Origin of the sequence: Streptomyces sp. NPDC127108 (genome assembly GCF_042677545.1) — a bacterium.
Lineage (GTDB): Bacteria > Actinomycetota > Actinomycetes > Streptomycetales > Streptomycetaceae > Streptomyces.
On record NZ_JBHXTE010000047.1, the window covers coordinates 1 to 57,671 of the forward strand.

At 71.9% G+C, this 57,671-nt stretch carries 51 protein-coding genes and 1 riboswitch (1 of these 52 running past the window's edge); of the genes, 40 read left to right on the top strand and 11 right to left on the bottom strand.

Annotated elements, in window-relative coordinates; all coding sequences use genetic code 11:
• Positions 1-59 precede the first annotated feature (59 nt).
• Positions 60-560, bottom strand: coding sequence for a transcriptional regulator BldD (bldD, locus tag ACFVHO_RS32095; RefSeq protein WP_016638847.1), 501 nt, complete (start codon positions 558-560; stop codon positions 60-62).
• A gap of 240 nt (positions 561-800) precedes the next feature.
• Here bldD and pyrR point away from each other — a divergent pair, with 240 nt between their 5' ends.
• The 14 genes from pyrR to ACFVHO_RS32165 all read left to right on the top strand — a co-directional run bounded on the left by pyrR (position 801) and on the right by ACFVHO_RS32165 (position 17,831).
• Positions 801-1,376: a bifunctional pyr operon transcriptional regulator/uracil phosphoribosyltransferase PyrR gene (gene pyrR / locus ACFVHO_RS32100; protein WP_190119581.1), complete on the top strand. Its 576-nt coding sequence runs from the start codon at positions 801-803 to the stop codon at positions 1,374-1,376.
• A 137-nt stretch (positions 1,377-1,513) separates the two neighbouring features.
• Positions 1,514-2,527, top strand: a complete 1,014-nt coding sequence (locus ACFVHO_RS32105; RefSeq protein ID WP_289953507.1) for an aspartate carbamoyltransferase catalytic subunit — start codon at positions 1,514-1,516, stop codon at positions 2,525-2,527.
• A 4-nt stretch (positions 2,528-2,531) separates the two neighbouring features.
• Positions 2,532-3,818, top strand: a complete 1,287-nt coding sequence (locus ACFVHO_RS32110) for a dihydroorotase (RefSeq protein WP_385722354.1) — start codon at positions 2,532-2,534, stop codon at positions 3,816-3,818.
• Complete coding sequence (locus ACFVHO_RS32115; RefSeq protein WP_385722357.1) at positions 3,815-4,495, top strand: hypothetical protein; 681 nt, start codon at positions 3,815-3,817, stop codon at positions 4,493-4,495. The genes ACFVHO_RS32110 and ACFVHO_RS32115 overlap by 4 nt, the downstream gene beginning before the upstream one ends.
• Positions 4,492-5,634: a glutamine-hydrolyzing carbamoyl-phosphate synthase small subunit gene (carA, locus tag ACFVHO_RS32120; protein ID WP_385722360.1), complete on the top strand. Its 1,143-nt coding sequence runs from the start codon at positions 4,492-4,494 to the stop codon at positions 5,632-5,634. The genes ACFVHO_RS32115 and carA overlap by 4 nt, the downstream gene beginning before the upstream one ends.
• A complete protein-coding gene (carB, locus tag ACFVHO_RS32125; protein WP_385722363.1) occupies positions 5,627-8,944 on the top strand; it encodes a carbamoyl-phosphate synthase large subunit in 3,318 nt (1,105 codons plus the stop codon). The genes carA and carB overlap by 8 nt, the downstream gene beginning before the upstream one ends.
• 140 nt (positions 8,945-9,084) lie before the next feature.
• Positions 9,085-10,197, top strand: a complete 1,113-nt coding sequence (locus tag ACFVHO_RS32130) for a quinone-dependent dihydroorotate dehydrogenase (RefSeq protein ID WP_385722366.1) — start codon at positions 9,085-9,087, stop codon at positions 10,195-10,197.
• Positions 10,194-11,039 (top strand): orotidine-5'-phosphate decarboxylase, encoded by an 846-nt coding sequence (gene pyrF / locus ACFVHO_RS32135; protein ID WP_385722369.1) that lies wholly within the window; start codon positions 10,194-10,196, stop codon positions 11,037-11,039. Before ACFVHO_RS32130 ends, pyrF begins: the two co-directional genes overlap by 4 nt.
• A 391-nt stretch (positions 11,040-11,430) precedes the next feature.
• Positions 11,431-11,754 (top strand): integration host factor, encoded by a 324-nt coding sequence (locus ACFVHO_RS32140; protein WP_016638838.1) that lies wholly within the window; start codon positions 11,431-11,433, stop codon positions 11,752-11,754.
• 62 nt (positions 11,755-11,816) lie between these two features.
• The gene (gene gmk, locus ACFVHO_RS32145) at positions 11,817-12,410 is read left to right on the top strand and encodes a guanylate kinase (RefSeq protein ID WP_385722372.1); all 594 of its coding nucleotides are present in this window, start codon (positions 11,817-11,819) and stop codon (positions 12,408-12,410) included.
• 64 nt (positions 12,411-12,474) lie between these two features.
• Positions 12,475-12,747: a DNA-directed RNA polymerase subunit omega gene (gene rpoZ / locus ACFVHO_RS32150; RefSeq protein ID WP_030360466.1), complete on the top strand. Its 273-nt coding sequence runs from the start codon at positions 12,475-12,477 to the stop codon at positions 12,745-12,747.
• Positions 12,748-12,838: 91 nt separating this feature from the next.
• The gene (gene coaBC / locus ACFVHO_RS32155; RefSeq protein WP_385722375.1) at positions 12,839-14,044 is read left to right on the top strand and encodes a bifunctional phosphopantothenoylcysteine decarboxylase/phosphopantothenate--cysteine ligase CoaBC; all 1,206 of its coding nucleotides are present in this window, start codon (positions 12,839-12,841) and stop codon (positions 14,042-14,044) included.
• Positions 14,045-14,315: 271 nt separating this feature from the next.
• A complete protein-coding gene (gene metK, locus ACFVHO_RS32160) occupies positions 14,316-15,524 on the top strand; it encodes a methionine adenosyltransferase (RefSeq protein WP_385722378.1) in 1,209 nt (402 codons plus the stop codon).
• A 156-nt stretch (positions 15,525-15,680) separates the two neighbouring features.
• Positions 15,681-17,831: a primosomal protein N' gene (locus ACFVHO_RS32165; protein WP_385722380.1), complete on the top strand. Its 2,151-nt coding sequence runs from the start codon at positions 15,681-15,683 to the stop codon at positions 17,829-17,831.
• A gap of 335 nt (positions 17,832-18,166) precedes the next feature.
• Here ACFVHO_RS32165 and ACFVHO_RS32170 read toward each other — a convergent pair whose 3' ends face one another.
• Positions 18,167-18,730, bottom strand: coding sequence for a hypothetical protein (locus ACFVHO_RS32170; protein WP_385722382.1), 564 nt, complete (start codon positions 18,728-18,730; stop codon positions 18,167-18,169).
• Between the two features lie 462 nt (positions 18,731-19,192).
• Here ACFVHO_RS32170 and fmt point away from each other — a divergent pair, with 462 nt between their 5' ends.
• Together fmt and ACFVHO_RS32180 are read left to right on the top strand one after the other, a co-directional pair.
• Positions 19,193-20,125: a methionyl-tRNA formyltransferase gene (gene fmt, locus ACFVHO_RS32175; RefSeq protein WP_385722385.1), complete on the top strand. Its 933-nt coding sequence runs from the start codon at positions 19,193-19,195 to the stop codon at positions 20,123-20,125.
• A gap of 148 nt (positions 20,126-20,273) precedes the next feature.
• Complete coding sequence (locus tag ACFVHO_RS32180; RefSeq protein ID WP_385722388.1) at positions 20,274-21,776, top strand: RsmB/NOP family class I SAM-dependent RNA methyltransferase; 1,503 nt, start codon at positions 20,274-20,276, stop codon at positions 21,774-21,776.
• A gap of 31 nt (positions 21,777-21,807) precedes the next feature.
• Here the strand turns inward: ACFVHO_RS32180 and ACFVHO_RS32185 are convergent, their stop codons facing one another.
• Entirely contained in the window at positions 21,808-22,407 is a 600-nt protein-coding gene (locus tag ACFVHO_RS32185; RefSeq protein ID WP_385722390.1) for a TetR/AcrR family transcriptional regulator, read from the bottom strand.
• 153 nt (positions 22,408-22,560) lie between these two features.
• Here ACFVHO_RS32185 and ACFVHO_RS32190 point away from each other — a divergent pair, with 153 nt between their 5' ends.
• From ACFVHO_RS32190 to ACFVHO_RS32200, 3 genes are all read left to right on the top strand, one after another.
• Positions 22,561-23,034: a hypothetical protein gene (locus tag ACFVHO_RS32190; protein ID WP_385722393.1), complete on the top strand. Its 474-nt coding sequence runs from the start codon at positions 22,561-22,563 to the stop codon at positions 23,032-23,034.
• Between the two features lie 131 nt (positions 23,035-23,165).
• Positions 23,166-23,573, top strand: coding sequence for a YciI family protein (locus tag ACFVHO_RS32195; RefSeq protein WP_385722506.1), 408 nt, complete (start codon positions 23,166-23,168; stop codon positions 23,571-23,573).
• Between the two features lie 8 nt (positions 23,574-23,581).
• Positions 23,582-24,721, top strand: coding sequence for an RNA polymerase sigma factor (locus ACFVHO_RS32200; protein ID WP_385722509.1), 1,140 nt, complete (start codon positions 23,582-23,584; stop codon positions 24,719-24,721).
• 21 nt (positions 24,722-24,742) lie between these two features.
• Here the strand turns inward: ACFVHO_RS32200 and ACFVHO_RS32205 are convergent, their stop codons facing one another.
• On the bottom strand, positions 24,743-26,884 hold the full coding sequence (locus tag ACFVHO_RS32205) for an MMPL family transporter (protein WP_385722396.1): 2,142 nt from the start codon (positions 26,882-26,884) through the stop codon (positions 24,743-24,745).
• 164 nt (positions 26,885-27,048) lie between these two features.
• Here ACFVHO_RS32205 and rpe point away from each other — a divergent pair, with 164 nt between their 5' ends.
• The 7 genes from rpe (at position 27,049) to ACFVHO_RS32240 (ending at position 34,079) form a co-directional block, all read left to right on the top strand.
• Positions 27,049-27,735: a ribulose-phosphate 3-epimerase gene (gene rpe, locus ACFVHO_RS32210; RefSeq protein ID WP_385722398.1), complete on the top strand. Its 687-nt coding sequence runs from the start codon at positions 27,049-27,051 to the stop codon at positions 27,733-27,735.
• A gap of 133 nt (positions 27,736-27,868) precedes the next feature.
• Positions 27,869-28,921 carry a sugar-binding transcriptional regulator gene (locus ACFVHO_RS32215; protein ID WP_385722400.1) on the top strand — a complete coding sequence of 351 codons (1,053 nt, stop codon included), beginning with the start codon at positions 27,869-27,871 and terminating at the stop codon, positions 28,919-28,921.
• 167 nt (positions 28,922-29,088) lie between these two features.
• Entirely contained in the window at positions 29,089-29,544 is a 456-nt protein-coding gene (locus ACFVHO_RS32220; RefSeq protein WP_385722403.1) for a ribonuclease domain-containing protein, read from the top strand.
• A 145-nt stretch (positions 29,545-29,689) separates the two neighbouring features.
• Positions 29,690-30,133 carry a barstar family protein gene (locus ACFVHO_RS32225; RefSeq protein WP_385722405.1) on the top strand — a complete coding sequence of 148 codons (444 nt, stop codon included), beginning with the start codon at positions 29,690-29,692 and terminating at the stop codon, positions 30,131-30,133.
• A gap of 168 nt (positions 30,134-30,301) precedes the next feature.
• Positions 30,302-31,744, top strand: a complete 1,443-nt coding sequence (locus tag ACFVHO_RS32230; RefSeq protein WP_385722408.1) for a GuaB1 family IMP dehydrogenase-related protein — start codon at positions 30,302-30,304, stop codon at positions 31,742-31,744.
• A gap of 346 nt (positions 31,745-32,090) precedes the next feature.
• Positions 32,091-33,584 carry an amino acid permease gene (locus tag ACFVHO_RS32235; RefSeq protein WP_385722410.1) on the top strand — a complete coding sequence of 498 codons (1,494 nt, stop codon included), beginning with the start codon at positions 32,091-32,093 and terminating at the stop codon, positions 33,582-33,584.
• Between the two features lie 39 nt (positions 33,585-33,623).
• Positions 33,624-34,079: an Lrp/AsnC family transcriptional regulator gene (locus tag ACFVHO_RS32240; protein WP_030360443.1), complete on the top strand. Its 456-nt coding sequence runs from the start codon at positions 33,624-33,626 to the stop codon at positions 34,077-34,079.
• Between the two features lie 182 nt (positions 34,080-34,261).
• On the opposite strand, the gene ACFVHO_RS32245 is transcribed toward ACFVHO_RS32240, so the two are convergent.
• A complete protein-coding gene (locus ACFVHO_RS32245; protein ID WP_385722413.1) occupies positions 34,262-34,912 on the bottom strand; it encodes a Repetin in 651 nt (216 codons plus the stop codon).
• A gap of 333 nt (positions 34,913-35,245) precedes the next feature.
• On the opposite strand from ACFVHO_RS32245, the gene ACFVHO_RS32250 reads away from it, so the two are divergent.
• Positions 35,246-36,040, top strand: a complete 795-nt coding sequence (locus ACFVHO_RS32250) for a carbon-nitrogen hydrolase family protein (RefSeq protein WP_385722512.1) — start codon at positions 35,246-35,248, stop codon at positions 36,038-36,040.
• An 84-nt stretch (positions 36,041-36,124) separates the two neighbouring features.
• On the top strand, positions 36,125-37,822 hold the full coding sequence (locus ACFVHO_RS32255) for a flavin monoamine oxidase family protein (protein ID WP_385722415.1): 1,698 nt from the start codon (positions 36,125-36,127) through the stop codon (positions 37,820-37,822).
• Between the two features lie 21 nt (positions 37,823-37,843).
• Here ACFVHO_RS32255 and ACFVHO_RS32260 read toward each other — a convergent pair whose 3' ends face one another.
• From ACFVHO_RS32260 to ACFVHO_RS32270, 3 genes are all read right to left on the bottom strand, one after another.
• Complete coding sequence (locus ACFVHO_RS32260; RefSeq protein ID WP_385722515.1) at positions 37,844-38,749, bottom strand: LLM class F420-dependent oxidoreductase; 906 nt, start codon at positions 38,747-38,749, stop codon at positions 37,844-37,846.
• A gap of 88 nt (positions 38,750-38,837) precedes the next feature.
• Positions 38,838-39,473 (bottom strand): DUF5995 family protein, encoded by a 636-nt coding sequence (locus tag ACFVHO_RS32265; RefSeq protein WP_385722518.1) that lies wholly within the window; start codon positions 39,471-39,473, stop codon positions 38,838-38,840.
• Between the two features lie 153 nt (positions 39,474-39,626).
• Positions 39,627-41,084 (bottom strand): uracil-xanthine permease family protein, encoded by a 1,458-nt coding sequence (locus ACFVHO_RS32270; RefSeq protein ID WP_385722418.1) that lies wholly within the window; start codon positions 41,082-41,084, stop codon positions 39,627-39,629.
• Between the two features lie 182 nt (positions 41,085-41,266).
• On the opposite strand from ACFVHO_RS32270, the gene ACFVHO_RS32275 reads away from it, so the two are divergent.
• A complete protein-coding gene (locus ACFVHO_RS32275) occupies positions 41,267-42,574 on the top strand; it encodes an alginate lyase family protein (RefSeq protein WP_385722421.1) in 1,308 nt (435 codons plus the stop codon).
• A gap of 60 nt (positions 42,575-42,634) precedes the next feature.
• On the opposite strand, the gene ACFVHO_RS32280 is transcribed toward ACFVHO_RS32275, so the two are convergent.
• On the bottom strand, positions 42,635-43,867 hold the full coding sequence (locus tag ACFVHO_RS32280) for an MFS transporter (RefSeq protein ID WP_385722424.1): 1,233 nt from the start codon (positions 43,865-43,867) through the stop codon (positions 42,635-42,637).
• A gap of 161 nt (positions 43,868-44,028) precedes the next feature.
• On the opposite strand from ACFVHO_RS32280, the gene ACFVHO_RS32285 reads away from it, so the two are divergent.
• Positions 44,029-45,195 carry an ROK family transcriptional regulator gene (locus ACFVHO_RS32285; protein ID WP_385722426.1) on the top strand — a complete coding sequence of 389 codons (1,167 nt, stop codon included), beginning with the start codon at positions 44,029-44,031 and terminating at the stop codon, positions 45,193-45,195.
• Positions 45,196-45,386: 191 nt separating this feature from the next.
• Here ACFVHO_RS32285 and ACFVHO_RS32290 read toward each other — a convergent pair whose 3' ends face one another.
• Positions 45,387-47,708, bottom strand: a complete 2,322-nt coding sequence (locus ACFVHO_RS32290) for a chitinase C-terminal domain-containing protein (protein WP_385722429.1) — start codon at positions 47,706-47,708, stop codon at positions 45,387-45,389.
• Positions 47,709-47,967: 259 nt separating this feature from the next.
• Positions 47,968-48,098: riboswitch (FMN riboswitch) on the top strand.
• Between the two features lie 174 nt (positions 48,099-48,272).
• On the opposite strand from ACFVHO_RS32290, the gene ribD reads away from it, so the two are divergent.
• The 10 genes from ribD to ACFVHO_RS32340 all read left to right on the top strand — a co-directional run bounded on the left by ribD (position 48,273) and on the right by ACFVHO_RS32340 (position 57,210).
• Positions 48,273-49,586, top strand: a complete 1,314-nt coding sequence (ribD, locus tag ACFVHO_RS32295; RefSeq protein WP_385722431.1) for a bifunctional diaminohydroxyphosphoribosylaminopyrimidine deaminase/5-amino-6-(5-phosphoribosylamino)uracil reductase RibD — start codon at positions 48,273-48,275, stop codon at positions 49,584-49,586.
• Complete coding sequence (locus tag ACFVHO_RS32300; RefSeq protein WP_385722434.1) at positions 49,587-50,240, top strand: riboflavin synthase; 654 nt, start codon at positions 49,587-49,589, stop codon at positions 50,238-50,240. It abuts the gene before it with no gap.
• A complete protein-coding gene (locus ACFVHO_RS32305; protein WP_385722436.1) occupies positions 50,237-50,899 on the top strand; it encodes a nicotinamide riboside transporter PnuC in 663 nt (220 codons plus the stop codon). Before ACFVHO_RS32300 ends, ACFVHO_RS32305 begins: the two co-directional genes overlap by 4 nt.
• On the top strand, positions 50,896-52,185 hold the full coding sequence (locus tag ACFVHO_RS32310) for a bifunctional 3,4-dihydroxy-2-butanone-4-phosphate synthase/GTP cyclohydrolase II (protein WP_385722439.1): 1,290 nt from the start codon (positions 50,896-50,898) through the stop codon (positions 52,183-52,185). Before ACFVHO_RS32305 ends, ACFVHO_RS32310 begins: the two co-directional genes overlap by 4 nt.
• Positions 52,186-52,231: 46 nt before the next feature.
• Positions 52,232-52,738, top strand: coding sequence for a 6,7-dimethyl-8-ribityllumazine synthase (ribH, locus tag ACFVHO_RS32315; RefSeq protein ID WP_385722442.1), 507 nt, complete (start codon positions 52,232-52,234; stop codon positions 52,736-52,738).
• Positions 52,739-52,751: 13 nt separating this feature from the next.
• A complete protein-coding gene (locus ACFVHO_RS32320) occupies positions 52,752-53,024 on the top strand; it encodes a phosphoribosyl-ATP diphosphatase (RefSeq protein WP_385722445.1) in 273 nt (90 codons plus the stop codon).
• Between the two features lie 83 nt (positions 53,025-53,107).
• Positions 53,108-53,956: an ATP phosphoribosyltransferase gene (gene hisG, locus ACFVHO_RS32325; protein WP_385722448.1), complete on the top strand. Its 849-nt coding sequence runs from the start codon at positions 53,108-53,110 to the stop codon at positions 53,954-53,956.
• A 38-nt stretch (positions 53,957-53,994) separates the two neighbouring features.
• On the top strand, positions 53,995-54,465 hold the full coding sequence (locus ACFVHO_RS32330) for a PH domain-containing protein (protein WP_385722450.1): 471 nt from the start codon (positions 53,995-53,997) through the stop codon (positions 54,463-54,465).
• 265 nt (positions 54,466-54,730) lie between these two features.
• The gene (locus tag ACFVHO_RS32335; protein WP_385722453.1) at positions 54,731-56,116 is read left to right on the top strand and encodes a hemolysin family protein; all 1,386 of its coding nucleotides are present in this window, start codon (positions 54,731-54,733) and stop codon (positions 56,114-56,116) included.
• Entirely contained in the window at positions 56,113-57,210 is a 1,098-nt protein-coding gene (locus ACFVHO_RS32340; RefSeq protein WP_385722455.1) for a hemolysin family protein, read from the top strand. The genes ACFVHO_RS32335 and ACFVHO_RS32340 overlap by 4 nt, the downstream gene beginning before the upstream one ends.
• Positions 57,211-57,336: 126 nt before the next feature.
• On the opposite strand, the gene ACFVHO_RS32345 is transcribed toward ACFVHO_RS32340, so the two are convergent.
• On the bottom strand, positions 57,337-57,671 hold the final stretch of the coding sequence (locus ACFVHO_RS32345) for an AAA family ATPase (protein WP_385722458.1). The gene runs 1,537 nt beyond the window's last position; the window shows 335 of its 1,872 coding nt (coding positions 1,538-1,872); the start codon falls outside the window, past its right edge; the stop codon is at positions 57,337-57,339.

Genomic DNA, 57,671 nt, shown 5'->3' on the forward strand with positions numbered 1-57,671 from the left:
ACCAAATAGATAAACACCACCAAAGACGAACGTTTCTGCTCAACTCTCCCTTGGGAGAATCAGACCTCTTCGTGGGCCACGGCGCGGCGCGCGTCGGCGTCGAGGACGCCCCAGCTGATGAGCTGCTCGGTGAGCACCGAGGGCGACTGGTCGTAGATGACGGCGAGGGTGCGCAGGTCGTCCTGGCGGATGGAGAGGACCTTGCCGTTGTAGTCGCCGCGCTGGGACTGGATCGTGGCGGCGTAACGCTGCAGGGGGCCCGCCTTCTCGGCCGGGACGTGGGCGAGCCGCTCCAGGTCGAGGACCAGCTTGGGCGGGGGCTCGGCGGCGCCGCCGGGCGGGGTGCCGGGGAGGAGTTCCTGCACCGGAACGCCGTAGAAGTCCGCCAGCTCGGCAAGGCGCTGCACGGTCACGGCACGGTCGCCGCGCTCGTACGACCCGACCACTACGGCCTTCCAGCGACCCTGGGACTTCTCCTCGACTCCGTGGAGGGAAAGGCCCTGCTGGGTGCGGATGGCGCGGAGCTTGGCCCCGAGCTGTTTGGCGTATTCGCTGGACATATAGCTCCCCGGACGCTGTGACAACGTGCGGCTCCGCCGCGCTGCTGGTGACTCACTGTGAGGTTACGCAGCGTTACTTGGCTGCGTCAAGCCGAATGGGTCCGAGGGCCCCTTCCGTGGGGGTGGCGACGGCCCGCGTTGCCGTTGCTGGTACCGTGAGAAACGGTGCTGACGCAGTTGGCGCAATTTAGACGTCCTTTAAGGTCCGTCCCGTGAGGCGGAGAAGGAGGTCCGTTTTACATGGACACGCATGACTCCGATGTCGCGCGGCCCGTTCTCGAAGGCCCTGACATCGCACGGGTGTTGACCCGTATCGCGCACGAAATCGTCGAGCGCGCCAAGGGCGCGGAGGACGTGGTCCTGCTCGGCATTCCCACTCGAGGTGTCTTCCTCGCCCAGCGGCTCGCCGCGAAGCTCGAGGAGATCACCGGCCGCAAGATCCCGGTCGGCTCCCTCGACATCACGATGTACCGCGACGACCTGCGGATGCACCCGCCGCGCGCCCTCGCCCGCACCGAGATCCCCGGTGACGGCATCGACGGCCGCCTCGTCGTCCTCGTCGACGACGTGCTCTTCTCCGGCCGCACCATCCGCGCCGCCCTCGACGCCCTGAACGACATCGGCCGCCCGCGCGCGGTGCAGCTCGCCGTTCTCGTCGACCGCGGCCACCGAGAACTGCCCATCCGCGCCGACTACGTAGGCAAGAACCTCCCGACGTCGCTGCGGGAGACGGTCAAGGTCCAGCTCGCCGAGGAGGACGGCCGCGACGCCGTGCTGCTCGGTGCCAAGCCGACCGCTCCGGCCGGCGAGCGCTAGCTCCTTCCCGCACGACCGGCCCCCGTGGCCCCTGGTCCGTGCGCGAGCCGACGCGCGCCCGCATGCCCGCCGTGCCCCGCGGGGGACACCCCCACCCGGGCACCCGCACACCTGAATTCCCTTACGGAGCCCACCAGATGATGCGACACCTCATCTCGGCCGCCGACCTCACCCGCGACGACGCCGTTCTCATCCTCGACACCGCGGAGGAGATGGCCCGCGTCGCCGACCGGCCGATCAAGAAGCTGCCGACCCTGCGCGGCCGCACCGTCGTCAACCTCTTCTTCGAGGACTCGACCCGGACCCGGATCTCCTTCGAGGCCGCCGAGAAGCGCCTCTCCGCCGACGTCATCAACTTCACCGCCAAGGGATCGAGCGTCTCCAAGGGCGAGTCCCTGAAGGACACCGCCCAGACCCTGGAGGCCATGGGTGTCGACGCGGTCGTCATCCGCCACGGAGCCTCCGGCGCGCCCTACACGCTCGCGAACTCCGGCTGGATCGACGCGGCCGTCATCAACGCGGGCGACGGCACCCACCAGCACCCCACCCAGGCCCTCCTCGACGCCTTCACCATGCGCCGCCGTCTGGTCGGCCGGGACGCCGGGCTCGGCCAGGACCTGGCCGGCAAGCGCGTCACGATCGTCGGCGACATCCTGCACAGCCGCGTCGCCCGCTCCAACGTGGACCTGCTGCACACCCTCGGCGCCGACGTCACCCTCGTCGCGCCGCCCACCCTGGTCCCGGTGGGCGTCGAGCACTGGCCGTGCGAGGTGTCGTACGACCTCGACCGGGTGCTGCCCAAGTCGGACGCCGTGATGATGCTGCGTGTGCAGCGCGAGCGCATGAACGCCGCGTTCTTCCCCACCGAGCGGGAGTACTCCCGCCGCTACGGCCTCGACGGCGAGCGCATGGCGCGGATGCCCGAGCACGCCATCGTGATGCACCCCGGTCCGATGGTCCGCGGCATGGAGATCACCGCCGAGGTCGCCGACTCCGACCGCTGCACGGTCGTCGAGCAGGTCGCCAACGGCGTCTCGATCCGCATGGCCGTCCTGTACCTGCTCCTCGGCGGCAACGAGCCCGCCGTCACCCACACCCGCCCCGCCACCGAGCGCCCCGCGCACACCGTTCTCTCGGACGAGGAGAAGTAAGACCATGAGCAAGATCCTGATCCGTGGCGCGCAGGTGCTCGGCGGCGAGCCGCAGGACGTCCTGATCGACGGCGACACCGTCGCCGAGGTGGGTACGGACCTGAGCGCCGAGGGCGCCACCGTCGTCGAGGCCGACGGCAAGGTGCTCCTCCCGGGCCTGGTCGACCTGCACACCCACCTGCGCGAGCCCGGCCGCGAGGACTCCGAGACGGTCCTCACCGGCACCCGCGCGGCCGCCAGCGGTGGCTACACGTCCGTGTTCGCGATGGCCAACACCTTCCCCGTCGCCGACACCGCCGGCGTCGTCGAGCAGGTGTACCGCCTCGGCAAGGAGTCCGGCTACTGCGACGTGCAGCCCATCGGCGCCGTCACCGTCGGCCTGGAGGGCAAGAAGCTCGCCGAGCTGGGCGCCATGCACGAGTCGGCGGCCGGTGTCACGGTCTTCTCCGACGACGGCAAGTGCGTCGACGACGCCGTGATCATGCGACGCGCCCTGGAGTACGTGAAGGCCTTCGGCGGTGTCGTCGCCCAGCACGCGCAGGAGCCGCGGCTCACCGAGGGCGCCCAGATGAACGAGGGCGTCGTCTCCGCGGAGCTCGGGCTCGGCGGCTGGCCCGCGGTGGCCGAAGAATCGATCATCGCCCGGGATGTCCTGCTCGCCGAGCACGTCGGTTCCCGCGTGCACATCTGCCACCTGTCGACCGCGGGCTCCGTGGAGATCGTGCGCTGGGCCAAGTCCCGCGGCATCGACGTCACGGCCGAGGTCACCCCGCACCACCTGCTCCTCACCGACGAGCTGGTGCGCAGCTACAACCCGGTCTACAAGGTCAACCCGCCGCTGCGCACCGAGCGCGACGTCATGGCCCTGCGTGAGGCCCTGGCCGACGGCACCATCGACATCGTCGCCACCGACCACGCCCCGCACCCGCACGAGGACAAGGACTGCGAGTGGGGCGCGGCCGCCATGGGCATGGTCGGCCTGGAGACCGCCCTGTCCGTCGTCCAGCACACGATGGTCGACACCGGCCTGCTCACCTGGGCGGGCGTCGCCGACCGGATGTCCCACACCCCGGCCCGGATCGGGCAGGCCGACGGCCACGGCCGCCCCGTCTCGGCAGGCGAGCCCGCGAACCTCACCCTCGTCGATCCGGCATACCGTGGACCCGTGGACCCCGCGGGATTCGCCTCCCGCAGCCGCAACACCCCCTACGAGGGCCGTGAGCTGCCGGGACGCGTCACGCACACGTGGCTGCGGGGCCGGGCCACGCTCGTCGACGGGAAGCTCCAGTGACCGCTACACACGTTCTTGCCACCCACCTGACCCACCTGGCCGCCGAGGAGAAGTCGGCGGAGGTCACCGACTGGGCCGCCCGCATCGGCTGGGTCGTCGGCCTGCTGCTCTTCATCGCGCTCGTCTACTGGCTGATGCGCGAGGGCTGGAAGTGGCGCGGCACGCTCCAGAGCGACCTGCCGGAGCTCGCCGCCCGCCCGTCTCCCGCCACCACCCTCAACGGAGACGGCGAGCCGTCACAGCCCGGAATGCCGTCCGACCCCGGCCCGGCCAAACTGGAGCTGACCGGCCGGTACCACGGCTCCACCACCGCGGGCCAGTGGCTCGACCGGATCGTGGCGCACGGCCTGGGCACCCGCAGCCGGGTGGAGCTGACCCTCACCGACGCGGGCCTGGACGTCGTACGCCCCGGGGCACGGGACTTCTTCATCCCGAAGGAGGCCCTGCGCGAGGCCCGGCTCGACAAGGGCATCGCGGGCAAGGTCCTCGCCGAGGGCGGTCTCCTGATCGTCACCTGGGCGCACGGCGACAAGCTCCTCGACTCCGGCTTCCGCTCGGACCACGCGGCCGAGCAGGCGGAGTGGGTCACCACCATCAACAACATGATCGACAGCACCGAGACCGACGGCGCCGACGCCGAGGTCGACAGCACGACGCAAACGGAAGGCGCACGATGACGACCTCCACTCGGGGAGCCGTGAAGACTCCCGCCGTACTCGTCCTGGAGGACGGCCGCATCTTCCGCGGGCGCGCCTACGGGGCCGTGGGGGAGACCTTCGGAGAGGCCGTGTTCTCCACCGGCATGACCGGCTACCAGGAGACCCTCACCGACCCGTCGTACCACCGCCAGGTCGTCGTGATGACCGCCCCGCACGTCGGCAACACCGGCGTCAACGACGAGGACCCCGAGTCCGCGCGGATCTGGGTCTCCGGCTACGTGGTGCGCGACCCCGCGCGCGTGCCCTCCAACTGGCGCGCCAAGCGCTCCCTGGACGAGGAGCTGGAGCGCCAGGGCGTCGTCGGCATCAGCGGCATCGACACCCGCGCGCTCACCCGCCACCTGCGTGAGCGCGGCGCCATGCGCGTCGGCATCTTCTCCGGGGACGCCGTCTCCGGAGACGCCGACCTGCTCGCCAAGGTGCAGGAGGCCCCGCAGATGAAGGGCGCGAACCTGTCCGCGGAGGTCGCCACCAAGGAGACGTACGTCGTCCCCGCGATCGGCACCAAGAGGTTCACGGTCGCCGCCGTCGACCTCGGCATCAAGGGCATGACCCCGCAGCGCATGGCCGAGCGTGGCATCGAGGTGCACGTGCTGCCCGCCACCGCCACCGCCGAGGACGTCTACGCGGTCAACCCCGACGGCGTGTTCTTCTCCAACGGCCCCGGTGACCCCGCCACCGCCGACGGCCCCGTCGCCGTCATGCAGGAGGTCCTGAAGCGCGGGACGCCGCTGTTCGGCATCTGCTTCGGCAACCAGATCCTCGGCCGCGCGCTCGGCTTCGGCACGTACAAGCTGAAGTACGGCCACCGCGGCATCAACCAGCCCGTGCAGGACCGCACCACGGGCAAGGTCGAGGTCACCGCGCACAACCACGGCTTCGCCGTCGACGCGCCCCTGGACAAGGTCTCCGACACCCCCTACGGGCGCGCCGAGGTCTCCCACGTGTGCCTCAACGACCAGGTCGTCGAGGGCCTCCAGCTCCTCGACCAGCCTGCCTTCAGCGTCCAGTACCACCCCGAGGCGGCCGCCGGCCCGCACGACGCCGCGTACCTCTTCGACCGCTTCACCACCCTGATGGAGGGCCAGCGTGCCTAAGCGCACCGATATCCAGTCCGTCCTGGTCATCGGCTCCGGCCCGATCGTCATCGGCCAGGCCGCGGAGTTCGACTACTCCGGCACCCAGGCGTGCCGCGTCCTCAAGTCCGAGGGCCTGCGCGTCATCCTCGTCAACTCGAACCCCGCGACGATCATGACCGACCCGGAGATCGCCGACGCCACGTACGTCGAGCCGATCACCCCGGAGTTCGTCGAGAAGATCATCGCCAAGGAGCGCCCCGACGCGCTCCTGCCCACCCTCGGCGGCCAGACGGCACTCAACACGGCCATCTCCATGGACGAGCAGGGCGTCCTCGCGAAGTACGGCGTCGAGCTGATCGGCGCCAACGTCGAGGCCATCAACAAGGGCGAGGACCGCGACCTGTTCAAGGAGGTCGTCGAGGCCGTCCGCGCCAAGATCGGACACGGCGAGTCCGCGCGCTCCGTGATCTGCCACTCCATGGACGACGTCCTCGGCGGCGTCGAGGAGCTCGGCGGCTACCCGGTCGTCGTCCGCCCGTCCTTCACCATGGGCGGCGCCGGTTCCGGCTTCGCGCACAACGAGGACGAGCTGCGCCGCATCGCGGGCCAGGGCCTCACGCTCTCGCCGACCACCGAGGTGCTCCTGGAGGAGTCCATCCTCGGCTGGAAGGAGTACGAGCTGGAGCTGATGCGCGACAAGAACGACAACGTCGTGGTCGTCTGCTCCATCGAGAACTTCGACCCGATGGGCGTGCACACGGGCGACTCGATCACGGTCGCGCCCGCGATGACGCTCACCGACCGCGAGTACCAGATCCTGCGGGACGTCGGCATCGCGATCATCCGTGAGGTCGGCGTCGACACCGGCGGCTGCAACATCCAGTTCGCCGTGAACCCCGACGACGGCCGGGTCATCGTCATCGAGATGAACCCGCGTGTCTCGCGCTCCTCGGCGCTCGCTTCAAAGGCCACCGGTTTCCCGATCGCGAAGATCGCGGCGAAGCTGGCCGTCGGCTACACGCTCGACGAGATCCCCAACGACATCACCGAGAAGACCCCGGCCTCCTTCGAGCCGACCCTCGACTACGTCGTCGTCAAGGCCCCGCGCTTCGCGTTCGAGAAGTTCCCGCAGGCCGACTCCACGCTGACCACCACCATGAAGTCGGTCGGCGAGGCCATGGCCATCGGCCGCAACTTCACCGAGGCCCTGCAGAAGGCGCTGCGCTCCCTGGAGAAGAAGGGCAGCCAGTTCTCCTTCACCGGCAAGCCCGGCGACAAGTACACGCTCCTGCGCGCGGCCGTGCGGCCCACCGACGGGCGCATCAACACCGTCATGCAGGCCATCCGCGCGGGCGCCACGCCCCAGGAGGTCTTCGACGCCACGAAGATCGACCCGTGGTTCGTCGACCAGCTCTTCCTGATCAAGGAGATCGCGGACGAGCTGACGGCCGCCGAGAAGCTGGAGCCCGAACTCCTCGCCGAGGCCAAGCGGCACGGCTTCTCCGACGCCCAGATCGCCGAGATCCGCGGCCTGCGCGAGGACGTCGTCCGCGAGGTCCGGCACGCCCTCGGCGTCCGTCCCGTCTACAAGACGGTCGACACCTGCGCCGCCGAGTTCGCCGCCAAGACGCCGTACTTCTACTCCTCCTACGACGAGGAGTCCGAGGTCGCCCGGCGCGAGAAGCCCGCCGTGATCATCCTGGGCTCGGGCCCGAACCGCATCGGCCAGGGCATCGAGTTCGACTACTCCTGCGTGCACGCCTCCTTCGCGCTCAGCGACGCGGGCTACGAGACCGTCATGGTCAACTGCAACCCGGAGACCGTCTCCACGGACTACGACACCTCCGACCGGCTCTACTTCGAGCCGCTCACCCTGGAGGACGTCCTGGAGATCGTCCACGCCGAGCAGCAGGCGGGCCCGGTCGCGGGCGTCATCGTCCAGCTCGGCGGCCAGACCCCGCTCGGCCTCTCCCAGGCCCTGAAGGACAACGGCGTCCCCGTCGTCGGCACCTCGCCCGAGGCCATCCACGCCGCCGAGGACCGCGGCGCCTTCGGCCGCGTGCTCGCCGAGGCGGGCCTGCCCGCGCCCAAGCACGGCACCGCCACCACCTTCGCCGAGGCCAAGGCCATCGCCGACGAGATCGGCTACCCGGTCCTGGTGCGCCCGTCCTACGTGCTCGGCGGGCGCGGCATGGAGATCGTGTACGACGAGACCCGGCTCTCCGCGTACATCGAGGAGTCGACCGAGATCAGCCCGTCCCGGCCGGTCCTCGTCGACCGCTTCCTGGACGACGCCATCGAGATCGACGTGGACGCGCTCTACGACGGCCACGAGCTGTACCTCGGCGGCGTCATGGAGCACATCGAGGAGGCCGGCATCCACTCCGGCGACTCGGCGTGCGCGCTGCCCCCGATCACCCTCGGCGGCCACGACATCAAGCGCCTGCGCGCCTCCACGGAGGGCATCGCCAAGGGCGTCGGCGTGCGCGGCCTGATCAACATCCAGTTCGCGATGGCCGGGGACATCCTCTACGTCCTGGAGGCCAACCCGCGCGCCTCGCGCACCGTCCCCTTCACCTCGAAGGCGACCGCGGTGCCGCTGGCCAAGGCCGCCGCCCGCATCTCGCTCGGCGCGACCATCGCCGAGCTGCGCGCGGAAGGCCTGCTTCCGGCGGTCGGCGACGGCGGCGAGCTGCCGCTCGACGCGCCGATCTCGGTCAAGGAGGCCGTGATGCCCTGGTCGCGCTTCCGCGACATCCAGGGCCGCGGCGTCGACACCGTGCTCGGCCCGGAGATGCGCTCCACCGGCGAGGTCATGGGCATCGACTCGGTGTTCGGCACGGCGTACGCCAAGTCGCAGGCGGGCGCGTACGGTCCGCTGCCGACCAAGGGCCGCGCGTTCATCTCCGTCGCCAACCGCGACAAGCGCTCGATGATCTTCCCGGCGCGGGAGCTCGTCGCGCACGGCTTCGAGCTGCTCGCCACCTCCGGCACGGCCGAGGTCCTCAAGCGCAACGGCATCAACGCCACGGTCGTGCGCAAGCAGTCCGAGGGCGAGGGCCCCAACGGCGAGAAGACCATCGTCCAGCTCATCCACGACGGCCAGGTCGACCTCATCGTCAACACGCCGTACGGCACCGGCGGCCGCCTCGACGGCTACGACATCCGCACGGCCGCCGTCGCGCGCTCCGTGCCGTGCCTGACGACCGTGCAGGGCCTCGCCGCCGCCGTCCAGGGCATCGACGCGCTCAACCACGGGGACGTGGGTGTGCGCTCGCTCCAGGAACACGCGGAGCACCTGACCGACCTGTCTGCGGCCCGCGACTAGCAGCCCACGAGGGGGACACCGGATCCGGTGTCCCCCTCCTCATGCTCCTCATGCTCCTCATGCCGCACGCCTGATGCCTCATGAGGACACCGAGGACACCGAGGACACCGAGGACACTGAGGACTCCGAGGACTCCACCCATGTACAACCTCTTCTTCCGCCTGGTCTTCACGCGCATGGACCCCGAGCGGGCCCACCACATGGCCTTCCGCTGGATCCGGCTCGCCGCCCGCGTCCCCGTCCTGCGCACGTTCGTCGCCGCCGCCCTCGCCCCGCGCCACAAGGAGCTGCGCACCGAGGCCCTCGGGCTGCGCATGCACGGCCCCTTCGGGCTCGCCGCCGGATTCGACAAGAACGCCGTCGCCATCGACGGCATGGCCATGCTCGGCTTCGACCACATCGAGATCGGCACGGTCACGGGCGAGCCACAGCCCGGCAACCCCAAGAAGCGCCTCTTCCGCCTCGTGCCGGACCGCGCGCTGATCAACCGCATGGGCTTCAACAACGAGGGCTCCGCGGCCGTGGCGGCCCGCCTGGCGGCCCGCACGCCGGTCTTCAGGACCGTCGTCGGCGTCAACATCGGCAAGACCAAGGTCGTGCCCGAGGCCGAGGCCGCCGCCGACTACGTGAAGTCCACCGAGCGCCTGGCCCGCCACGCCGACTACCTGGTCGTGAACGTCTCCTCGCCGAACACGCCCGGCCTGCGCAACCTCCAGGCCACCGAGTCGCTGCGCCCCCTGCTCAGCGCCGTCCGCGAGGCCGCCGACCGCAGCGTCGAGGGCCGCCGCGTCCCGCTGCTCGTGAAGATCGCGCCCGACCTCGCCGACGAGGACATCGACGCCGTCGCCGACCTCGCCGTGGAACTCGGCCTGGACGGCATCATCGCCACGAACACCACCATCGCGCGCGAAGGCCTCGGGCTTACGTCCGACCCGGAGCTGTACGCCGAGACCGGCGGCCTGTCCGGCGCGCCCCTCAAGGAGCGCTCCCTGGAGGTCCTGCGCCGCCTCTACGCGCGCGTGGGCGACCGGATCACCCTCGTGGGCGTCGGCGGCATCGAGAGCGCCGAGGACGCCTGGCAGCGCATCCTCGCGGGCGCCACGCTGGTGCAGGGCTACAGCGCCTTCATCTACGAGGGCCCGTTCTGGGCGCGCGGGATCCACAAGGGCCTCGCCGCCCGCCTCGCCACCTCCCCGTACGCCACGCTCGCCGAAGCGGTCGGCGCCGACACCCGAAAGGCCCCCGCAGCATGAGCCCCCAGGAACCCTTCGGCGCCCGGCTGCGCCACGCCATGGACACCCGCGGTCCGCTGTGCGTCGGCATCGACCCGCACGCGTCCCTGCTCGCCGCCTGGGGCCTGAACGACGACATCCGGGGCCTGGAGTCCTTCACCCGCACCGTCGTCGACGCCCTGGCCGACCAGGTCGCCGTCTTCAAGCCGCAGTCGGCGTTCTTCGAGCGCTTCGGCTCGCGGGGCGTCGCCGTCCTGGAGCGGGCGGTCGCGGACCTGCGCGCGGCGGGCGGCCTGGTCGTCATGGACGCCAAGCGCGGCGACATCGGCTCGACCATGGCCGCGTACGCCGAGACCTATCTGCACAAGGACGCCCCGCTCTTCTCGGACGCCCTGACCGTCTCGCCCTACCTGGGCTACGGATCCCTGCAGCCCGCCGTGGACCTGGCGCGGGAGAGCGGCGCGGGCCTGTTCGTGCTCGCCCTCACCTCCAACCCGGAGGGCGCCGAGGTGCAGCGCGCGGTGCGCGAGGACGGCCGGAGCATCGGGGCGACCATGCTCGGGCACCTAGCGGCCGAGAACGCCGGGGCGGCGCCCATGGGGTCCTACGGGGCCGTCGTCGGGGCCACGCTCGGGGACCTGTCGACGTTCGAGCTCGACATCAACGGGCCGCTGCTCGCGCCGGGCATCGGGGCGCAGGGCGCGACCCCGGCCGACCTTCCCCGGGTCTTCGGCGCGGCCGTGCGCAACGTCGTGCCGAACGTCAGCCGGGGCGTCCTGAAGGCGGGGCCGGACGCGGGCGCGCTGCGGGACGCGGCGGCGCGGTTCGCGGACGAGGTGCGGGCCGCGGTGGACGCCGCGTAGGTCTCGGTACTTCTTTCGCCACTTCTTTCGCCGAGAGCGCGCACGTCGGGGGGACAGAAAGGCTTTTCCGGGTGCGGATTCGCGTTTCCGGGAGACGCCGAGGAGGGCGTGCGCGCGCCGAACTGACGCGTTGCTTACGCGACACCCGGCCAAAACAGGGGTGAAATGCCTGAAATGTCGGGCTCAGCAGAGGCTGACCAGGACTTTTCGTCTGTTCTCGCTGACTCCGGCGGCCATGGCCGCTAGTCTCCGACGAGTGGGGGCACCCCCCACACCTTTGAGGTAGTGGGGGACAACGGGCAAGCGCGTTGCACGTTGCTCCCCTGGTGTGGGGCGACTAGGTTCCTCACCGGTCCGTATCCGACAGTTCGACATCCGAGGTGACGTAGGCGTGGCTCTTCCGCCCCTTACCCCTGAACAGCGCGCAGCCGCGCTCGAAAAGGCCGCCGCGGCTCGCCGGGAGCGGGCCGAGGTCAAGAATCGACTCAAGCACTCCGGCGCCTCCCTTCACGAGGTCATCAAGCAGGGCCAGGAGAACGACGTCATCGGCAAGATGAAGGTCTCCGCCCTCCTGGAGTCCCTGCCGGGCGTGGGCAAGGTCCGCGCCAAGCAGATCATGGAGCGCCTCGGCATTTCCGAGAGCCGCCGCGTGCGCGGACTCGGCTCCAACCAGATCGCGTCCCTGGAGCGCGAGTTCGGCGGCAGCGGGGCCTGACGGTCTCAGGCTTCCCGGGGCTCCTGGTCTCAGGCAGTCCCAAGAGGCTGGATAATCGCTGCATGGCTGCTACACCCCGGGGGACGACCCCCGTACCCCCGGACGTACGTCCGCGGCTGACCGTGCTCTCCGGCCCCTCCGGGGTCGGCAAGAGCACGGTCGTCGCTCATATGCGCAAAGAACACCCCGAGGTCTGGCTCTCGGTCTCCGCGACGACCCGCAAGCCGCGCCCCGGCGAGCGTCACGGCGTGCAGTACTTCTTCGTCTCCGATGACGAGATGGACAAGCTGATCGCCAACGGCGAGCTCCTGGAGTGGGCGGAATTCGCGGGCAATCGCTACGGCACGCCCCGCAACGCGGTCCTGGAGCACCTGGAGGCGGGCGTTCCCGTCCTGCTCGAGATCGATCTGCAGGGCGCCCGCCTGGTGCGCGAGTCGATGCCCGACGCCCATCTGGTCTTCCTGGCCCCGCCGAGCTGGGAGGAGCTGGTGCGCCGGCTCACCGGCCGGGGCACGGAGTCGCCCGAGGTCATCGAGCGCAGGCTCGAGGCGGCCCGGGTGGAACTGGCCGCGGAATCCGAGTTCGACGTCACCCTCGTCAACACCTCCGTCGAGGACGTGGCGCGCGAGCTGCTAGCCTTGATGAAGGTTGTTTGATCTTCAACGCGAATTCAACAACCGAATTCACCATCTTCACCGTCCACCTTTCGGAAGGCAGAGCGTGTCCTCTTCCATCACCGCGCCCGAGGGCATCATCAACCCGCCGATTGATGAGCTGCTCGAGGCCACCGACTCGAAGTACAGCCTCGTGATCTACGCCGCCAAGCGCGCCCGTCAGATCAACGCGTACTACTCGCAGCTCGGCGAGGGCCTCCTGGAGTACGTCGGCCCGCTGGTGGACACCCACGTCCACGAGAAGCCGCTCTCGATCGCGCTCCGCGAGATCAACGCGGGTCTGCTGACGTCCGAGGCCGTCGAGGCCCCCGCGCAGTAAGCACCCAGTCCTTCACCACGGGCCCGGCAGAGCACCTGCCGGGCCCGTGGTGTGTCATGGAGTCGTACGTTTTCGAGTGCGGGGAGGCACGGTGGACAAGCCGAAGGTCGTTCTGGGGGTCAGTGGTGGGATCGCCGCCTACAAGGCGTGCGAGCTGCTGCGCCGGCTCACCGAGTCCGGACACGACGTGCGCGTCGTCCCCACCGAGTCCGCGCTGCACTTCGTCGGCGCCGCGACCTGGTCGGCGCTGTCGGGCCACCCCGTCTCCACGGAGGTCTGGTCCGACGTCCACGAGGTGCCGCACGTGCGGATCGGGCAGCACGCCGACCTCGTGATCGTCGCGCCCGCCACCGCCGACATGCTCGCCAAGGCCGCCCACGGCCTGGCCGACGACCTGCTCACGAACACGCTCCTCACCGCCCGCTGTCCGGTCGTCTTCGCCCCGGCCATGCACACGGAGATGTGGGAGCACCCCGCCACCCAGGAGAACGTCGCGACGCTGCGCCGCCGCGGCGCCCTCGTCGTCGAGCCCGCCGTCGGCCGCCTCACCGGCGTCGACACCGGCAAGGGCCGCTTCCCGGAGCCCGCCGAGCTCTTCGAGGTCGTGCGCCGCGTCCTCGCCCGCGGCGGCAAGCCCACGCAGGACCTCGCCGGACGGCACGTCGTCGTCAGCGCCGGCGGCACCCGCGAGCCCCTGGACCCCGTGCGCTTCCTCGGCAACCGCTCCTCCGGCAAGCAGGGCTACGCCCTCGCCCGCAGCGCGGCGGCCCGCGGCGCCCGCGTCACCCTCCTCGCGGCGAACACCGCGCTGCCGGACCCGGCGGGCGTCGACATCGTGCCCGTCGGCACCGCCGTGCAGCTGCGCGAGGCCGTCCTGAAGGCCGCCGCCGACGCCGACGCGGTGGTGATGGCCGCCGCCGTGGCCGACTTCCGCCCCGAGACGTACGCCACCGGAAAGATCAAGAAGAAGGACGGCGAGGCCCCGCCCTCGATCACCCTCGTCCGCAATCCGGACATCCTGGCCGAGATCGCGGGCGAGCGGCCCCGCCCCGGCCAGGTCGTCGTCGGCTTCGCCGCCGAGACGGACGACGTCCTCGCCAACGGACGCGCCAAGCTCGCCCGCAAGGGCTGCGACCTTCTCGTAGTGAACGAAGTCGGCGAGCGCAAGACATTCGGCTCTGAGCAGAATGAGGCGATCGTGCTCGGCGCCGATGGCAGTGAGACTCCTGTGCCGTACGGGCCCAAGGAGGACCTGGCGGACACGATCTGGGACCTGGTGGTTCAGCGACTGGCGTGAACCCGTGGCGTCCGCGCCGAAAACTGGGGCGAACATCACTTTCGCCCCAGTGGAGGGCTCAAACCCCGCGAATTCGGGCGGCAGGCCCTCTGGTGGAGACCGATCGTCGTATCGCACAATGCAGTGCCGCAGGTCACAGAGCTCCATGTGGCGAGACAGGTGACCGCGCGGGGGAGTGCGACCGATAAACTGGTCGAGGACGACGCCGAGCGCAGCTCTCGGCACGTCCGCCAATGATCAGCCAGCAGCCGCTGCAACCACAGGGAGCGATGTGTCCCGCCGTCTCTTCACCTCGGAGTCCGTGACCGAGGGTCACCCCGACAAGATCGCCGACCAGATCAGCGACACCATCCTCGACGCCCTTCTGCGGGAGGACCCGACCTCCCGGGTCGCCGTGGAAACGCTCATCACGACCGGCCTCGTGCACGTCGCGGGTGAGGTCACGACCAAGGCGTACGCGCCGATCGCGCAGCTGGTGCGCGAGAAGATCCTCGAGATCGGGTACGACTCGTCCAAGAAGGGCTTCGACGGCGCCTCCTGCGGCGTGTCGGTGTCCATCGGGGCCCAGTCCCCGGACATCGCCCAGGGCGTCGACACCGCGTACGAGAAGCGCGTCGAGGGCGACGAGGACGAGCTCGACAAGCAGGGCGCGGGCGACCAGGGCCTGATGTTCGGCTACGCCTGCGACGAGACCCCGGAGCTGATGCCGCTCCCGATCCACCTCGCGCACCGCCTGTCCCGGCGCCTGTCCGAGGTCCGCAAGAACGGCACCATCCCCTACCTGCGTCCCGACGGAAAGACCCAGGTCACCATCGAGTACGACGGCGACAAGGCCGTCCGCCTCGACACCGTCGTCGTCTCCTCGCAGCACGCGTCGGACATCGACCTGGACTCGCTCCTCGCCCCCGACATCCGCGAATTCGTCGTCGAGCCGGAGCTGAAGGCGCTCCTCGACGACGGCATCAAGCTGGAGACCGAGGGCTACCGCCTCCTGGTCAACCCCACCGGCCGCTTCGAGATCGGCGGCCCGATGGGCGACGCCGGTCTGACCGGCCGCAAGATCATCATCGACACCTACGGCGGCATGGCCCGCCACGGCGGCGGCGCCTTCTCCGGCAAGGACCCGTCCAAGGTCGACCGCTCCGCCGCCTACGCCATGCGCTGGGTCGCCAAGAACGTCGTCGCGGCCGGCCTCGCCGCCCGCTGCGAGGTCCAGGTGGCCTACGCGATCGGCAAGGCCGAGCCGGTGGGCCTGTTCGTCGAGACCTTCGGCACCGCCAAGGTCGACACGGACAAGATCGAGGCCGCCATCAGCGACGTCTTCGACCTCCGCCCGGCCGCGATCATCCGCGACCTGGACCTGCTGCGCCCCATCTACTCCCAGACCGCCGCGTACGGCCACTTCGGCCGCGCCGTCCCCGACTTCACGTGGGAGCGGACGGACCGGGTGGAGGCGCTGCGGAAGGCTGTGGGGCTGTAGGCACGGCTGACGCTCTTCGGTCACCGGGGCCCGGCGCTCCCCTTGGGGGAGGCCGGGCTTCGGTGCGTGCCGGAGCCGTTCCCCGGCCCCGCGGGCGGTCCAAGGTCCCCCCCGCCCGGGTCGGCACTGTCACTGCCGTCTGGTAGGAATTTGCCTGTGAGCAGCGAGAACGGTCAGTCGGGTGGCGGGGAGGGCGCCGTGCCCGAGCAGCTTGCGCTCATCAGGGACAGCGTGCGCAAGGCCAAGGTGCCCAAGGCGAAGCCGCGTACGTGGCGGGGGGCCGCGTTGGCCGGGGAGTTGCCGGTGGCGCGGGTGGTGGTCGACAAGGGGGTGCTGCACCTCGACCGGTACTTCGACTACGCGGTGCCGGAGGAGCTGGACGAGGCCGCGCGGCCCGGGGTGCGGGTGCGGGTGCGGTTCGGGGCCGGGGCGCGGAACGTGCGGCACGGGCGGCGCGAGGGCGGCGGGCTCATCGACGGGTTCGTCGTCGAGCGGTGTGCCGAGTCGGACTACAGCGGGCCGCTGGCCGCGCTCGCGCAGGTCGTGTCGCCGGAGCCCGTGCTCGACCAGGAGCTGCTGGGGCTTGCCCGTGCTGTCGCCGACCGGTACGCGGGCAGCCTCGCCGACGTGTTGCAGCTGGCCGTCCCGCCTCGGCACGCCCGCGCGGAGTCCCGGCCCTCACCGCCCGCCGCTCCGCCGCCGGCCGCGCCCGAACCGGGGTCGTGGGGGCGGTACGGACGCGGCCCGGAGTTCGTGGCGGCGCTCGCCTCCGGTGGCGCGCCCCGGGCCGTGTGGACGGCGCTGCCCGGGCCGCAGTGGGCCGACGAGATCGCCCGGGCCGTGCAGGCGACGCTCGCCTCGGGGCGCGGCGCCCTCGTCGTCGTACCGGCCGGGCGGCCCGCCGCGCGCGTCGACGCGGCCCTGCGCGAGCGACTGGGGGAGGGGCAGCACGCCGTCCTCACCGCCGACGCCGGGCAGGAGCGGCGGTATCGGGAATGGCTGGCCGTGCGGCGCGGGTCGGTGCGGGCCGTCGTCGGGACACGGGCGGCGATGTTCGCCCCGGTCCGCGACCTCGGGCTCGTCGTCATATGGGACGACGGCGACGCGAGCCACAGCGACGACAACGCCCCCTTCCCGCATGTGCGGGAGGTGCTCGAGCTGCGTGCCGCTCGGGACAAGTGCGGCTTCCTGTTGGGAAGTTGGGGCTGCACGGTCGAGGCCGCGCAGTTGGTCGAGAGCGGGTGGGCGCTGCCGCTGGTCGCCGGGCGCGAGCAGGTGCGGGGCGCCGCTCCGCTCGTGCGCACCGTCGGGGACGGGGACCTGGCGCGTGACGAGGCCGCGCGGGCCGCGCGGCTGCCCACGCTGGCGTGGCAGGTCGCCCGCGAGGGCCTGAAGCACGGGCCCGTCCTGGTGCAGGTGCCCCGTCGTGGGTACGTGCCGCGCCTCGCCTGCGAGCGGTGCCGGGAGCCCGCGCGTTGCCGTCACTGCGCCGGACCGCTGGAGGCCCGCGACAGCGGCGCGCTGTGCTGCGCCTGGTGCGGGCGCGACGAAGGATCCTGGCACTGCTCCGAGTGCGGTGGCTTCCGGCTGCGGGCGCAGGTGGTGGGCGCGCGGCGGACCGCTGAGGAGCTGGGGCGGGCCTTTCCGGCGGTGCCGGTGCGGACGTCGGGGCGGGAGCAGGTCCTCGACACAGTGGGCGGCGCGCCCGCCCTCGTGGTGAGCACCCCGGGCGCGGAACCCGTGGCCGAGGGCGGCTACGCGGCCGCCCTGCTGCTCGACGGCTGGGCCATGCTCGGCCGCCCCGATCTGCGCGCGGGCGAGGAGGCCCTGCGGCGTTGGATCGGCGCTGCCGCGCTGGTACGCGACCAGGGGGCGGGGGGCACGGTGGTGATCGTCGCCGAGCCGACCCTCCGGCCCGTGCAGGCGCTGGTGCGGTGGGATCCGGTGGGGCACGCGGTGCGGGAGTTGTCCGAGCGGGCCGAGCTGGGATTTCCGCCGGTGTCGCGGATGGCGGCGGTGACCGGGGTCCCGGACGCGCTGTCCGAGTTCCTCCGCAGTGCCGAACTGCCCCCGGACGCCGAGGTGTTGGGGCCGGTGCCGGTCGTCACCGCCATGGCCGGGCGGCCCCGGCGTCCCGGGGACCCGCCACCCGGCGAGCACTGGGAGCGCGCTCTCGTCCGGGTGCCGCCCGGCAGCGGCGCGGCACTCGCCCGGGCCCTGAAGACGGCGCAGGCCGCGCGGATGGCTCGGGGGGCGGGGCAGCAGGAGGCGGTTCGGGTGCGGATTGATCCTGCGGATATTGGCTGAGTCGGGGGGTGTTGGGTGCGTCCCGGGGGGGGAGGGCTGAGGTCGGCCGCCGGGGGCGGCGGGTGAGTTGGCGGGTCTGGGGTGAGCGGCCGGGGGCGGGTGAGCTGGCGGCTGTTGGCTGGTCCGGCTGGGGTGGGTGAGCCGGTGGGCGTTGGCTGATCCGACGGGGGCGGGTGAGCTGGCAGGTGGCGGCTGATCCTGCGGGGGTGGGTGCGTCGGCGTGCGCGGGTGCGTTGGCAGGTGTGGTGGGCCTTGGCACACGCAGGTGTGGTGGGCCTTGACGCACGGCTGCCCCCTGCCCGGTGTGGGCAGGGGGCAGGCGGCTGCCGCCCGGGTCAGCCGTTGCGCGGGCCGGGGAAGGCGCCGGGTCGCATGTCGTCGCGGAGGCCGGGGCTGCCCGCTGACGGCTGGGTCGGCATGGTGCGGGCCGCCGGGACGGAGGGCAGGGGCGCGCCCACCGGGACCGTGCGGGGCGGGGCGGGGGCCGTGGTGGCGGTCGCGGCGGTGGTCGGGTCGGGCGCGCGCTCGGGTTCGGCGCTGGTCTGGGCCGTGGTGCGGCGTGCGCCGTAGCGGCGGTGCACGGCCTGCTTGGTGACGCCGAGCGCGGAGCCCACCGCGTCCCACGAGAAGCCGAGTGAGCGGTCGAAGTCGACGGCCGCGGTCACCAGTGTCTCGACGCTGTCCCGCAGTTCCTGGGCCAGGCGGACGGTCGGAGCGGGAGCGCGTCCGTACACGACGAAGCCCGCGGAGGGGCTGGAGCGGCGCGGGCGGTAGACGTTGCCGAGCTGGGCGGTGAGGGTGCGCAGTGCGTCCACCTGCCGGCGGACCCGCTCGATGTCCCGCACCAGCAGGTGCAGGCTGGCCCGTGCCTGGGCGTCGTGGGTTGCGTGGTCGGCCATGAACAAGCCTCTCGAACCGGCGTTGAGGGATCGGGATGAAAGGAGCTGAAGGGGAAGGGAGGGGGAGGGAGAGGGGGAAGGGGGGAAGAGGGGGAAAGGGAGGGGACAGGAAGGGAAAAGGCGGGGGACGGGCGGGAAGGGGCGTTGAGGGACGGGGACGGGCTGCGTACGGGGAAGCGGGGAGTGCGGGGCGGTCCGTGTCTCGGTTCCGGTGCGGCGGTGGGGGGTTGGTGGTGCTGTGCAATGAGGAGCGGGCCGCGTGTGCGGCCCGTTGTGGTCAACTTTCTCTTGACCCAACGCGCTACGTCGTGAGGGGTCACGGTCCAGGGGCGTATGTGCATATGCGCAGGGCGCACACCCATGCGTACGCCCCCGGGAAACCTCTGGGCAGGGCCCATAGACTGGTGCGTCGCCGACCACCCGAATCCGTCGCCGACCCCCAGAGAACCGAGGTACCACCCAGTGAAGCTGGTCTTCGCAGGCACCCCCGAGGTCGCCGTCCCCGCCCTGGACGCGCTGATCGCCTCCGGCAGGCACGAGGTGGCCGCCGTCGTCACCCGCCCCGACGCGCCCGCGGGCCGCGGCCGCAGGCTGGTCGCGAGTCCGGTGGCCGAGCGTGCGGAGGAGGCCGGGATCGAGGTGCTCAAGCCCGCGAGGCCGCGTGACGAGGCGTTCCAGGCGCGGCTGCGGGAGATCGCGCCCGACTGCTGCCCGGTCGTCGCGTACGGCGCGCTGCTGCCGAAGTCCGCCCTGGACATCCCGGTCCACGGCTGGGTCAATCTGCACTTCTCGCTGCTGCCCGCCTGGCGGGGTGCCGCGCCCGTGCAGCACTCGATCATGTCCGGGGACGAGATCACGGGTGCCTCCACCTTCCTGATCGAGGAGGGCCTGGACTCCGGGCCGGTGTACGGCACGGTCACCGAGGAGATCCGGGCCACCGACACCAGCGGCGACCTCCTGACCCGGCTCGCCTTCGCGGGCTCCGGGCTGCTCGCCGCGACGATGGACGGCATCGAGGACGGCTCGCTGTCGGCCGTGCCGCAGCCCGCCGACGGCGTCAGCCTCGCCCCGAAGATCACCGTCGAGGACGCGCACATCGACTGGTCGGCGCCCGCGCTCCGGGTGGACCGCGTGGTCCGCGGCTGCACGCCCGCGCCCGGCGCGTGGACCGTGTTCCGCGGTGAGCGCCTGAAGCTGATCCAGGCCACGCCCGTCCCTGACCGCACCGACCTCGCGCCGGGTGAGATCGCCGCGGGCAAGAAGAACCTGTACGTCGGCACCGGCTCGTACGCCGTGGAGCTGCTCTGGGTGCAGGCGCAGGGCAAGAAGCCGATGGCGGCCGCCGACTGGGCGCGCGGCGTGCGGATCGCCTCCGGGGAGCGGCTCGGCGCCTGACGCCGTCCGCGAGGGACGCAGGGGTGCGAGGGGCGCGAGCGGCGGGAGTGGTGTGAGTGGGACACCGTCCGCGAGGGTGCGGGTGGGGGGTCGGACGCGGGCGACGTACGCTGAGATGGTTCGCCCCATCACCAGCAGCGGAGCACCTTTGAACGACCAGCCGAACCGGCGTCCCCGCACCCAGGGCAAGTCCTCGGGCCAGGGCAGGCCCGGCTCCCAGGGCAAGCCCGGTAACTCCGGCAAGTCCCACAAGCCGTACCGCCGCCCGCAGAAGGACCCCGTCCGCTTCCTCGCCTTCGAGGCGCTGCGGGCCGTCGACGAGCGGGACGCGTACGCGAACCTCGTGCTGCCGCCGCTGCTGCGCAAGGCCCGTGAGCAGGAGGGGCCCGAGAAGTTCGACGCGCGGGACGCGGCGCTCGCCACGGAGCTGGTGTACGGGACGCTGCGCCGCCAGGGCACGTACGACGCGATCGTCGCGGCCTGCATCGACCGGCCGCTGCGCGAGGTCGACCCGCCCGTCCTCGACGTCCTGAATCTGGGCGTCCACCAGCTGCTCGGCACCCGCATCCCCTCGCACGCCGCCGTGTCCGCGTCCGTGGAGCTGGCGCGGGTGGTGCTCGGCGACGGGCGGGCCAAGTTCGTGAACGCGGTCCTGCGGAAGGTGGCGCGGGACGACCTTGACGGCTGGCTCGAGAAGGTCGCGCCGCCCTACGACGAGGACCCCGAGGACCATCTCGCCGTCGTGCACTCGCATCCGCGGTGGGTCGTCTCCGCGCTGTGGGACTCCCTCGGCGGCGGCAGGGCCGGGATCGAGGACCTGCTCGAGGCCGACAACGAGCGGCCCGAGGTGACCCTCGTGGCGCGGCCGGGACGGTCCACGGCCACCGAGCTCCTCGACTCGCTCGACGCGGACTCGGCGCTTCCTGGCCGCTGGTCGCCGCACGCCGTGCGGCTCAGCGAGGGCGGTGAGCCCGGCTCCCTCGAGCTGGTGCGCGAGGGGCGTGCCGGAGTCCAGGACGAGGGCAGCCAGCTGGTCGCGCTCGCACTCGCGAACGCCCCCGTCGAGGGGTCGGACAGCAAGTGGCTCGACGGCTGCGCGGGCCCCGGCGGCAAGGCCGCCATGCTCGCGGGCCTCGCCGCCGAGCGCGGGGCGGTGCTCCTCGCCGCCGAGAAGCAGCCGCACCGGGCCCGCCTCGTGGGCCAGGCCCTCGCCGGGAACCCCGGCCCCTACCAGGTTGTCGCCGCCGACGGGACCCGGCCGCCGTGGCGGCCCGGGAGCTTCGACCGGGTCCTGATGGACGTTCCCTGCACCGGACTCGGGGCGCTGCGGCGGCGGCCCGAGGCGCGCTGGCGGCGGCGGCCGCAGGACCTGGAGGGCTTTGCTCCGTTGCAACGCGCGCTGTTGCGCACGGCGTTGGAGTCGGTGCGGGTCGGCGGTGTCGTCGGGTACGCCACGTGCTCGCCGCATCTCGCCGAGACCCGGGCCGTCGTCGACGACGTGCTCAAGCAGTGGGGGGACGCGGAGCTGGTGGACGCACGCGATCTGATGCCCGGCGTTCCGGCGCTCGGGGACGGGCCCGACGTCCAGCTGTGGCCGCACCTGCACGGGACGGACGCGATGTACCTGGCGGTCATCCGGCGTACGGGGTGAGCGGCGGCGCGGTCGTCGCGGGTCAGGCCGGTCAGCCGGTTTGCCCCGCGGCCCCGATGCCCGCGATCAGCACGTCCAGGCCGCCCTTGATGCGGTCCACGTCCCAGCCGCGTTCCGTGCGCTGGAAGTCGAACAGGCCCGGCGTGTACGCCATCAGGAGCAGGTCCGCCACGTAGGCGGCGTCCACGCCGGGGGCGAGCTCCGTGACCATGGCGGCGATCTGCTCGTGGTGCCGCCGGAAGGGTGCGCTGTGATAGCGCCCCGCCGGTGCGCTCGCCTCGGCGAGAAGCAGCAACTCCCGGTTTTCGTCGACGAGTTCGGCCATGCCGTGCAGGAACGCGCGCAGCCGTTCGTGCGCCGCCGGGGCCCCGTCCTCGCAGTGGCGCGTGAACGCCTCCTGGAAGCGGGTCTCGTTGTCCTCGATCAGCGCGTAGACGAGCCCTGCCCGGTTGTGGAAGCGCCGGTAGACCGTGCCGACCCCGACCCCGGCCTCCTTGGCCACCGCGTCCAGGGACAGCTCGGCGAAGCCGTCCGCCGCGAGCAGGCGCCGGGCGGCGTCCAGGATGCGGAGGCGGTTGCGGGCGGCGTCGGCGCGCTCGGTGGGGGCGGCGCGCCCTGCGGGGGTGGTCATGCGGAGCAGCGTATCCGACGTAGCGGAGACTTCTCCGGTTACCCCTTGAAAACCGGAGAAGGCTCCGCTTAAGGTTGTGTCACGCCAAGCGGAGAACTCTCCGGTTGGTGGTCCGGAGCTTCAACGCGCCTTGTCCACAAGGAGATTCACGCCATGACTGCCGTCTCCACCTCTCCCGCCACTGCCCCCGTCGCCGCTGCCGCGTCCACCCCGGCCGCCCCCCTCCTCAACGGCCAGGTCATCGGCATCGCGTACCACGCGGTCGCCGCCGTACGGGATCGGCTCCTCGCCGCTTCGGGCCTGACCTTCCACCAGTCCGTGGCGCTGAAGGCCGTGTCCGACGGGCTCGACCACGCCGGTGCCGTCGACTACATGACCGCGAAGCTCAAGATCGACGCATCGGCGGCCCGCGTCCTGCTGGCCGAGCTCTCCGACGCCGGGCTGGTCGAAGGCGCCCGGCCGTCCCTCACCGACAGGGGCGACAGCGTCCAGCGCGCGCTCACGGACGCCGTGGCCGAGACGGCCGAGCGGCTGTACGGGGACCTGCCGGAGGCCGACCGCGAGATCGCGGCCCGCGCGCTCGCCCACGTCACCACCAGGGCGAACGCCGAACTCGACGCCCTGTAGGAGCGCCCTGGACGGCCGGATCGTCGACACGAGCAAAAAACCTTCGCCGGTGATGTCGAGAAACCGTGAGCGGCTCCGTCCCCGAGGTGAACGCGACCACAATGGGTCGCACCAGCACCGAGGAGAACACCATGGCGAAGTACCTGTTGCTCAAGCACTACCGGGGCGCTCCGGAGTCCGTGAACAGCGCGCCCATGGACAAGTGGACGCAGGAGGAGATCTCCGCCCACATCCAGTACATGAACGACTTCGCCGCCCGCCTCGAGAAGACCGGCGAGTACGTCGACAGCCAGGCGCTCGCCCCCGGCGGCACGTTCGTCCGGTACGACGGCGAGGGCCGCCCGCCCGTCACCGACGGCCCGTTCGCCGAGACCAAGGACCTCATCGCCGGATGGATGGTGATCGACGTCGACAGCTACGAGCGCGCCCTCGAACTGGCCGGAGAGCTGTCGGCCGCCCCCGGGGCGGGCGGCGAGCCGATCCACGAGTGGCTGGAGCTGCGGCCGTTCCTGGGTGAGTCGCCCACCGTCACGGAGTGACGTCGTCCATGAACGAGGCCCTGCTCAGGAGCCTCACACCGAGCGTCCTCGGGATCCTCGTCCGCCGCGGAGCCGACTTCGCGGCGGCCGAGGACGCCGTGCAGGACGCCCTGGTCGAGGCGGTCCGGGTGTGGCCGTCCGACGAGCCGAGGGACCCCAAGGGCTGGCTCGTCACCGTCGCCTGGCGCAAGTTCCTCGACGCGACCCGGTCGGACACCGCCCGCCGCCGCCGTGAGGACCGCCTCGACGAGGAACCCCCGCCCGGACCCGCGGCCGCGGTGGACGACACGCTCCAGCTCTACTTCCTGTGCGCCCACCCGTCGCTGACACCGTCCTCCGCCGTCGCGCTCACCCTGCGCGCCGTCGGCGGCCTCACCACCCGCCAGATCGCGCAGGCCTACCTGGTGCCCGAGGCGACCATGGCGCAGCGCATCAGCCGAGCCAAGCGCACGGTCTCCGGCGTGCGCCTGGACAGGCCCGGCGACGTCGCCACCGTGCTGCGCGTCCTCTACCTGGTCTTCAACGAGGGGTACTCCGGCGACATCGACCTCGCCGCCGAGGCCATCCGGCTCACCCGGCAGCTCGCCGCCGCCATCGACCACCCCGAAGCGGCGGGGCTGCTCGCCCTCATGCTGCTCCACCACGCCCGGCGCGCCTCCCGGACCACGCCCGACGGGGGTCTGGTGCCGCTCGCCGAGCAGGACCGCACCCGCTGGGACACCGCGGCGATCGCCGAGGGCATCGGGATCCTCCAGGCGGCCCTCGCCCGCGACCGCCTCGGCGAGTTCCAGGCCCAGGCCGCCGTCGCCGCCCTCCACGCCGACGCGCCCACCGCCGAGGGGACCGACTGGGTGCAGATCGTCGAGTGGTACGACGAGCTCGCCCGCCTGACCGACAGCCCCGTCGTCCGGCTCAACCGCGTGGTGGCCGTCGGCGAGGCCGACGGTCCGCGCGCCGGGCTCACGGCGCTCAAGGACATCGACGAGACCGTCCCGCGCCACGCCGCGGTGGCCGCGTACCTCCACGAGCGCGACGGCGACCTGACGACCGCGGCACGGCTGTACGCCGAGGCCGCCCACGAGGCGTCCAACCTCGCCGAGCGGGAGTACCTGACGCGGCAGGCCGCCCGCCTCAACGCCCGCCGGTGACGCCGCCGGACCGCCCGCCCCTCAGCGACGGGCCTCCTCGCGCGCCAGCGCATGGGGCCACCACACCTTCGGGCCCACGTCCAGGAACAGGGCCGTGACCAGGACCGAGCGGACAATGAAGGTGTCCAGGAGGACGCCGAGCGCGACCGCGAAGCCGATCTCGACGAACGCCACCATCGGGATCGTGGCGAGCGCGGCGAAGGTGCCCGCGAGGACCAGACCCGCCGAGGTGATGACCGCCCCGGTCGCGGAGAGGCCGGTCAGCACACCGGGACGGGTGCCCTGGCGGGCCGCCTCCTCGCGGATGCGGGTCGACAGGAAGATGTTGTAGTCGATGCCGAGCGCGACGAGGAAGACGAAGACGAACAGCGGGAAGTCCGTGGACTCGCCCGGGAAGTCGAAGACGTGGCGGAAGACGAGCGCGCTGATGCCGAGGGCCGCCGAGAACGACAGGATCACCGTCGCGATCAGGAGCAGCGGGGCGACGACGGCGCGCAGCAGGACGCCGAGGATCAGGAGCACCACCAGCAGCACCAGCGGGATGATCAGCTTGTCGTCGCGGATGGTCGCCTTGTCCATGTCGAGCAGCGTCGCCGTACCGCCGCCGACGTGCGCGTCCGCGTCCGGCACGGCGTGCACCGCGTCCCGGACCCGCTCGACGGTGTCCTTGGCCGCCTTCCCGTCGGCCGGATCGGTGAGGATCGCCTCGACAAGGACCTTGCCGTCGTGCTCGGCCTTCGTGCCCGGGGGTACCGAGACGCTCTCCCGCTGCACACCGCGGGTGTTCTGGACGGCACGCCTGACCTCGTCGGCCTGTGCCCTGTCCGCGATGACGACCATCGGATCGCCGGTGCCCGCGGGGAAGTAGTCGGCCTTCACCTCCTGGCCCGTGACCGAGTCCGGCTTGTTGATGAAGGAGTCCTCGTTGCTGACCCCGGCCGCGCGCAGCTGGAGCAGGCCGAGGGCGAGCGCCGCGAGCGCCAGCGAGGTGGCGATCCAGGTCTTGCGGGGACGGTCGGCGATCCGGCGCCCCATGCGCGCCCACACGCCCTTCTCGGCCGGGTCGGCGCTGCCCTCGTGCGGGACCAGCGGCCAGAACAGCCAGCGGCCGCAGATCACGAGCAGCGCGGGGAACAGCGACAGCATCGCGAGCACCGCGACCGCGACACCGATCGCCGCGACGGGGCCGAGCCCGCGGGTGGAGTTCATCTCGGCGGCGAGCAGCACCAGCATGCTCAGGACGACGGTCGCGCCGGACGCGAGCACGGCAGGGCCCGCCCGGTGCAGGGCCAGGGCCATCGCCTCGTGCCGGTCCCCGTGGCGGCGCAGCTCCTCCCGGTACCGGGCGACGAGCAGCAGTGCGTAGTCCGTGCCCGCGCCGAAGACGAGGACGGTGAGGATGCCCGCGCTCTGGCCGTTGACGGTCAGGTCCGCGTGCTCGGCGAGCAGGTAGATGAGCGCCTGCGCCGCGTACAGGGACACGAACGCCGAGACCAGCGGGACGAACAGCAGGATCGGGCTGCGATAGGTGATGAGCAGGGCCACCACGACGACCGCGCCCGCCGTCAGGAGCAGCGTCGAGTCGATCTCCGCGAAGGCCTCGGACAGGTCGGCGGAGACACCGGCGGGCCCGGTGACGTACACCTCCAGGCCGTCCTCGCCGTCGCCCACCTTGTCCTTGACGTCGTCGACGGCTTCCGGCAGGTCGTTCCAGAGGTCGTTGTCCATCGTCAGCGGCACGTACACCTGCGCCGCCCGCGCTCTGGCGCCGGGCTTGTCGAACGCCGGACCGCGGGTCTCGTCGCCGCGGATGAAGTGCGAGCGCAGCTGTCTGACCTCGCTCACACCGTCCGCGATCCGCGTCCGGTCCCGCTCCGTCAGCGGGCCGTCCTCGCGGGCGAAGAGGATCACCATCGGCATGGTCTCGGGGCGGAAGCCCTCGGAGGTGTCCAGGACCCGGGTGGACTCCGCGGACCGGGGCACCCAGGACGACGCGGTGTTGTCCTGCTTGTCGGCGAGTTTGGAGGCCAGCGGCGCGGCGAGCACCAGGACGATCAGCCAGAACACCAGGACCAGCCACTTGGCGCGTGGTCCGCAGACCAGCCAGGCCACTCCCCGGCGTTCCTGGCGCTCGTTGTCGGACCGCGTCCCAGACCGAGACATGGGCATGGTCGTCCCCCTGCTGTCCCACGCGCTGGCGGTGGACGCACAGCATGGCACGCGGCGCGCGGGCCGGGGGAGGTTGCTTTCACCCCCGGCGCGCGCCCCTCGGCGGCCCAGGCGGTACCGGGGCGGGCAACCGCCGCCCGGCATGGCAGTCTTGGTGCATGGCCGTGCAGATCAACCCCAGCATCCTCTCCGCCGACTTCGCCCGCCTCGCCGAGGAGGCGCGCGCCGTTCAGGGCGCGGATTGGCTCCATGTCGACGTCATGGACAACCACTTCGTACCGAACCTGACCCTCGGGGTGCCGGTCGTAGAGTCTTTGGCACGGGCGACGGACACGCCCCTGGACTGCCATCTGATGATGGCGGACCCCGATCGCTGGGCCCCGCGGTACGTCGAAGCGGGCGCGGGATCCGTCACCTTCCACGCCGAGGCGGCCGCGGCGCCGGTGCGGCTCGCGCGCGAGATCCGCGCGAAGGGCGCCCGTGCGTCCATGGCGCTGAAGCCCGCGACGCCCATCGAGCCGTACGAGGACCTGCTGCCGGAGCTGGACATGCTCCTGATCATGACCGTCGAGCCCGGCTTCGGCGGCCAGGCCTTCCTCGACATCATGCTGCCCAAGATCCGCCGCACCCGTGAGCTCATCAGCAAGCACGGACTCGAACTGTGGCTCCAGGTCGACGGCGGCGTCTCGGCCGCCACCATCGAGCGCTGCGCCGAGGCCGGCGCCGACGTCTTCGTCGCCGGGTCGGCGGTGTACGGGGCGGACGACCCGGCGGCCGCGGTGCGTGCACTGCGCACCCAGGCCGAAGAGGCCACCGGGACCGCAGGGTGGGCGTGCGCCCACTGAGGCGTGGACCCGGCACGACGGGGCCGCCGCTTGGCCAACGGCTTGGCCACGGGAACGTGAACGCGGCCCATCAGGGCTGATCAAGTACGCCGGATCTGCAAGGATGAAGAGCGAATCCAGGTGTACGTATGTCGTGAACAGCAGTGAGGAGAGCGCCGTGTCGGCCATGTCGGCGGGTCGGTCAGCCATGCGGATGGGACCCGCGGAGCTGGTGCAGGCGGCGGCCATGGCCCGCCGTTTCTATCTCGAGGGCAAGTCCAAGATCCAGATCGCCGAGGAGTTCGGCGTCAGCCGCTTCAAGGTGGCGCGGGTCCTGGAGACGGCTCTCGAACGTGATCTTGTACGGATCGAGATCCGCGTGCCCGCGGAGCTGGACGCCGAGCGCTCCGACGCGCTGCGCGCCCGCTACGGCCTGCGGCACGCCGTCGTCGTCGAGTCCCCGGCGGCGACCGAGGACCTCGACGACTCCCCGGACCCGGAGAACCTCGGCGAGGTCGCGGCCGGACTCCTGGGCGAGCTGGTCAACGAGGGCGATGTGCTCGGCCTCGCCTGGGGGCGCTCGACCATCAACATGGCGGCGGCGCTGGACGCGCTGCCGCCCTGCACGGTCGTGCAGCTGACGGGCGTGTACGACGCCGGGACCGCCGAGCGCGGCTCGGTGGAGGCGGTCCGGCGGGCCGCGCAGGTCTCCGGGGGCGACGCCCACCCGATCTACGCCCCGATGCTCCTTCCGGACGCGGCGACCGCCGCCGCGCTGCGCCACCAGACCGGTATCGCGCGGGCCTTCGAGTACTTCGACAAGGTCACCGTCGCGGCGGTGTCCATCGGTTCCTGGGAGCCCGGCATCTCCACGGTCCACGACATGCTCACCGACGAGGAGCGCGCGCACTACGCCTCGCTCGGCGTCGCCGCGGAGATGTCGGCGCACCTCTTCGACGCCGAGGGCCGCAGGGTCGGGCGCGACCTCGGCGAGCGCTGCATCACCGTCGAGGCGGACCGGCTGCGCCGCATCCCCGAGGTCGTCGCGATCGCCGGGGGCCAGCGCAAGGCCGCCGCGATCGACGCCGTGCTCCGCTCCGGCCTCGTCACGAGCCTCGTCACGGACACGGCGGCGGCGGACCAGCTCCTGGTCGCCGGTTCGGCGCCGAGGCCGGCCCTCGACCGGGCGGATCCGGACGGGGAGTAGCGCCGGGCCCGCGCGGCGCGCGGGGTGTGGCGCACGGCCGGGGGGCCGGGGGACGGGGATGGTCGGGAACCGCGGGGCAGCCGGGGCCCGACAGCGGGGGTGGTGACTCACCGGCGCGTGGACGTCGGCGCGCGCCGGTGCGCGGAAGCTGTGGCAGCATCGGCCTCATGATCTTCCGGGCCTCCGGCCAACTGCGCAGAGCGCTCCTGAGCGCACTGCTGATCTGCCTCGCGGTGCTGGTGGCGGGATGCGGTACGGAGGGGGACAGCGCCCCCGACCGGCAGCGCGCCACCGACCGGCACAGGAGCCCGGGCACCGCGGCACAGACCCCCGCGTGGGCACGCGGCATGGAGACCGTCGAGGCCGCCCGACTCCCCGCCGAGGCACGACGCACGCTGCGCCTCATCGACGACGGCGGCCCCTTCCCGTACGAGAAGGACGGCAGCGTCTTCGGCAACTTCGAGGGCGAACTGCCCCGGCACGCACGCGGCTACTACCGCGAGTACACCGTCCCCACCCCCGGGGCCCGCAACCGCGGTGCCCGCCGCATCGTGACCGGCCGCGAGCACGAGACGTACTACACGGCCGACCACTACGCGTCCTTCAAGGCGGTGTTGCGATGACGGCGGCCGTACCGGGACGGGGCGGCGCGGGGATGGGGCGGCGCGGTGCGGGAAGGCGGGTTGGCACGGTGACGACGGTGGCGGGAGTGGTGGACGTGATGGACGTGGCACGTATGCCGGGCGTGGCGACGGAGGCGAGGGCGTGATGGCGGGTGAGGACGCGGAGCGGATCGCCTCGGACGGCGCGGGCCCGCGAGACGTCGGGGGACAGGGCGTGGGCGAGCCGCTCGGCCCCGTGCCCGCGTCGGTGCTCGACGCCGTGCGCGGCAGCGGCTGGGCCACGCTCACGCTCGATCTGACCGGCGTGCTCGACAAGGACGCCTTCATGGACCGGTGCGCCCGGGCGCTGGAGCTGCCGGACTGGTTCGGCCGCAACTGGGACGCGCTCGCGGACTGCCTCACCGACCTGTCCTGGACGCCCGACGCCCCGGGACGGCTGCTCGTCGTCTCCGGATGGCGGGAGTACGCCGAGGCGGCGCCGGGCGACTGGGCCGTCGCGCAGGAGGTGTTCGCCGACGCGGTCACGTACTGGCAGGGGCGGGAGCGGGGCCTGGAGGTCGTCCTCGTCGTGGGGCCGCTGTCGGGCTGAGGGCCCGGGAGCGAGGCCGGGCTTGGAGGATCCGACCAGGGCGGCCGGGGGCGTCTGGGTGATTGTCCCAGGCGGCGCAATCCTTTCGGCATGGGACAATGAAGTACGTGCTTTTCCCCCGGCTGTCCTGTTCGGGGGCCACCTCTGATCGACTGGGATGAGCAGCACGTGCGTTTCCTCAATGACATCCAGCCCGCGTACGACCTGACGTACGACGACGTCTTCATGGTGCCGAGGCGTTCCGCCGTGGGCTCGCGCCAGGGCGTCGACCTCACGTCGCCGGACGGCACGGGCACCACGATCCCGCTGGTCGTCGCCAACATGACCGCGATCGCGGGCCGCCGCATGGCCGAGACCGTCGCCCGCCGCGGCGGCCTCGTCGTCATTCCGCAGGACATCCCGATCGACGTCGTCACCGAGGTCATCTCCTGGGTGAAGACCCGCCACCACGTGCTCGACACCCCCATCGTGCTGGCCCCCACGCAGACCGTCGCGGACGCCCTCGCGCTGCTGCCCAAGCGGGCCCACAACGCGGGTGTCGTGGTGGACACGGACCACAAGCCGGTCGGCGTGGTCACCGACGCCGACCTCAGCGGCGTCGACCGCTTCACGCAGCTGTCCGAGGTCATGTCCAAGGACCTGCTGCTCCTCGACGCGGACATCGACCCGCGCGACGCCTTCAACAAGCTGGACGGCGCCAACCGCCGCTACGCCCCTGCCGTCGACAAGGACGGCCGCCTCGCGGGCATCCTCACCCGCACCGGCGCCCTGCGCGCGACGCTGTACACCCCGGCCGTGGACGCGAACGGCAAGCTGCGCGTCGCCGCCGCCGTCGGCATCAACGGCGACGTGGCGGGCAAGGCCAAGCAGCTCCTCGACGCGGGCGTCGACACGCTCGTCGTGGACACCGCGCACGGCCACCAGGAGTCGATGATCGCCGCGGTCAAGGCCGTGCGCGCGCTCGACCCGCAGGTGCCGATCGTCGCGGGCAACATCGTCGCCGCCGAGGGCGTGCGGGACCTGATCGAGGCGGGCGCCGACATCATCAAGGTCGGCGTCGGCCCCGGCGCCATGTGCACCACGCGGATGATGACCGGCGTGGGCCGCCCGCAGTTCTCCGCGGTGCTCGAATGCGCCGCCGAGGCCGCGAAGTTCGGCAAGCACGTGTGGGCCGACGGCGGCGTCCGGCACCCGCGCGACGTCGCCATGGCGCTGGCCGCCGGTGCGTCGAACGTCATGATCGGCTCCTGGTTCGCGGGCACCTACGAGTCCCCGGGCGACCTGCAGCAGGACGCCAACGGCCGGCTCTACAAGGAGTCGTTCGGCATGGCCTCCGCCCGCGCCGTGCGCAACCGCACCAGCGAGGAGTCCGCCTACGACCGCGCCCGCAAGGCGCTGTTCGAGGAGGGCATCTCCACCTCCCGCATGTTCCTCGACCCCGCGCGCCCGGGCGTCGAGGACCTGATCGACTCGGTCATCGCGGGCGTCCGCTCCTCCTGCACCTACGCGGGCGCCGCGTCCCTCGCGGAGTTCGCCGAGAAGGCGACCGTCGGCATCCAGAGCGCCGCCGGTTACGCCGAGGGCAAGCCGCTGCACGCCAGTTGGACCTAGTCCGACCTCAACGCCCGGACGGCCCCCGCGAGTTCATCGCGGGGGCCGTCCGCGTTCTCCGGCCCCCGGAGGGGTCTTCCAGGGCCCCCGTCCAACCATGGACAAAACGGGCGCGACGCAACGGACGAAACGGACGGCGCAACGAACACGCGCATCACCGCGCCGCACGCAACGATCTTGTGCCGATGCGCAACGTTGCTGCATTACGGTTGGGAACCAGCGCCTCGTAGAGTCGGGCGCTGTACGTGGCGTGGCGGGGACTGCCTGCTCGGTGGCTCCCGTTCTTTGCGTCTGGGCTGCCGCGGCTTCCTGCCACCTCTACCGGCAGCGATGAAGGAGCCAGCGCGTGCTCGACCAGGGCGCACCCCCGAAGACCCGCCCACGCCCCCAGGGCGGCGGCGGTTTCGGCAGCCGAATAACGCGGCGCAAGCCGGTGGACCGCCTGGTCGCCGAGGGCGGCCAGGGCGAGGGCGGCACGCTCCGCCGGACCCTCGGCATGTGGCAGCTGACCATGATCAGCATCGGCGCCACCCTCGGCACCGGCATTTTCGTGGTGCTCGGCGAGAGCGTCCCGAAGGCGGGCCCCGCCGTCACGATCTCCTTCGTGATCGCCGGTCTCACCGCCCTCTTCTCGGCCCTCTCCTACGCCGAGCTGGCCGGCACCATCCCCGTCGCCGGGTCCTCGTACTCGTACGCGTACGCGACGATGGGCGAACTCGTCGCCTGGGTCTGCGGCTGGTGCCTGGTCCTGGAGTACGGCGTGTCGGTCGCGGCCGTCGCCGTCGGCTGGGGCGAGTACCTGAACGAGCTGCTCGACGGCACCATCGGCGTCACCATCCCGGACGCGCTGTCCGCGGCCCCCGGTGAGGTCGACGGCGCGATCATCAACCTGCCGGGCCTGATCGTGGTGCTGCTCGCCATGGTCTTCCTGCTCGGCGGCGCCAAGGAGTCCGCCCGCGCCAACACGATCATGGTGATCGTGAAGATCGCGGCCCTCGTGCTCTTCTGCGCGGTCGGCTTCACCGGCTTCAAGTCCGGCAACTACTCCGACTTCATGCCGCTCGGCGTCGCCGGGGTCAGCGCGGCCGGAGCGAGCCTGTTCTTCTCCTACATCGGCTTCGACGCCGCCTCCACCGCCGGTGAGGAGGCCAAGAACCCGCAGCGCGACCTGCCGCGCGCGATCATGCTCTCGCTGATCATCGTCACCGCCCTGTACGTCCTGGTCGCCGCCGTCGCCGTCGGCGCCTGGAACTGGAAGGACTTCGAGGGCTCCGAGGCGTCGCTGACCGCGATCATGAACGACGTCACCGGCCAGAACGTGTGGGGCACGCTGCTCGCCGCGGGCGCCGTGATCTCCATCGCCAGCGTCGTCCTGACCGTCCTCTACGGCCAGACCCGCGTGCTGTTCGCGATGTCCCGCGACGGCCTGGTGCCCAAGACGTTCGCCAAGGTCAGCGGCAAGACCGGCACGCCCCGCGTGAACACCGTCCTGGTGTCCCTGTTCTGCGGCGCGCTCGCCTCCGTGATCCCGCTCGGCAAGCTCGTCGACGCCACCAGCATCGGCACGCTCTTCGCCTTCGGCCTGGTCAACATCGCCGTGATCGTGCTGCGCCGGACCCGGCCCGACATGCCGCGCACCTTCCGGGTGCCGCTCGGCTGGCTCTTCCCGGTCCTCGGCTTCGGCTTCTGCGCGTACAACATGTACAACCTCGACGCGGCGACCTGGAAGGTCTTCGGTGTCTGGATGGTCGTCGGGCTCGTGTTCTACTTCCTGTACGGGATGCGCCGCTCCCGCCTGGAGACCGAGCCGCTCGACGCGGAGGCCTCCGCAGTGAAGTGACACGCGTGAAGCGACACGCAGAAAAGTGAACGACCCCCTGTGCGACTGAACGATCTCGACGAACGCATCGTGCACGCCCTCGCCGAGGACGCCCGCCGCTCCTACGCCGACATCGGCCAGCTCGTCGGCCTGTCCGCGCCCGCCGTGAAACGGCGCGTGGACAGGCTGCGGGCCACCGGAGCGATCACCGGGTTCACCGTCCGCGTCGATCCGGCCGCGCTCGGCTGGGAGACCGAGGGGTTCATCGAGATCTACTGTCGCCGGAACACCTCGCCCGAGGCGATCCAGCGGGGTCTCGAGCGGTATCCAGAAATCGCGTCCGCCTCCACCGTCACCGGGGAGGCGGACGCGATCGTGCAGGTCTTCGCCGCGGACATGCGGCATTTCGAGCGGGTGCTCGAGCGCATCGCGGGGGAGCCGTTCGTCGAGCGGACGAAGTCCGTTCTGGTGCTCTCGCCGCTGATGCGGAGGTTTTCTTCGGGGTCGCCCGCCTGAGGGGTTGCCCGGGGCGGTGGGCTCGTGGCTGCGGGTTCGTCATGGCTGGTCGCGCAGTTCCCCGCGCCCCTTTGGGGCGCGCCCCGTCCGCTGCCCGGCCCCCGCCCGGTCCGTGGCCGGGCGGGGACCGGAGTTCGGGTGGCGTGGTCGCTCGACCCCCGTCCGGGCGACCACGCCGGGTCTCAGCTGCCCTCGGGGTACGGCGGGTTCCACGGCGTCACGTGGAAGTCGCCGGTGCCCTTCTTGACCTTCTCGAACGGGGCCGCGCTGTTGCACTTCGTCAGCTTCTTCGTGCCGTCGGGGCCGCCCGTCGCGCCCCAGCTGTAGCCGAGCCGGTCGTTCTTGCCCTGGTCGTGGACGCTGAAGCCGACGCGGCCGCCCTCGATCTTCTTGATGTTGGTCTTGGTGATGATGCCGGTCACCGAGGCCACCTTGCCGCCGGTCACGAGGCAGTCGATCCGGCCCTTCGCCCAGCCGCCCTTCCCGCCCGGCTTGTCCAGGTGCACGAACTTGAAGGTGCCGGTCGCCTTGCCGGGGTTGGCGTTGTGCTTGGCCGCCAGGTGCGCGTCGAACGTGAAGGTGACGTCCTCCGTGGTCTTGCGGAACAGCTTGGCCTTGCCGGTCAGCGCGGCCGCCTCACGCGGCTTCGCCTTGGCCGGGGCCGAGTCCTTCGCGGCGGGGGCGGGGTGCGCGGCGTCCTGCGCGCCGATCCGCTTGCCGGGGTGCGTCACGTCCTCGCCGGACGCCACGGCGACTCCCGCCGCGCCCGCGGTGAGCAGGAGCGCGGCGCCGAGCGCGGCGACACGGGCGGGGGTGAAGGCGTTGCGGCTCACGGGGAGCCCTCCGTTCGTTCAGGCCGTTCTCCCGGTGTTTCCGGGTGAGATCACGATCCCGTGGCAGGGGGGTCGGACGCGTCCGGCCGTGGGCTGCTCTGTACTTCCGCCGCACGGGGGAGGGGCCGCGGCGCGGGATGCGCCCGCAGGTGGACACGGCGCCCGCGGGGCACGCAACGAATCGCCGTCACTCGCGCCGCACGCGCAACAAATCGCCCAGAGGGGTGCAACGGTCGTGCCTTGCCCGGTCACGGCCGTGGAACGTACCGTCTTTGCGAACCCCTGACGCCCGCCCGTCTCCCTACGCACGCCCCGAGGTCAGCCATGCCGCCGCTGCGCACCGCCCTGCTCCAGAGCTCGGGACGTCCCGGTTCCGTAGCCGCCAACCTCAAGGTCCTCGACGAGGCGGCGGAGCGGGCCGCGGCGGCCGGGGCCCGGCTGCTCGTGACGCCGGAGATGTTCCTGACCGGGTACGCGATCGGCGACGACGTGCCCCGCCTCGCCGAGCCCGCCGACGGCGACGCGGCGGACGCGGTGGCCGACATCGCCGTGCGCCACGGCCTCGCCGTCGCCTACGGCTACCCGGAGCGCGCGGACGCCGACGTCTTCAACTCCGTCCAGCTCATCGGCGCGGACGGCGCCCGCCTCGCGAACTACCGCAAGACCCACCTCTTCGGCTGCTTCGAGCGCGACCACTTCACGCCCGGCGAGCAGTCCGTCGTCCAGGCCGACCTCGACGGCGTCCGGATCGGCCTGATGATCTGCTACGACGTGGAGTTCCCCGAGAACGTGCGGGCCCACGCCCTCGCGGGCACCGACCTCCTGCTGGTGCCGACCGCGCAGATGCACCCGTTCCAGTTCGTCGCCGAGTCCGTGGTGCCGGTGCGCGCCTTCGAGAACCAGATGTACGTCGCGTACGTCAACCGCGTCGGCCCCGAGGGCGAGTTCGAGTTCGTCGGCCTGTCCACCCTCGCCGGCCCCGACGGCATCGCCCGGACGCGTGCCGGGCGCGGCGAGGAGCTGGTGATCGCCGACGCCGACCCCGCCTTCCTCGCCGCCTCCCGCGAGGCCAATCCCTACCTGAGCGACCGCCGCCCCGGCCTGTACGGACCCCTCGTCCAGGCCTGACCCGCACCGGCCGGGCCGCGAGGCCGCCGAGGGCGAAGCCCGCCCGCACCACCTTTTCCGTACTGTGCAAGGAGTCCGTACCCCATGACGTCCACGGTGCCCACCGCTGTCCAGCACACCGACGCCCAGCCGCCCATCACCATGTTCGGGCCGGACTTCCCCTACGCGTACGACGACTTCCTCGCGCACCCCGCGGGCCTCGGCCAGATACCCGCGACCGAGCACGGCGCCGAAGTCGCCGTCATCGGCGGCGGCCTCTCCGGCATCGTGGCCGCGTACGAACTGATGAAGATGGGCCTCAAGCCCGTCGTCTACGAAGCCGACCAGATCGGCGGCCGACTGCGCACCGTCGGCTTCGAGGGCACCGGCACCGACGGCCTCACCGCCGAGATGGGCGCGATGCGGTTCCCGCCGTCCTCGACGGCCCTCCAGCACTACATCGACCTGGTGGGCCTGGAGACCAAGGCGTTCCCCAACCCGCTCGCCGAGTCGACCCCCTCCACGGTCGTGGACCTCAAGGGCGAGTCGCACTACGCCACCACCGTCGACGACCTGCCGCAGGTCTACCGCGACGTGATGCACGCCTGGAACGCCTGCCTGGAGGAGGGCGCGGACTTCTCCGACATGAACCGCGCCCTGCGCGAGCGCGACGTACCGAAGATCCGGGAGATCTGGTCGAAGCTCGTCGAGAAGCTCGACAACCAGACCTTCTACGGCTTCCTCTGCGACTCCGAGGCCTTCAAGTCCTTCCGGCACCGTGAGATCTTCGGCCAGGTCGGCTTCGGCACCGGCGGCTGGGACACCGACTTCCCGAACTCCATCCTGGAGATCCTGCGCGTCGTCTACACCGAGGCCGACGACCACCACCGCGGCATCGTCGGCGGCAGCCAGCAGCTGCCCCTGCGCCTGTGGGAGCGCGAGCCGCAGAAGATCGTGCACTGGCCGCTCGGCACCTCCCTGGCTTCGCTGCACGACGGCCGCGCGCCGAAGCCCGCCGTGACCCGGCTGCACCGCACCGCGGGCAACCGCGTCACCGTCACCGACGCGAACGGCGACATCCGCACCTACCAGGCGGCGATCTTCACCGCCCAGTCCTGGATGCTGCTCTCCAAGATCGAGTGCGACGACTCGCTGTTCCCCATCGACCACTGGACGGCGATGGAGCGGACCCACTACATGGAGAGCTCGAAGCTCTTCGTGCCCGTCGACCGGCCCTTCTGGCTGGACAAGGACGAGCAGACCGGCCGTGACGTCATGTCGATGACGCTCACCGACCGCATGACGCGCGGCACCTACCTCCTCGACGACGGCCCGGACAAGCCCGCCGTCATCTGCCTCTCCTACACCTGGTGCGACGACAGCCTGAAGTGGCTGCCGCTGTCGGCGAACGAGCGCATGGAGGTCATGCTCAAGTCGCTCGGCGAGATCTACCCGAAGGTCGACATCAGGAAGCACATCATCGGCAACCCGGTGACCGTGTCCTGGGAGAACGAGCCCTACTTCATGGGCGCCTTCAAGGCCAACCTGCCGGGCCACTACCGCTACCAGCGGCGTCTGTTCACCCACTTCATGCAGGAGGACCTGCCCGCGGACAAGCGCGGCATCTTCCTCGCGGGCGACGACATCTCCTGGACGGCAGGCTGGGCCGAGGGCGCCGTGACGACCGCGCTCAACGCCGTGTGGGGCGTCATGCACCACTTCGGCGGCACCACCGACGCGACCAACCCCGGCCCCGGCGACCTGTACGACGAGATCGCGCCGGTGGAACTCCCGGAGGACTGACCCCCGGGGCCGGGGGAGCCCTCAGAGCCCCGCCTCCCTGGCCGCCGCGTGCACCGCGGCGGCCACGTCGGTCAGCTCCCGCGCGTCCCGCACGCTCCCCTGGAGGTCGACGAGGATCTCCTCCACCCCGGCCGCGGCGTGCGCCACCAGGTCCTCGGCGATCTGCTCCGCGTCACCCCGGAAGGGGGCGCGGTCGGGGCCGTCGTACGGCTTGTGGCTATAGCGCGCGTTCGCGCGCAGGACGCTCTGGATCGGAGCCGTGCGGCCGCGTTCGGCGGCCAGGTCCGTGAGCCGCCGCCACTCCTCGGCGAGGCGCGCGGGGCCCGCCGCGCCCGGCATCCAGCCGTCGGCGCGGTCCACGAGCCTGCGTGCGGCGCGCGGGCTGTTGGCGGGCAGCAGGACCGGGATCGGGCGGGCCGGCTTCGGCCCCACCTCGGACGGGGCGATCGTGGTCAGTGTCCCCTCGGGCCCCTCGTACGCGACCGGGTCCGGGCCCCACACGGCCCGGCACACGTCGAGCGTCTCGTCGAGGACCTTGCCACGCCGCTCGTACGGTGCCACCGACGCCGCCGCGTACTCGTCGAGAGACCAGCCCGTGCCGAGGCCGGCGACCACGCGGCCGCCGCTCGCCGCGTCCAACGAGGCCAGGGAGCGGGCCAGTTGGAAGGGCACGTGCAGCGGCGCCACCAGGACGCTGGTGCCGAGGCGCACCCGTTCGGTGACGGCGGCGGCGAGCGTGAGCGTGACCAGGGGGTCGGCGACCGAGCGGTAGTTCTCCGGCCAGGGCCTGCCCGGGATGCCCCACAGGCCCTGGGTCGGGGGATCGGGGAACAGGACGCGTTCGAAGACCCAGAGACTGTCGAAACCGGTCTCCTCGGCGGCACGCGCCACCTGCGGGACATCGCGTCCGATGGCGAAGTGCTTCATCTGCGGCAGGCCGAGGCCGAGTCGGCAAGAGGGCACGACAGCTCCTGTGGGTCCGGGGCGGGTCCCACCAAGCTAGCCCGGCCCGGGATCAGTCCGGCAGAGGCGTGAGCAGCATCCGCCCCACCAGACCCACCGTGTCGTCCAGACGCGCCCGCATCTCCTCCGCCACGCCCGGGAAGTCCCGCAGCGCCCACAGGGCGCGCGCCGCCGACCACGCGCCGTCGCGGGCGCGGTCCAGGCTCCAGGAACCGAGCAGGTGGGTGAGGGGGTCGGCGACCTGGAACAGGTCGGGGCCCGGCATCAGGTCCTCGCGGATGCGTTCCTCCAGCGAGACGAGGATGTCGCCCACGCGGTCGAACTCGTCCTCCAGGTCGGTCGGCGCGCAGCCGAGGCCGTGGCAGGTGTCCACGACGGCGAGGGCCAGGTCGTGGCCGATGTGGGCGTTGATGCCCGCGAGTGCGAACTGCAGCCCGCGCACGCCGGGGTGGCGGCGCAGTTGGAACAGGGGGCGCCAGCACGCGGGCGGATACCCGTCGGCCGCCGCGGTGTCCACGGCCCGCAGATAGCGCTCGGCGAACCGGACGTCGAGCGTGACGGCCGCCCTGACGTCGGCGAACGCGCCCGCCGCGACGCTCAGGGCGACCTCCTGGGTGACCGCCAGGTACACGCGGTTGAACACGGCGACGCCGTCGCGGGGCGGCCACGTGGCGTCGAGGGCGCGCATGCGCGCGAGGACGCCGTCGACGCCGCCGTCGGTGAGGCGGCCGGTTCCGCTGTCCTCGCGCACGGGGTGGGCGCGCTCGGCGATCCGCTCGAACTGGGCCATGCGGGCAGGGTCCCAGCCCCGGCGTGGCACACGGGCGCGCCGGGCTCGCGCTTACCCAGAACGAGGGAACGCGTCCGAGTCCTTGTGCGTGTCGCCCCCGTCGTCCGGGGCGTGCGTGTCGTTCCCGTCGTGCTTCTCGTCCCCGTCGTACGTGGACGTGCCCGAATCGAGCAGCGGTTCCTGGGTCTTGAGGTGGGCGGGGGCGAACGCCCGCAGCACGTGGTAGCCGGTGATGACGACGATCGTGCCGAGCGCGATGCCGCTGAGCGAGAAGTTGTCGGTGAACTTCAGCGAGACGTTTCCGACGCCGATGATGATGCCCGCGGCGGCCGGGACCAGGTTCAGCGGATTGCGCAGGTCCACGTCGGCGTTGATCCAGATCTGCGCGCCGAGCAGCCCGATCATGCCGTACAGGATGACGGTGATGCCGCCGAGGACGCCGCCGGGGATCGCGGCCACGACCGCGCCGAACTTCGGGCACAGGCCGAAGAGCAGGGCGAAGGCGGCGGCCGCCCAGTACGCGGCGGTGGAGTAGACGCGGGTCGCGGCCATCACGCCGATGTTCTCGGAGTACGTCGTGTTGGGCGGGCCGCCGACCGCGGTGGAGAGCACGGACGCGGCGCCGTCCGCGGAGATCGCGGTGCCGAGCTTGTCGTCCAGGGAGTCGCCGGTCATCTCGCCGACGGCCTTGACGTGCCCGGCGTTCTCCGCGACCAGGGCGATCACGACGGGCAGCGCCACCAGGATCGCCGACCACTCGAAGCTCGGCCCGTGGAAGGACGGCAGGCCGATCCAGTCCGCGTTCCCGACCGCCGACAGGTCGAGGCGCCAGTGGTCGGTGACCTGGCCGGACCCGTCCTGCGAGTTGATCTTTCCGAAGACGGAGTCGAGCACCCAGGACAGCGCGTACCCGAAGATCAGGCCGAGGAAGATGGCGACGCGCGACCAGAATCCGCGCAGGCACACCACGGCCAGACCGGTGAACAGCATCACGCACAGCGCGGTCCACTGGTCCTGCGGCCAGTAGGTCGCGGCCGTGACCGGCGCCAGGTTGAAGCCGATCAGCATCACCACCGCGCCCGTGACGATCGGCGGCATCGCGGCGTGGATGATCCGGGCGCCGAACCGCTGCACCGCGAGCCCCACGACGAACAGCGCCGCGCCGACCACGAGCACCGCGCCCGTGACCGTCGCGCTGGACCCGCCCTGCGCCCGGATCACCGCGGCCACGCCCACGAAGGACAGGGAGCAGCCGAGGTAGCTGGGCACCCGGCCGCGCGTGGCGAGCAGGAAGATGACCGTCGCGACGCCCGACATCATGATCGCGAGGTTCGGGTCGAGGCCCATCAGGACCGGTGCGACGAACGACGCCCCGAACATCGCCACCACGTGCTGGGCGCCGAGGCCGAAGGTGCGGGGCCAGGAGAGCCGTTCATCGGGGCGGACGACGGCTCCGGGCGCCGGGGTGCGCCCGTCGCCGTGCAGTCTCCAGCGCACGCCGAGGTCCATGGTGAGTTCGCTTTCTGTGCGCGGGGACGAGCGGTGTCCTCGCAGGGACGAGCCGTGTCGTCATGTCGACGATCAGCGTCGACATGTTAGTGCGACGTAAGGGGGGCTCCTTTCCGGCGCGCTTCCGGTACGTTGACATGGCCAAGCCACTGAACAGAGTTCACATATCTGATGGGAGCGTGATGAGCGCCCGTACTCGCATAGGCGCCCTGTTCACCACCACGGCCGCCGTCGCCGCCGTACTGGTGACGGCCGTACCGGCGACTCCGACTCAGGGCCCGCCTCCGGTGGCCGCGGCCGCGAAGGCCGCGAAGGTCAAGGTCCCCGACACCGCCGTCCTCGACGGCGAGCGACTGGCCGACGCCAAGCGACGGCTCGACCGGGGCGACCCCCGACTCCGCGAGGCCCTCGGCCACTTGACGGCACGCGCGGACAAGTGGCTCGGCAAGGGCCCCTGGACGGTCGTCGACAAGCCGAAGCCCGCGCCGAGCGGCGACCCCCACGACTATCTGAGCCAGGCCCCCTACTGGTGGCCGACCAGGCCCAAGACCCCCGACAACCCCTGGGGCTGCCCGTACGAGCAGCGCGACGGCGAGCGCAACCCGGAGGTCGACACCGGCACCGACCGCCGCGACGTGGAGAACGTCTTCGACTCGACCTACGAGCTGTCCCTCGCCTGGTACTACACGGGTGACAGGAAGTACGCCGAGCACGCCGCGAAGGTCCTGCGCACCTGGTTCCTCGACCCGGCGACGCGGATGAACCCGAACCTGAACCACGGGCAGTTCATCCCCTGCAAGTACGACGGCCGCGCCATCGGCATCATCGACTTCTCGCAGTCGTACACCTCCGTCGTCGACGCCCTCGCGATCCTCGGCACGGGCGCGCCGGGCTGGACGCCGTCCGACCGCACCAAGATGCGCTCCTGGACCAAGAGCTTCCAGAAGTGGCTGACGGACAGCGAGTTCGGCAAGCAGGAGGCCGCCGCGAAGAACAATCACGGCACCTTCTACGACATGCAGCTCGCCGCCCTCGCGTACGCGAACGGCGACAAGGCGCTGGCCCGCAGGACCGTCCTGAACGCGCGCGCCCAGCGCATCGACCCGCAGATCGCCGCCGACGGCAGCCAGCCGCAGGAGCTCACCCGCACCCGCAGCTGGCACTACTCGACCTTCGACCTGGTGGCGTACACCCGCCTCGCCGACATCGGCAGGCACGTCGGCGTGGACCTGTGGAAGTACCGGGGCCCGGACGGGCAGAGCCTCGTCAAGGCGGTCGACTACCTGCTGCCCGCGGCGACCGGAGCGGCGAAGTGGCCGCATCCGGAGCTTCAGTTCCTGCGGTACGCGGCGAGCGACGTCGTGCGCGCCGCCGCCGACGCGGGGTCGGCCGCCGCGAAGGCCGCGGTGCCGAAGCTGGAGCGGCCGCCGGGCGGGGACCTGTGGGAGCTGCGTCCGGCAGCCGAGCAGTTGGACTCGATCGCGGGGTGAGGCGCGCGGGCCGCGCGGCGGCGCCGGGCGGGAGCGTCGGCTCCCGCCCGTGCGGGTCCGTCAGGACTTGCGGTCCGCCGGCGCGGCCTCCGCCTCCGCCGAACCGGCCCGCACCGACGGCGCCGGGCCGCCCGCCGTGCGCAGCACCCCCGCGAACGCCATGAGCCCGCACGCCAGCACTGTGACCAGGCAGAAGGACGCCACCAGGCTGGTCGCGTCGGCGAGCGCGCCGATCGCGGACGGGGCGACGAGACTGGAGGTGTACGTGATGGTGGCGACGCCCGCGATGGCCTGGCTCGGGTTCGGGCCGCTGCGCCCGGCCGCGGCGAACGCCAGCGGGACGACGACCGCGATGCCGAGACCCATGAGGGCGAACCCGGTCATGGCCATCGCCGCGTGCTGCGCCGTCACCACGAGCAGCCCGCCGAGCGCGGCGCACGCCCCGCCCGCGCGCACCGTGCGGACCGCGCCGAACCGGTCGACCACCTTGTCGCCCGCGAACCGCGCGATCGCCATCGTGAGCGTGAAGCCGGTGGTGCACGCGGCGGCCAGGCCCGCGGACGAGTCGAGCACATCCTTCAGGTACACCGCCGACCAGTCCAGGCTCGCGCCCTCCGCGAACACCGCGCAGAAGCCGACCGCGCCGATGAGCAGCGCCGACTTCGGCGGCAGCGCGAACCGCGGCGGCGCCTCCTCCTCGGGCGCGCTGCGCAGGTCGAGGACGCCCTGACAGGCGATCAGGCCGAGCACGGTGAGCACCGCGGCGGCGAAGACGTGGTGCACACGGGCGTCGACGTGCAGATGGGCGGCGACCGTGCCGCCCGCCGAGCCGATCAGGGCGCCCGCGCTCCACATGCCGTGCAGGCCGGACATGATGGACTTGTCCATGCGGTGCTCGATCTCGACGCCGAGCGCGTTCATGGCGACGTCCGACATGCCCGACGTCGCGCCGTACACGAACAGTGCCGCGCAGAGCGTGACCAGGTTCGGCGCGAGCGACGGCAGGGTGAGCGCGAGCGTCCACAGCGCGAGCAGCCCGCGCAGGGCCGTCCGGGCACCGAAGCGGTGGCTCACCCAGCCCGCGAGCGGCATCGCCACGGAGGCGCCGATCGCCGGGAAGGCGAGCGCGAGGCCGAGCAGGCCCGCGCTGATGTCCGCGTGGTCCTGGATCCACGGCACGCGGGTCGCGAACGACCCGGCGACCGAACCGTGCACGCAGAAGATCACCGCGACGGCCATCCGGGCGCGGCTCAACTGCCGTCTGTCCTGCCCCACTTGGTGCTGCTCACTCATCCGTTCCACCCCTCCACGGTCCCGTTCGGAACCGCCGCAGTAAACTATCAGGAACCCTGCCTGATAAAAGAGGGCCGGGGAACCGAATATCGCGCGCGTCCGAAAGCGGCCTCTCCCCGGCGGAGGGCGGACCGACGGCAGCGCTGTGGAAGGATCCCGCCATGCCCGCATCTCCGAGCACCGCTCGGGCCATCAACGACCGGCTCGCGCTGCGCCTGCTGCAGCGCGAAGGGCCCCTGACGGCGGGACAGTTGAAGCAGCTCACCGGCCTGTCCCGGCCCTCCGTCGCCGACCTCGTCGAACGCCTCCAGGGCTCGGGTCTGATCACGGTGGTGGGCGAGACCGGGGAGCGCCGCCGCGGCCCGAACGCCCGGCTCTACGGGATAGTCGCCGACCGGGCCCACCTGGCCGCCCTCGACGTCCGCACCGAGAGCGTGTCCGTGGTCGTGGCCGATCTGCTCGGCGCGCAGCTGGCCGAGGCGACCGTGCCGATCGGCACCGGCACCGGCACCGGCCGCGCCGTCGAGCGGGCCGTGGCCCTGGTGGAGCGCACGGCGCGCGCGGGCGGCGCGAGCAGGCTGCACACGGTGGGCGTCGGCGCGCCCGGCCTCATCGACCCGGCCACCGGCGACCTGCGCGACTCGGCGGGACTGCCCGGCTGGCACCGGCGCCTGGTCGCCGCCCTCACCGAACGGCTGCCCGCCCGCGTCCTGGTGGAGAACGAGACCAACCTCGCCGCCCGCGCCGAGCAGCGCGACGGGGCCGCGCACGACCGCGGCACGTTCGTTCTCCTGTGGCTGGGTGCGGGTACCGGTGCGGCCGTTGTCCTGGACGGCGCTCTGCGGCGCGGCGCGTCCGGCGGTACCGGGGAGATCGGCTTCCTGCCGGTGCCCGGCACCGGGGAGCTGCCGTCGGCCACCGCCTGCGACGGCGGCTTCCACTCGCTCGCCGGGTCGGGGGCGGTGGCCGACCTCGCCGCGGAGCACGGGCTCAAGGTGGAGCCCGGAGCGGGGGAGTTGGTCGCTGCCGCGCTCGTGCGGCACGCCGTGGAGACGGGCCATGAGCCGTTCCTTGCCGAGCTTGCCGACCGGGTGGCCATCGGCGCGGCGTCCGTCGCGGCGGTACTTGATCCGGGCTGTGTGGTCCTCGGCGGTGAGGTGGGCCGGGCGGGCGGCGACGCGCTCGCTCAGCGCGTCGCCGAGAGGGTTGCTGTGATGTCTCCGTTGCGCACGGAGGTTCGCGCCAGTGCGCTGGGAGGCGCGGCCGTTCTGCGGGGGGCGTTGCTGACCGCTCGGGACGCGGCGCAGGAGGAGCTTTTTTCGACGTAGCGCCGCTTTGGCTGGGCTGTTCTGGTCTCTGCGGGGTGGCTGGGTCTTGTCGCGCAGTTCCCCGCGCCCCTTTGGGGCGCTCCTCCGCCGCGCCGCACATCGGTACGGACCCGCGGCCCCAGCCGTGCTGGTGTGAGCCCGGCGGCGGGGCAAGGGCAGTTCTTCCCGCCGCCGGGTGCCTGGGGGAGGGGTCAGCAGGCTCCCAGGTCCTGCCACGGGCCCCACTGGGTGGAACCGGGCTCCTCGCCCTTCGTCCACCACTTGGACTTCCACTGGTGCGACTTGTGGGACACGGTCGTCCCTGAGCCGTACTCGGACGACGTGCTCCACGCGGGCGCGGTGCACTTGCCGGGCGGGTCGGTCGGGTCCGGCGGGTCGGTGGGCCCGGTGCCCGTGCCGGGCTCCACCACGGTCGTGCCGCGCGCCAGGTCACCGGCGAGCCCGTAGGTCGTACCGCCGATGTTCACCGTCCAGTTCGACGGGGTCGACACCGGCAGGTAGTAGTTGAAGGACAGGTCCACGGACGCCCCGGGCGCCAGCGTCTGCCAGGCGGGCAGCTTCAGGGAGACCCGGTTGAAGTCGCCCTTGAGGCCGCCGACGTTGTTGCCGGTGTGCCCGGTGCTGATCACCTTCGTGCCGAAGCCGGACTGGTCGGAGGCGTTGCCGGGGGCCGAGGTGCCGTAGTCGAACTGGAACTCCGTGCCGCCGGGCAGGGTCGTCTTCGTGTTGTTGGTGATCTTCAGCTTGGGCGTGATCGGGTAGTTGGAGTCGCCGAGCTTGAAGTCCCCGAACTCCACGCCGATGTTCACGGACTTGGCGGGCAGGTCCTTGCCCGCGACCTTCGCGCCGTACGGGGACGCCGACTTGAACTTGTCGTACATCGCCGTGGTCAGCGTGTCGCCGATCTCGTACTGCCCCTTGGCGGAGTTGTACTTGTAGTCACCGGCGAGCTCCCAGACCATCGTGCCGCCGATGCCCTTGTCGACCACGTAGTCGGCCTTGGCCTTCACCGACTGCTCGTCCTCGGTGGACAGGAAGACCTTCTTCTCGGCGTTCCACAGCCAGGGCGCGACCAGCGTCGAGTCGTACTTGCGCGCGTAGGTGCCGGTGAGCTTGGTGTCGGCGGAGAAGCCGTACTTGGTCACGTAGTCGCCGACGACGCCCTTCTCCAGGTTCTTGGCGTGCCACATCGGGTTCGACCCGGCGGGCGACTCCTTGCCCTTGTCGTCCTTGTCGTGCCACAGGTTGTCGATGCCGACGGCGCCGTCACCGCACTTGGTGAGCCCGGAACCGGCCGGACAGTCGGTCGACGCCGCCTTGCCCCAGAGCCCGTCCGTGCCGCCCTGCACGTTCTTGAAGCCGCGGGTGTAGTACGGCAGGCCGATGTTGATGCGGCCCGCGGGCATCGAACCGCGGAAGTAGTGATAGGCCCAGTCGGTGTTGAGATACCCGACCCCGCCGTACTGCTGGCTGCCGTACACCCCCGCCGCCGCGAGTTCGGCGTCCTTCCCGTCGTCGTAGAGGGAGGCGTTCGGGCCGACGTACTCGTTCCAGGCGCCATGGAGGTCGTACGACATGATGTTGACGTAGTCCAGGTACTTCTGGACCTGGAACGTCTCCATGCCGCGCAGCAGATATCCGGACGACGGCGCGGCCACGGTCAGCAGATAGTGCTTGCCGTCGGCGGCACCGGCCCGGTCCAGCTTCTCGCGCAGCGTCTTCATCAGCACCGCATAGCCCTTGACCAGGCCCGCGCGGCGGCCGTTGGCGAGCTGCCAGTCCAGCGGATTGCCCGCGTCCTTCATCGTCGTCGGGTATTCGTAGTCGATGTCGACGCCGTTGAAGCCGTACTTCTTGATGAACGCGACGGTGGAGTCCGCGAAGGTCTCGATGCCCGCCTGGTTCACCGAACCGTCCGCGTTGGTGGCCATCGAGTAGAAGCCGCCGGAGTTCACCCGCTTGCCGTCGTCACCGAAATAGCCGCCGGTCTCGGCCCAACCGCCCACGGAGACCATGGTCTTGACGTTCGGGTGCTTCTTCTTGAACTTATTCAGCAGATTGAAGTGACCCTTGTAGGAGTACGCGGGGTCCATTTCCGCGCCCGCGACTCCCGGCCAGGTCATTCCGGTGGCGGCGTTCTTCTCGCCGTCACCGCCCACGGAGATCTTGTTGTCGCTCCCGATGTGCGCGAAGGCGTAGTTGAGGTGGGTGACCTTGTCCCAGGGGATGTCGGACGCGAGATAGGCGGGCTCGCCGTTCTTGCCGGTGCGCCAGCCGGTGAAGTAGCCGATCACGCGGCGCTGGTGGTCGGCGCCCATCTTCTCGCGGCCGTCGGCGTCGTAGACGGAGCAGTAGGGGACGTCGACGCCGGGGGTCTTGTAGAGGCCGTCGGGACGGCAGGACTCGTTGTCGGCGGCGTGCGAGGTCGTCGCGGCGAGGGTGCTCATCAGCAGTCCGGCGACCGCTGCGCCTGCTGCCAGGAGCGTGGCTCTCGCTCGGGTGGGGGTGGGCACGTCGGTTCCTCCTGGGGAGGCTCGGTGTCGCACAACGAACGGGGACGGCGGCCCACGGTGTGCGCACACCGGGCGGGCCTCTCCTCGGAGTGACGCAGACGTTAAGAGGACTAGACCAGTGCGTCAATAGGTATGTACCAATCCCCTTCCGGGGGCCGGGTCGCCGGTGACGGGAGGGGTCGGATTCCTGTGAGCCAGCCCACAGGATCTCCCCTGCACGGCTGTGACCAGGCGTGGCACACTGGTCGGGTACCAGAAGCAGCGCACTCCGGGGTCGGTGCAATTCCGAACCGGCGGTTACAGTCCGCGACCCGGCCGCCTCCAGCGGTCGGTTGACCAGGTGAAACTCCTGGACCGACGGTGAAAGTCCGGATGGGAGGCAGTGCGCGGCGAGCGGACACATGTGTCATGTGTGTCGCCTCGTCGTCTTTGCTCGGTTCCTCAGGGGACCGGTCTCTTTCGACGTCCGGCGACCCCGGCGACGATCCATGCCGGTGTTCCGCTCGTACGTGTCGTCGTCATCGACAGCCCCGGAGTCCGTGCCCGAAGAGGCAGGAGGACCCGGTGGCCACCGCAGCCGAAGCAGCCGCCATGCGACGCGCCGTCGCGCTCGCCGCGCGCGGACTCGGGTTCACGAGCCCCAATCCCGTCGTCGGCTGCGTCATCCTCGACGCGGGCGGCGACAGCGTCGGCGAGGGCTACCACCAGCGCGCGGGCGGACCGCACGCCGAAGTGCACGCCCTGCGTGCGGCCGGCGAGAAGGCCCGCGGCGGCACCGCCGTCGTCACCCTCGAACCCTGCAACCACACCGGCCGCACCGGCCCCTGCGCCCAGGCCCTCCTCGACGCCGGGATCGCCCGCGTCGTGTACGCCGTCGACGATCCCACCCCCGACGCGACCGGCGGCGCCGCCACCCTCCGCGCGGCCGGCGTCGACGTCGAGTCCGGCCTGCTCGCCGAGGAGGCCGAGACGGTCAACGCCGCCTGGCTCACCTCGGTCCGCACCGGCCGCCCCCACGTCACCTGGAAGTACGCCGCCACGCTCGACGGCCGCGTCGCCGCCGCCGACGGCACCAGCCGCTGGATCAGCTCGGCCGAGTCCCGCGCCGACGTGCACCGGCTGCGCGCCGAGTGCGACGCCGTCGTCGTCGGCTCCGGCACCCAGCGCGCCGACGACCCGCACCTCGCGGTGCGCGGCGTCGAGGGCGCCGCCCAGCCGCTGCGGGTCGTCGTCGACACCCACGGCACGGCCGTCCGGCCGGGCGCCCGGGTCCTGGACGACGCGGCTCCCACGCTGGTGGCCGTCGCGGAAGGCGTGGAGCCGCTGCCCGGCGTGGAGACGGTGCACCTTCCGTACACCGACCAGCACGCCGACGCCGCACACCTGCCGTACGTCGAGCGGGTCCCGCGCGCGGCCGGGAACGGCGGCAAGGCGTCGGCGCCGTCCGGGCGGCCGGACACCGCCGCCGACGACGAAGAGGACCGCCTCGAACACCGCTTCACCGCCAGCGGCGGCGCCTACCGCGCACAGCGCCCCGCCGCCCGCACCGAGCACCCCGCGCCGCCCGGCACCCCGGACACCCCGGGCGGCCTCGACATCGACGCGCTGCTCGCCGAACTGCACGCCCGCGGCGTGCGGTCCGTACTCCTCGAAGGCGGGCCGACGCTCGCCGGTGCCTTCGTGGCCGCCGGTGCCGTCGACCGCGTCATCGGCTATCTCGCGCCCACGCTGCTCGGCGCGGGCCCCGCCGCCCTCACCGGCGGCGGAATCACCACCCTCACCGAGGCGTTGCGCCTCGACGTGCGCGAGTGCGTCGCGCTCGGACCCGATCTGCGTATCACCGCGACCGTCGCGGGCCCCGGAACGAAGGAGCACTGAGTGTTCACCGGAATCGTCGAAGAGCTGGGCGAAGTCACCGCCGTGGAGAACCTGGGCGACGCGTCCCGCTTCCGGCTGCGCGGCCCCGTCGTCACCGACGGCGCGAAGCACGGCGACTCCATCGCCGTCAACGGAGTGTGTCTGACGGTCGTCGAGCACGAGGACGACGAGTTCACCGCCGACGTGATGGCCGAGACGCTCGACCGCTCCAGCCTCGGTGTCCTCGTGCCCGGCTCCAAGGTCAACCTGGAGCGCCCGACCGCCGTCGGCGACCGCCTCGGCGGGCACATCGTGCAGGGGCACGTCGACGGAACCGGCACCATCGTCGACCGCAAGCCGTCCGACAACTGGGAGATCGTCAAGGTCTCCCTGCCCGAAGGACTCGCCCGCTACGTCGTCGAGAAGGGCTCCATCACCGTCGACGGCGTCAGCCTGACCGTCGTCGACGCCGGTGCCGACCACTTCACCATCAGCCTGATCCCGACGACCCTCGCCCTGACCACGCTCGGCATCAAGCAGCCCGGCGACCCGGTCAACCTCGAGGTCGACGTCATCGCCAAGTACGTGGAGCGACTGCTCGCCGCGGGCGCCGTGACGCCCGCGCGGGCCACGGCCGCCGAGGCGGGCGCACCGGATCCGGAGGCGGCGAAGTGAGCACGTTCGACTGGCTGAACTCCGAGGCCTTCACCGCCTTCGGCCAGCACATCATGTGGTCCGACATGGTCGGCAACAGCATCGGCCTGATCGCCCTCGCGCTCGGCTGGCGCCGCTCCATCTGGACCTGGCCCGCCCAGTTCCTGTCCGGCGTCGTCCTCGTCGCCGCGTACGCCTCCGCGCAGCTCTCCGGCGGCGTCGGCAAGCAGCTCCTCGTCATCGGCGTCGCCCTGTGGGGCTGGCGGCAGTGGACGCGGGGCAGCCGCGCCGCGCAGGACGGCTCCATCGCCGTGCGCTTCGCCACCTGGAAGGAGCGCGGCGTCCTGCTCGCGGGCACCGCCGTCGGCACCCTCGCCGTCGGCGCGCTCTTCACCGCCGTGCCCGACCTGTCCTGGAACCCCTGGCCGGACGCCTACATCTTCGTCGGCACGCTCGCCGCGATGGTGGCCCAGGCCCGCGGGCTGGTCGAGTTCTGGTTCGCCTGGCTGCTCGTCGACATCGTCGGCGTCCCCCTCGCCTTCTCCAGCGGACTCGCCTTCTCCGGGTTCGTGTACGTCGTCTACCTCGCCCTCGTCCTGTGGGGCCTGCGCGACTGGTGGCTGCGCTCCCGGCAGCCCGCCACCCAGCAGCGGCCCGCTCTGGAAGGAGCCCCGGCATGACCGCTCAGCCCACTCCCACACCCGAGGACCTCGCCCTGGACCTCTCCCTCGACCCGGTGGAGATGGCCATCCGCGACATCGCGGCCGGCCGGCCCGTCGTGGTCGTCGACGACGAGGACCGCGAGAACGAGGGCGACCTCGTCATCGCCGCCGAGAAGGCCACCCCCGAGATCGTCGCCTTCATGATGAGCGAGTGCCGCGGCCTGATCTGCGCCCCCATGGAGAGCGACGAGCTCGAACGCCTGCACCTGCCGCAGATGGTCGAGAACAACACCGAGTCGATGAGCACGGCCTTCACCGTCTCCGTCGACGCGAGCGGCGCGCACGGCGTCACCACCGGCATCTCCGCCGCCGACCGCGCCACCACCCTCCAGCTCCTCGCGAGCGGCACGGCCGACGCGAGCGACTTCGTCCGGCCCGGCCACATCTTCCCGCTGCGCGCCAAGGCCGGCGGCGTCCTCGTGCGCGACGGCCACACCGAGGCCGCCGTCGACCTCGCCCGGCTCGCGGGGCTGCGGCCCGCCGGGGCCATCGTCGAGATCGCGGGCGAGGACGGCCGGATGCTGCGGCTGCCCGAACTGGTGCCGTTCGCCCGCAGGCACGGCCTGACGATCATCTCCATCGAGGACCTGATCGCCTACCGCCGTACCGCCGAGCCCACCGTCCGCCGCGAGGCCGAGGTCCGACTGCCCACGTCCTACGGCGAGTTCACCGCGTACGGCTACCGCTCCACCGTCGACGGCGTCGAGCACGTCGCGCTCGTCCACGGCGACATCGGCACCGGCGAGGACGTCCTCGTACGCATCCACTCCGAGTGCCTGACCGGCGACGTCTTCCACTCCCTGCGCTGCGACTGCGGGCCGCAGCTGGAGGAGTCCATGCGGCGCGTCACCGACACCGGGCGCGGCGTCGTGGTCTATCTGCGCGGCCACGAGGGGCGCGGCATCGGACTGCTGTCCAAGCTGCGCGCCTACGAACTACAGGAGCGCGGCAGCGACACCCTGGACGCCAACCTCGAACTGGGCCTGCCCGCCGACGCCCGCGACTACGGCGCCGGTGCCCAGATCCTGGAGGACCTCGGAGTCCGCAGCCTGCGGCTCCTCACCAACAACCCGGACAAGGTCGACGCCCTCGCCCGGCACGGCCTGAAGGTCACCGCGCGCGAGCCCATGCCGGTCACCGTCGGCGAGCACAATCTGCGCTACCTGCGCACCAAGCGGGACCGCATGGGCCACGACCTGCCCTGGCTGGACACCCCGGAGATGTCCGCCTGCGGCAACCAGTAGCACAAGCCATCCGAACAGAGCCCCGACACACCCCGAGGAGAAGCGCGTGAGCGGCAAGGGTGCCCCCGAACTGAGCGTGAAGAACTGTGGCGACCTGCGCGTCGCCGTCGTCGCCGCCCTGTGGCACGAGCGGATCATGGACGGCCTCGTCGACGGCGCCCTGCGCGCCCTGCACGAGCTCGGCATCGACGAGCCGACGCTCCTTCGCGTGCCCGGCAGCTACGAGCTGCCCGTCGTCGCCAAGGCCCTCGCGGGCCGCGGCTACGACGCGATCGTGGCACTCGGAGTCGTCGTCCGCGGCGGCACCCCGCACTTCGAGTACGTGTGCCAGGGCGTCACCCAGGGCCTCACCCAGGTGTCCGTCGACACCGGCGTGCCCATCGGCTTCGGCGTGCTCACGTGCGACACCGAGGAACAGGCCCTGGACCGCGCGGGCATCGAGGGCTCGACCGAGGACAAGGGCCACGAAGCGGTCACCGCCGCGGTGGCCACGGCGGCCACGCTCCGGACGATCTCCGAACCCTGGCGGCAGGGGCGGGGCGTGGGCGCGTAGAGTGAACGACATCATGTCCAAGAAGACTTTCGAGGAGCTCTTCACCGAGCTCCAGCACAAGGCCGCCAACGGCGACCCCGCCACCTCCCGCACCGCGGAACTGGTGGACAAGGGCGTCCATGCCATCGGCAAGAAGGTCGTCGAGGAGGCCGCCGAGGTGTGGATGGCCGCCGAGTACGAGGGCAAGGAAGCCACCGCCGAGGAGATCTCCCAGCTCCTGTACCACGTACAGGTGATGATGGTCGCCCGCGGCATCTCCCTCAGCGACGTCTACGCCCACCTCTAGAGCGTCCGCACACCCCACCGCAGTCACTTCTTCACGCAGTGACTCCTCACGCAGTCACTCCTCACGCAAAGGAATCCGTCCTCATGCTGCGCATCGCCGTGCCCAACAAGGGTTCACTGTCCGGACCTGCGTCGGCGATGCTGCATGAGGCCGGATACCAGCAGCGCAAGGAGTCCAAGGAACTCGTCCTCGTCGACCCCGAGAACGAGGTCGAGTTCTTCTACCTGCGCCCGCGCGACATCGCCATCTACGTCTCCTCCGGCAAGCTCGACATCGGCATCACCGGACGCGACCTGCTGATCGACTCCGGCGCCAACGCCGAGGAGATCCTGCCGCTCGGCTTCGCCCGCTCCACCTTCCGCTTTGCCGCCAAGCCCGGCACCGCCCAGGGCATCGAGGAGCTGGCCGGGCGCACCGTCGCCACCTCCTACGAGGGCATCGTCGCCAAGCACCTCGCCGACAGCGGCGTCGACGCCTCCGTCATCCACCTCGACGGCGCCGTCGAGACCGCCATCGAGCTGGGTGTCGCGCAGGTCATCGCGGACGTCGTCGAGACCGGCACCAGCCTGCGGAACGCGGGACTCGAGGTCTTCGGCGAGCCGATCATGAAGTCCGAGGCGGTCGTCATCCGGCGCACCGGTGCCGCCGCCGACGACCCCAAGGTGCAGCAGTTCCTGCGCCGCCTCCAGGGCGTCCTGGTCGCCCGGACGTACGTGATGATGGACTACGACTGCCGCGCCGAGCACCTCGAACAGGCCGTGGCGCTCACCCCGGGCCTGGAGTCGCCGACCATCTCCCCGCTGCACAACGAAGGCTGGGTCGCGGTCCGCTCCATGGTCCCCACCAAGGACGCACAGCGGGTCATGGACGACCTGTACGCCATCGGGGCGCGCGCCATCCTGACCACGGCCATCCACGCCTGCCGCCTCTGACCGTCCCGGAACCCACCGACATGTCTGCGACGTCTTCGATGTCTGCCAGCTCCGCCCGCCCCGACCGGCCTTCGGCACCGGCCCTGCCGGCCACCTTCCGGCCCGCCCGCACCCGGGCGGTGCTGCTCACCGCCGGAGCCGCGGTCTTCGCGGCGCTCGTCGTGATCTCCGTGCTGCTCCCCAACCTCAGCCCGGGGGAGCGGACCAGCTTCGTCTTCACCGGCGCGCTGCTGCTCGGCGTGCTCGTCCTGCTGAGCAGGCCCAAGGTGGTCGCCGACGAGACGGGCGTGACCGTCGTCAACATCGCCACGAGCCGCCGCCTGGAGTGGGCCGAGATCGTCCGGGTCAATCTGCGCCCCGGCGACCCCTGGGTGTTCCTCGACCTCACCGACGGCACCAGCCTGCCCGCCCTCGGCATCCAGCCGGGCATCGCCAAGCAGCGCGCCATCAGCGACGCCCGCGCGCTGCGGGCCCTGGTCGAGGCGCGCTCCGGCAGCGAGACCGACTGAAGGACCCGACCGGGGAATCCCCCAGGGGCCGGAATCCGGGAGGACTCGGGGGATCCCGAACTGACGCGTCGGCGCCTGTCTTGATTAATCTGGATGCGGGGCGGACACCACGTGCCGCCCCGCCCCGGACGGCCGGCGCGGCCGGTACGGGGCTCCTGCTAACCGAGGAGTGACCCTCTCCGGCGATGGACGGATCGTCCTGTAGTACCTGCGCCGCCCCCTCCCGACATACGGGGACCCGAGCACCGGGCGAGGCGGCGGCATCATGACCATCCCCCTGCTGCTCCTCGGAGCGGCTTTCCTGTTGATCCTCGCCAACGGCTTCTTCGTGGCCGCCGAGTTCGGCCTCGTCACCGTCGAGCGGCCCGACGCCGAGAAGGCCGCAGCCGACGGCGACCGCCGGGCGCGCACGGTCGTCGGCGCCCTCAAGGAGCTGTCCTTCCAGCTGTCGGGCACCCAGCTCGGCATCACCATCACCTCGCTCGTCATCGGCATGCTCGCCGAGCCCGCGCTCGCGCGCCTCCTCGCCCGCCCGCTCACCTCAACGGGCATACCGGAAGGGGCGGTTTCGGGAGTCGCGGTGGCCGTCGGCATGCTCCTGGCCTCCGCGGTGCAGATGGTGATCGGTGAGCTGGTGCCCAAGAACTGGGCGGTGTCCCGGCCCCTGCAGGTCGCGCGGTTCGTCGCGGGCCCGCAAGCCGCCTTCTCGCGGCTGTTCCGGCCGGTGATCGCCGGGCTCAACTCCGTCGCGAACCGCCTGGTGCGGTCCCTCGGGGTCGAGCCCGCCGAGGAGCTGGCCTCCGCCCGCACCCCCGGTGAACTGGTCTCCCTCGCCCGGCACTCGGCCCGCGCCGGAGCGCTGGAGCAGGACACCGCCGACCTGTTCGTGCGCACGCTCTCGCTCGGCGAACTCACCGCGCAGCACGTGATGACGCCCCGCGTGAGGGTCAGCGCCCTGCAGTCCTCCGCCACCGCCGAGGACGTGGTCAACCTGACCCGGGCCACCGGCCTGTCCCGCTTCCCCGTCTACCGGGAGCGGATCGACGAGGTCGTCGGCATGGTCCACCTCAAAGACGCCCTCGCGGTCCCCGCGCACGAGCGGCTGCGCGCCCCCGTCGGCAGGATCGCCAAGTCCCCGCTGCTCGTCCCGGAGACGCTGCCCGTGCAGCCCCTCCTGGAGCGGCTGCGCAGCGAGCAGCCGATAGCGGTGGTCGTCGACGAGTACGGCGGCACGGCCGGGGTGGTCACCCTGGAGGACATCGTCGAGGAACTCGTCGGCGAGGTCCGCGACGAGCACGACCACCAGGACGGCCTGCCCGACCTCGCGACCGCACCGGCCGAGGACGGCAGACCCGCCTGGGACGCCGACGGCGGCTGCCGCGTCGACACCCTGCGGCGCATAGGGCTCGACGTCCCCGAGGGTCCCTACGAGACCGTGGCCGGACTCGTCGCCGATCTGCTCGGCCGCATTCCGGCACCCGGCGACCGCGCCGAACTCCCGGGCTGGCGGCTCGCGGTCCGCCAGGTCGGGCACTACCGCGCGGAGCGGGTGCGGCTGGTGCGGACCGGGGACCCGGCCGGGGTGCCGGGCGAGGCGGCCGACGGGGCCGCGGACCGGGTGGGCGCCGCGGCCATGGAGGCCGTGCGATGAGCGCCCTCCAACTCCTGCTGGCCGTCCTCCTCGTGCTCGCCAACGGCTTCTTCGTGGGGGCCGAGTTCGCGCTCGTGTCCGTGCGCCGCAGCCAGATCGAGCCCCTGGGCTCCAAGCGGGCCCGCCAGGTCCTGCACGGCCTGGAGCATCTGCCACAGATGATGGCCGCCGCCCAGTTCGGCATCACCGTGTGCTCGCTGACGCTCGGCGCCGTGGCGGAGCCGACCGTGGCGCACCTGCTCGAACCGCTCTTCCACGTGGTGCACCTGCCCGAGGGCATGATCCATCCCCTCGGCTATGTGATCGCGCTCGCCGTCGTCGTCTTCCTGCACCTCGTCATCGGCGAGATGCTCCCGAAGAACCTCGCGATGGCGGCGCCCGAGCGGACCGCGCTGTGGCTCAGCCCCGGCCTGGTGGCGTTCGCGCGCCTGTGCCGACCGGTCACGGTGACGCTCGGCGCCTGTGCCCGGCTGATCCTGCGGCTGTTCAAGGTCGAGCCCAAGGACGAGGTGGAGGCGGTCTTCACCAGCGTGCAGCTGGGCCGTCTGGTGGAGGACGCGGGGCAGGCGGGTCTCCTCGACCCGCGGGCGCAGGAGCGCCTGGAGGACGCCCTCGAGCTGGGGTCACGGCCGGTGACGGACGTCCTGCTCGACCGCGCCTCCCTGGTCACGGTCGGTCCTTCGGTCACCCCGGCGCAGGTCGTCGAACTCACCGGCCGCACGGGCTACTCCCGGTTCCCCGTCCGTGCGGAGACCGGCGCCTTCATGGGCTATCTGCACGTGAAGGACGTCCTGGACCTGGAGGACACCGACCGCGCGGTGCCCCAGCACGTCTGGCACCAGATGACGGTCCTGCGCGCCGAACTCCCCCTGGACGACGCCCTGACCGTGATGCGGCACGCCGCGACACATCTGGCGCAGGTCGCCGACGCCTCCGGAAAGGTGCTCGGCCTGGTCGCCCTGGAGGACGTCCTGGAGCTTCTGGTCGGCGAGGTCCGTGACCCGGCGCACCGGGTGGCCGTGCCCCCGGCGTCGCACGCGGTGCGGAGCCGGGGCGGCGCGGGGGACGTCCGGGGGAAGGAGCTGGTCGGCTGAGACCGGTGGGCCGGTGGGCCGGGGCGGTCGGGCAGGACCCGTTCCGCCCCGGCCCACCGGCGTCTCAGTCGCTCGGCCGTGCGGTCGTTCAGGTCCTCGGCTCAGGCGCGCGGCGCCCCGGTCGGCTCAGCCGCCGGCGGGGTCGGTCGGTCCCCGGCCCGAGAGGACCTCCCCGTACGCCTGCATGAGGTCCGGGAGCCGCAGGGTCGACAGGTCGGCCCGGGTCGGCGCCCCGGGATAGCCGGAGAGCCGCAGGTCGCGGTAGGCACAGCTCTTCTCGTACAGCGTGCGCAGGAAGCGTCCGTTGCCCAGCTCGTCGATCCACGTCTGGTCGACCACGTGCCCGCTGATGGAGCGCAGCTCGTCCAGGGCCTCCTCGTCCCACACGTCGCCGTTGTCGGCGGCGAGGACCTGTCCGATCGCGGTGAGCTCCAGGGGCCGGTACGAGGGGAAGTCGACGC

Coding starts and splice junctions, on each gene's coding strand:
- bldD (WP_016638847.1), bottom strand. CDS start 560: ATGTCCAGCGAATACGCCAAACAGCTCGGGGCCAAGCTCCGCGCCATC.
- ACFVHO_RS32270 (WP_385722418.1), bottom strand. CDS start 41,084: ATGGACCTCGGCGTGCGCTGGAGACTGCACGGCGACGGGCGCACCCCG.
- ACFVHO_RS32280 (WP_385722424.1), bottom strand. CDS start 43,867: ATGAGTGAGCAGCACCAAGTGGGGCAGGACAGACGGCAGTTGAGCCGC.
- hisG (WP_385722448.1), top strand. CDS start 53,108: ATGCTGCGCATCGCCGTGCCCAACAAGGGTTCACTGTCCGGACCTGCG.
- ACFVHO_RS32130 (WP_385722366.1), top strand. CDS start 9,085: ATGTACAACCTCTTCTTCCGCCTGGTCTTCACGCGCATGGACCCCGAG.
- ACFVHO_RS32190 (WP_385722393.1), top strand. CDS start 22,561: ATGACTGCCGTCTCCACCTCTCCCGCCACTGCCCCCGTCGCCGCTGCC.
- ACFVHO_RS32225 (WP_385722405.1), top strand. CDS start 29,690: ATGGCGGGTGAGGACGCGGAGCGGATCGCCTCGGACGGCGCGGGCCCG.
- ACFVHO_RS32170 (WP_385722382.1), bottom strand. CDS start 18,730: ATGGCCGACCACGCAACCCACGACGCCCAGGCACGGGCCAGCCTGCAC.
- ACFVHO_RS32260 (WP_385722515.1), bottom strand. CDS start 38,749: ATGAAGCACTTCGCCATCGGACGCGATGTCCCGCAGGTGGCGCGTGCC.
- ACFVHO_RS32310 (WP_385722439.1), top strand. CDS start 50,896: ATGACCGCTCAGCCCACTCCCACACCCGAGGACCTCGCCCTGGACCTC.
- rpe (WP_385722398.1), top strand. CDS start 27,049: ATGGCCGTGCAGATCAACCCCAGCATCCTCTCCGCCGACTTCGCCCGC.
- ACFVHO_RS32105 (WP_289953507.1), top strand. CDS start 1,514: ATGATGCGACACCTCATCTCGGCCGCCGACCTCACCCGCGACGACGCC.
- ACFVHO_RS32205 (WP_385722396.1), bottom strand. CDS start 26,884: ATGTCTCGGTCTGGGACGCGGTCCGACAACGAGCGCCAGGAACGCCGG.
- gmk (WP_385722372.1), top strand. CDS start 11,817: ATGGCTGCTACACCCCGGGGGACGACCCCCGTACCCCCGGACGTACGT.
- ACFVHO_RS32285 (WP_385722426.1), top strand. CDS start 44,029: ATGCCCGCATCTCCGAGCACCGCTCGGGCCATCAACGACCGGCTCGCG.
- ACFVHO_RS32110 (WP_385722354.1), top strand. CDS start 2,532: ATGAGCAAGATCCTGATCCGTGGCGCGCAGGTGCTCGGCGGCGAGCCG.
- ACFVHO_RS32185 (WP_385722390.1), bottom strand. CDS start 22,407: ATGACCACCCCCGCAGGGCGCGCCGCCCCCACCGAGCGCGCCGACGCC.
- ACFVHO_RS32340 (WP_385722455.1), top strand. CDS start 56,113: ATGAGCGCCCTCCAACTCCTGCTGGCCGTCCTCCTCGTGCTCGCCAAC.
- ACFVHO_RS32265 (WP_385722518.1), bottom strand. CDS start 39,473: ATGCGCGCCCTCGACGCCACGTGGCCGCCCCGCGACGGCGTCGCCGTG.
- ACFVHO_RS32200 (WP_385722509.1), top strand. CDS start 23,582: ATGAACGAGGCCCTGCTCAGGAGCCTCACACCGAGCGTCCTCGGGATC.
- ACFVHO_RS32335 (WP_385722453.1), top strand. CDS start 54,731: ATGACCATCCCCCTGCTGCTCCTCGGAGCGGCTTTCCTGTTGATCCTC.
- ACFVHO_RS32255 (WP_385722415.1), top strand. CDS start 36,125: ATGACGTCCACGGTGCCCACCGCTGTCCAGCACACCGACGCCCAGCCG.
- ACFVHO_RS32330 (WP_385722450.1), top strand. CDS start 53,995: ATGTCTGCCAGCTCCGCCCGCCCCGACCGGCCTTCGGCACCGGCCCTG.
- ACFVHO_RS32320 (WP_385722445.1), top strand. CDS start 52,752: ATGTCCAAGAAGACTTTCGAGGAGCTCTTCACCGAGCTCCAGCACAAG.
- ACFVHO_RS32195 (WP_385722506.1), top strand. CDS start 23,166: ATGGCGAAGTACCTGTTGCTCAAGCACTACCGGGGCGCTCCGGAGTCC.
- ACFVHO_RS32220 (WP_385722403.1), top strand. CDS start 29,089: ATGATCTTCCGGGCCTCCGGCCAACTGCGCAGAGCGCTCCTGAGCGCA.
- ACFVHO_RS32275 (WP_385722421.1), top strand. CDS start 41,267: ATGAGCGCCCGTACTCGCATAGGCGCCCTGTTCACCACCACGGCCGCC.
- pyrR (WP_190119581.1), top strand. CDS start 801: ATGGACACGCATGACTCCGATGTCGCGCGGCCCGTTCTCGAAGGCCCT.
- carA (WP_385722360.1), top strand. CDS start 4,492: ATGACGACCTCCACTCGGGGAGCCGTGAAGACTCCCGCCGTACTCGTC.
- pyrF (WP_385722369.1), top strand. CDS start 10,194: ATGAGCCCCCAGGAACCCTTCGGCGCCCGGCTGCGCCACGCCATGGAC.